The sequence below is a fragment of the Burkholderia sp. ABCPW 11 genome (assembly GCF_001523445.1).
Classification (GTDB): domain Bacteria; phylum Pseudomonadota; class Gammaproteobacteria; order Burkholderiales; family Burkholderiaceae; genus Burkholderia.
Genome location: NZ_LOVM01000074.1, coordinates 113126 through 169234 on the forward strand (window position 1 = coordinate 113126; position 56109 = coordinate 169234).

Annotated in this window: 52 protein-coding genes and 1 tRNA gene (2 of these 53 only partly in view); 31 read left to right on the forward strand and 22 right to left on the reverse strand. The window is 67.5% G+C overall.

The window, feature by feature from the left end:
- A protein-coding gene (dgoD, locus tag WS61_RS25220; protein WP_059504527.1) for a galactonate dehydratase crosses the window boundary here: on the reverse strand, window positions 1-143 show its beginning. It extends 1006 nt beyond the left edge of the window; only the first 143 of its 1149 coding nucleotides appear in the window; it begins with the start codon at window positions 141-143; its stop codon lies off the left edge, out of view.
- A gap of 145 nt (window positions 144-288) precedes the next feature.
- Here dgoD and WS61_RS25225 point away from each other — a divergent pair, with 145 nt between their 5' ends.
- On the forward strand, window positions 289-972 hold the full coding sequence (locus WS61_RS25225) for a FadR/GntR family transcriptional regulator (protein WP_034208310.1): 684 nt from the start codon (window positions 289-291) through the stop codon (window positions 970-972).
- A 28-nt stretch (window positions 973-1000) separates the two neighbouring features.
- Here WS61_RS25225 and WS61_RS25230 read toward each other — a convergent pair whose 3' ends face one another.
- Window positions 1001-1246: a DUF1272 domain-containing protein gene (locus tag WS61_RS25230; protein WP_059504530.1), complete on the reverse strand. Its 246-nt coding sequence runs from the start codon at window positions 1244-1246 to the stop codon at window positions 1001-1003.
- Between the two features lie 148 nt (window positions 1247-1394).
- Between WS61_RS25230 and WS61_RS25235 the strand changes: the two genes are divergently transcribed.
- A complete protein-coding gene (locus WS61_RS25235; protein WP_059504531.1) occupies window positions 1395-1742 on the forward strand; it encodes a GFA family protein in 348 nt (115 codons plus the stop codon).
- A 33-nt stretch (window positions 1743-1775) separates the two neighbouring features.
- Here WS61_RS25235 and WS61_RS25240 read toward each other — a convergent pair whose 3' ends face one another.
- The 4 genes from WS61_RS25240 to WS61_RS25255 all read right to left on the reverse strand — a co-directional run bounded on the left by WS61_RS25240 (window position 1776) and on the right by WS61_RS25255 (window position 7434).
- Window positions 1776-4883, reverse strand: coding sequence for a transglycosylase domain-containing protein (locus WS61_RS25240; RefSeq protein WP_059504533.1), 3108 nt, complete (start codon window positions 4881-4883; stop codon window positions 1776-1778).
- Between the two features lie 245 nt (window positions 4884-5128).
- A complete protein-coding gene (locus WS61_RS25245; RefSeq protein ID WP_059504535.1) occupies window positions 5129-6016 on the reverse strand; it encodes a LysR family transcriptional regulator in 888 nt (295 codons plus the stop codon).
- A gap of 363 nt (window positions 6017-6379) precedes the next feature.
- Window positions 6380-6691 (reverse strand): cupin domain-containing protein, encoded by a 312-nt coding sequence (locus WS61_RS25250; protein ID WP_059504611.1) that lies wholly within the window; start codon window positions 6689-6691, stop codon window positions 6380-6382.
- Between the two features lie 59 nt (window positions 6692-6750).
- Window positions 6751-7434 (reverse strand): DJ-1/PfpI family protein, encoded by a 684-nt coding sequence (locus WS61_RS25255; RefSeq protein ID WP_059504537.1) that lies wholly within the window; start codon window positions 7432-7434, stop codon window positions 6751-6753.
- 117 nt (window positions 7435-7551) lie between these two features.
- On the opposite strand from WS61_RS25255, the gene WS61_RS25260 reads away from it, so the two are divergent.
- A complete protein-coding gene (locus tag WS61_RS25260; RefSeq protein ID WP_059504539.1) occupies window positions 7552-8526 on the forward strand; it encodes a GlxA family transcriptional regulator in 975 nt (324 codons plus the stop codon).
- Window positions 8527-8701: 175 nt separating this feature from the next.
- Window positions 8702-9676: a LysR family transcriptional regulator gene (locus WS61_RS25265; protein WP_059504541.1), complete on the forward strand. Its 975-nt coding sequence runs from the start codon at window positions 8702-8704 to the stop codon at window positions 9674-9676.
- Between the two features lie 240 nt (window positions 9677-9916).
- Here the strand turns inward: WS61_RS25265 and WS61_RS25270 are convergent, their stop codons facing one another.
- Window positions 9917-10177: a hypothetical protein gene (locus WS61_RS25270; protein ID WP_059794042.1), complete on the reverse strand. Its 261-nt coding sequence runs from the start codon at window positions 10175-10177 to the stop codon at window positions 9917-9919.
- A gap of 608 nt (window positions 10178-10785) precedes the next feature.
- Here WS61_RS25270 and WS61_RS25275 point away from each other — a divergent pair.
- The 3 genes from WS61_RS25275 to WS61_RS25285 are packed head-to-tail and all read left to right on the forward strand — an operon-like array spanning window position 10786 to window position 15643.
- The gene (locus WS61_RS25275) at window positions 10786-12045 is read left to right on the forward strand and encodes an HlyD family secretion protein (RefSeq protein ID WP_059504544.1); all 1260 of its coding nucleotides are present in this window, start codon (window positions 10786-10788) and stop codon (window positions 12043-12045) included.
- A gap of 11 nt (window positions 12046-12056) precedes the next feature.
- Window positions 12057-14225 (forward strand): peptidase domain-containing ABC transporter, encoded by a 2169-nt coding sequence (locus tag WS61_RS25280; RefSeq protein WP_059504546.1) that lies wholly within the window; start codon window positions 12057-12059, stop codon window positions 14223-14225.
- Window positions 14222-15643 (forward strand): TolC family protein, encoded by a 1422-nt coding sequence (locus tag WS61_RS25285; RefSeq protein WP_059504548.1) that lies wholly within the window; start codon window positions 14222-14224, stop codon window positions 15641-15643. The genes WS61_RS25280 and WS61_RS25285 overlap by 4 nt, the downstream gene beginning before the upstream one ends.
- A gap of 473 nt (window positions 15644-16116) precedes the next feature.
- Here WS61_RS25285 and WS61_RS25290 read toward each other — a convergent pair.
- The 4 genes from WS61_RS25290 to WS61_RS25305 form a co-directional block, all read right to left on the reverse strand.
- Window positions 16117-16193 (reverse strand) — tRNA-Met (locus tag WS61_RS25290).
- Between the two features lie 150 nt (window positions 16194-16343).
- Window positions 16344-18002 (reverse strand): MFS transporter, encoded by a 1659-nt coding sequence (locus WS61_RS25295; protein WP_034208301.1) that lies wholly within the window; start codon window positions 18000-18002, stop codon window positions 16344-16346.
- A gap of 227 nt (window positions 18003-18229) precedes the next feature.
- Window positions 18230-19777 (reverse strand): sensor histidine kinase, encoded by a 1548-nt coding sequence (locus WS61_RS25300; RefSeq protein WP_059504550.1) that lies wholly within the window; start codon window positions 19775-19777, stop codon window positions 18230-18232.
- A gap of 17 nt (window positions 19778-19794) precedes the next feature.
- Window positions 19795-20523, reverse strand: a complete 729-nt coding sequence (locus WS61_RS25305; protein WP_006497347.1) for a response regulator transcription factor — start codon at window positions 20521-20523, stop codon at window positions 19795-19797.
- Window positions 20524-20711: 188 nt separating this feature from the next.
- Here WS61_RS25305 and recA point away from each other — a divergent pair, with 188 nt between their 5' ends.
- From recA to WS61_RS25355, 9 genes are all read left to right on the forward strand, one after another.
- Entirely contained in the window at window positions 20712-21782 is a 1071-nt protein-coding gene (gene recA, locus WS61_RS25310) for a recombinase RecA (protein WP_059504553.1), read from the forward strand.
- Window positions 21782-22645 carry a recombination regulator RecX gene (recX, locus tag WS61_RS25315; RefSeq protein WP_059504554.1) on the forward strand — a complete coding sequence of 288 codons (864 nt, stop codon included), beginning with the start codon at window positions 21782-21784 and terminating at the stop codon, window positions 22643-22645. Before recA ends, recX begins: the two co-directional genes overlap by 1 nt.
- 145 nt (window positions 22646-22790) lie before the next feature.
- Window positions 22791-23399 carry a DUF2889 domain-containing protein gene (locus tag WS61_RS25320; RefSeq protein ID WP_059504556.1) on the forward strand — a complete coding sequence of 203 codons (609 nt, stop codon included), beginning with the start codon at window positions 22791-22793 and terminating at the stop codon, window positions 23397-23399.
- Between the two features lie 68 nt (window positions 23400-23467).
- Entirely contained in the window at window positions 23468-24634 is a 1167-nt protein-coding gene (gene sucC, locus WS61_RS25325; protein ID WP_006477915.1) for an ADP-forming succinate--CoA ligase subunit beta, read from the forward strand.
- A 146-nt stretch (window positions 24635-24780) separates the two neighbouring features.
- The gene (gene sucD, locus WS61_RS25330; protein ID WP_006477916.1) at window positions 24781-25662 is read left to right on the forward strand and encodes a succinate--CoA ligase subunit alpha; all 882 of its coding nucleotides are present in this window, start codon (window positions 24781-24783) and stop codon (window positions 25660-25662) included.
- Between the two features lie 157 nt (window positions 25663-25819).
- Window positions 25820-26524: a TerC family protein gene (locus WS61_RS25335; protein ID WP_034208295.1), complete on the forward strand. Its 705-nt coding sequence runs from the start codon at window positions 25820-25822 to the stop codon at window positions 26522-26524.
- A gap of 102 nt (window positions 26525-26626) precedes the next feature.
- A complete protein-coding gene (locus WS61_RS25340; protein ID WP_059504558.1) occupies window positions 26627-27223 on the forward strand; it encodes a pilin in 597 nt (198 codons plus the stop codon).
- A gap of 156 nt (window positions 27224-27379) precedes the next feature.
- Window positions 27380-29158: a Wzy polymerase domain-containing protein gene (locus tag WS61_RS25345; protein WP_059504560.1), complete on the forward strand. Its 1779-nt coding sequence runs from the start codon at window positions 27380-27382 to the stop codon at window positions 29156-29158.
- 461 nt (window positions 29159-29619) lie between these two features.
- Window positions 29620-29970 (forward strand): TonB family protein, encoded by a 351-nt coding sequence (locus WS61_RS25355; RefSeq protein WP_059504564.1) that lies wholly within the window; start codon window positions 29620-29622, stop codon window positions 29968-29970.
- 508 nt (window positions 29971-30478) lie between these two features.
- Here the strand turns inward: WS61_RS25355 and moaC are convergent.
- Window positions 30479-30967 carry a cyclic pyranopterin monophosphate synthase MoaC gene (gene moaC, locus WS61_RS25360; RefSeq protein ID WP_059504566.1) on the reverse strand — a complete coding sequence of 163 codons (489 nt, stop codon included), beginning with the start codon at window positions 30965-30967 and terminating at the stop codon, window positions 30479-30481.
- A 267-nt stretch (window positions 30968-31234) separates the two neighbouring features.
- On the opposite strand from moaC, the gene WS61_RS25365 reads away from it, so the two are divergent.
- Window positions 31235-32926, forward strand: a complete 1692-nt coding sequence (locus tag WS61_RS25365) for a M48 family metalloprotease (protein ID WP_059504568.1) — start codon at window positions 31235-31237, stop codon at window positions 32924-32926.
- A 49-nt stretch (window positions 32927-32975) separates the two neighbouring features.
- On the opposite strand, the gene WS61_RS25370 is transcribed toward WS61_RS25365, so the two are convergent.
- The 6 genes from WS61_RS25370 to WS61_RS25395 all read right to left on the reverse strand — a co-directional run bounded on the left by WS61_RS25370 (window position 32976) and on the right by WS61_RS25395 (window position 37535).
- Complete coding sequence (locus WS61_RS25370; RefSeq protein WP_059504570.1) at window positions 32976-33563, reverse strand: DUF2946 family protein; 588 nt, start codon at window positions 33561-33563, stop codon at window positions 32976-32978.
- The gene (locus WS61_RS25375; RefSeq protein ID WP_059504572.1) at window positions 33556-34593 is read right to left on the reverse strand and encodes a hydrolase; all 1038 of its coding nucleotides are present in this window, start codon (window positions 34591-34593) and stop codon (window positions 33556-33558) included. Before WS61_RS25375 ends, WS61_RS25370 begins: the two co-directional genes overlap by 8 nt.
- Window positions 34594-34626: 33 nt before the next feature.
- Window positions 34627-35073, reverse strand: a complete 447-nt coding sequence (locus WS61_RS25380) for a nuclear transport factor 2 family protein (RefSeq protein WP_006477934.1) — start codon at window positions 35071-35073, stop codon at window positions 34627-34629.
- Between the two features lie 115 nt (window positions 35074-35188).
- Window positions 35189-36226: a lipopolysaccharide heptosyltransferase II gene (waaF, locus tag WS61_RS25385; RefSeq protein ID WP_059504574.1), complete on the reverse strand. Its 1038-nt coding sequence runs from the start codon at window positions 36224-36226 to the stop codon at window positions 35189-35191.
- Between the two features lie 140 nt (window positions 36227-36366).
- A complete protein-coding gene (locus tag WS61_RS25390; protein ID WP_006482499.1) occupies window positions 36367-36561 on the reverse strand; it encodes a zinc-finger domain-containing protein in 195 nt (64 codons plus the stop codon).
- A gap of 50 nt (window positions 36562-36611) precedes the next feature.
- Window positions 36612-37535 (reverse strand): branched-chain amino acid transaminase, encoded by a 924-nt coding sequence (locus WS61_RS25395; protein WP_027785311.1) that lies wholly within the window; start codon window positions 37533-37535, stop codon window positions 36612-36614.
- A gap of 208 nt (window positions 37536-37743) precedes the next feature.
- On the opposite strand from WS61_RS25395, the gene WS61_RS25400 reads away from it, so the two are divergent.
- From WS61_RS25400 to WS61_RS25410, 3 genes are all read left to right on the forward strand, one after another.
- A complete protein-coding gene (locus WS61_RS25400; protein ID WP_059504577.1) occupies window positions 37744-38499 on the forward strand; it encodes an AzlC family ABC transporter permease in 756 nt (251 codons plus the stop codon).
- A complete protein-coding gene (locus WS61_RS25405) occupies window positions 38496-38819 on the forward strand; it encodes an AzlD domain-containing protein (RefSeq protein ID WP_059504578.1) in 324 nt (107 codons plus the stop codon). The genes WS61_RS25400 and WS61_RS25405 overlap by 4 nt, the downstream gene beginning before the upstream one ends.
- A gap of 280 nt (window positions 38820-39099) precedes the next feature.
- Window positions 39100-40296 (forward strand): phosphoglycerate kinase, encoded by a 1197-nt coding sequence (locus tag WS61_RS25410; protein WP_034208284.1) that lies wholly within the window; start codon window positions 39100-39102, stop codon window positions 40294-40296.
- A 157-nt stretch (window positions 40297-40453) separates the two neighbouring features.
- On the opposite strand, the gene WS61_RS35830 is transcribed toward WS61_RS25410, so the two are convergent.
- The gene (locus WS61_RS35830) at window positions 40454-40582 is read right to left on the reverse strand and encodes a hypothetical protein (protein ID WP_023476234.1); all 129 of its coding nucleotides are present in this window, start codon (window positions 40580-40582) and stop codon (window positions 40454-40456) included.
- Between WS61_RS35830 and pyk the strand changes: the two genes are divergently transcribed.
- The 6 genes from pyk (at window position 40581) to WS61_RS25440 (ending at window position 47429) form a co-directional block, all read left to right on the forward strand.
- Window positions 40581-42017 (forward strand): pyruvate kinase, encoded by a 1437-nt coding sequence (gene pyk, locus WS61_RS25415; RefSeq protein ID WP_034208283.1) that lies wholly within the window; start codon window positions 40581-40583, stop codon window positions 42015-42017. The genes WS61_RS35830 and pyk overlap by 2 nt on opposite strands.
- Before the next feature lie 309 nt (window positions 42018-42326).
- Entirely contained in the window at window positions 42327-43391 is a 1065-nt protein-coding gene (gene fba / locus WS61_RS25420) for a class II fructose-bisphosphate aldolase (RefSeq protein WP_006481730.1), read from the forward strand.
- Between the two features lie 233 nt (window positions 43392-43624).
- The gene (locus WS61_RS25425; protein ID WP_027785305.1) at window positions 43625-44515 is read left to right on the forward strand and encodes a phosphoribosylaminoimidazolesuccinocarboxamide synthase; all 891 of its coding nucleotides are present in this window, start codon (window positions 43625-43627) and stop codon (window positions 44513-44515) included.
- Window positions 44516-44580: 65 nt separating this feature from the next.
- Window positions 44581-45102 carry a 5-(carboxyamino)imidazole ribonucleotide mutase gene (purE, locus tag WS61_RS25430; protein WP_059504580.1) on the forward strand — a complete coding sequence of 174 codons (522 nt, stop codon included), beginning with the start codon at window positions 44581-44583 and terminating at the stop codon, window positions 45100-45102.
- Between the two features lie 90 nt (window positions 45103-45192).
- Window positions 45193-46389, forward strand: coding sequence for a 5-(carboxyamino)imidazole ribonucleotide synthase (locus WS61_RS25435; RefSeq protein WP_059504582.1), 1197 nt, complete (start codon window positions 45193-45195; stop codon window positions 46387-46389).
- An 11-nt stretch (window positions 46390-46400) separates the two neighbouring features.
- Complete coding sequence (locus WS61_RS25440; RefSeq protein WP_059504584.1) at window positions 46401-47429, forward strand: L-threonylcarbamoyladenylate synthase; 1029 nt, start codon at window positions 46401-46403, stop codon at window positions 47427-47429.
- Between the two features lie 82 nt (window positions 47430-47511).
- Here WS61_RS25440 and WS61_RS25445 read toward each other — a convergent pair whose 3' ends face one another.
- From WS61_RS25445 to dacB, 3 genes are all read right to left on the reverse strand, one after another.
- Window positions 47512-48657 (reverse strand): SGNH/GDSL hydrolase family protein, encoded by a 1146-nt coding sequence (locus WS61_RS25445; RefSeq protein ID WP_034208278.1) that lies wholly within the window; start codon window positions 48655-48657, stop codon window positions 47512-47514.
- 96 nt (window positions 48658-48753) lie between these two features.
- A complete protein-coding gene (locus WS61_RS25450; RefSeq protein WP_059504586.1) occupies window positions 48754-49668 on the reverse strand; it encodes a sterol desaturase family protein in 915 nt (304 codons plus the stop codon).
- A gap of 290 nt (window positions 49669-49958) precedes the next feature.
- On the reverse strand, window positions 49959-51491 hold the full coding sequence (dacB, locus tag WS61_RS25455; RefSeq protein ID WP_059504588.1) for a D-alanyl-D-alanine carboxypeptidase/D-alanyl-D-alanine-endopeptidase: 1533 nt from the start codon (window positions 51489-51491) through the stop codon (window positions 49959-49961).
- Window positions 51492-51677: 186 nt separating this feature from the next.
- Here dacB and WS61_RS25460 point away from each other — a divergent pair, with 186 nt between their 5' ends.
- From WS61_RS25460 to WS61_RS25480, 5 genes are all read left to right on the forward strand, one after another.
- Window positions 51678-52340 carry a response regulator gene (locus WS61_RS25460; RefSeq protein ID WP_006481728.1) on the forward strand — a complete coding sequence of 221 codons (663 nt, stop codon included), beginning with the start codon at window positions 51678-51680 and terminating at the stop codon, window positions 52338-52340.
- Window positions 52341-52343: 3 nt separating this feature from the next.
- Window positions 52344-53690, forward strand: coding sequence for an ATP-binding protein (locus WS61_RS25465; protein ID WP_059504590.1), 1347 nt, complete (start codon window positions 52344-52346; stop codon window positions 53688-53690).
- Between the two features lie 126 nt (window positions 53691-53816).
- On the forward strand, window positions 53817-55301 hold the full coding sequence (locus WS61_RS25470; protein ID WP_034208274.1) for a DegQ family serine endoprotease: 1485 nt from the start codon (window positions 53817-53819) through the stop codon (window positions 55299-55301).
- Window positions 55302-55403: 102 nt separating this feature from the next.
- Window positions 55404-55841: a carboxypeptidase-like regulatory domain-containing protein gene (locus WS61_RS25475; RefSeq protein WP_059504592.1), complete on the forward strand. Its 438-nt coding sequence runs from the start codon at window positions 55404-55406 to the stop codon at window positions 55839-55841.
- A 129-nt stretch (window positions 55842-55970) separates the two neighbouring features.
- Window positions 55971-56109, forward strand: partial view of a DUF427 domain-containing protein gene (locus tag WS61_RS25480; RefSeq protein ID WP_059504594.1) — the beginning only. It continues 221 nt past the right edge of the window; the window shows 139 of its 360 coding nt (coding positions 1-139); it begins with the start codon at window positions 55971-55973; its stop codon lies off the right edge, out of view.

Sequence of the window (56109 nt, forward strand, 5' to 3'; positions counted from 1 at the left end):
AGTTCGTGCACGGCGGCCTCGACCGTGTGCGCGCGGCCTTCGACGACCGGCTCGCCCCAGCCGACGATGCCCTCGTCGGTTTCGATCTTGAGGAACAGCCAACGGGGCGGGACGACGAAAGTTTCGAGGCGGGTGATTTTCATGAGGCGAGTCTCCATGATTGACCGGCGCGGCCGTGCGGACGCGGCGCGCGATCCGTGCTTTCGCGGTTATCCTAGCGTAGTCGAATAAAAAATAGTATTAATAGCATTAATGTGCAGATAGTGGGCACCCGCCCGACGGAGAACGATCATTCAACGCGACCTGCATGGACAGACGGCCTTCCGGCTCGCGACGGCGATCCTGCGCGGCGACTATCCGCCCGAATCGCTGCTGCCGAGGGAACCCGACCTGATGGAGATGTACGGCGTGAGCCGCACGGTGATGCGCGAGGCGTTGCGCACGCTGACGTCGAAGGGGTTGGTCGAATCGCGGCCGAAAGTCGGCACGCGCGTGCGGCCGCGCCGTGCGTGGAACCTGCTCGATGCCGATCTGCTCGACTGGTATGCGCGCGTCGCGCCGCCGCTCGCGTTCGCGCTGAAGCTGCAGGAGATGCGCGAGATGATCGAGCCATACGCGGCCGCGCTGGCCGCGCGCACGCATACGCCCGACGCGTTCGACGCGATCGAGGGCGCGGCGCGCGCGATGGCCGCCGCGCGCAACGTCGACGAATGGGTGCGCGCCGACCTGCGCTTTCACCTGAGCGTGCTGGAGGCCGGCGGCAACGAGCTGCTGGTGCCGCTCGGCGCGCTGATCGATCGCACGCTCGAGGCGCAACTGCAACTGAATGCGCGTCGGGCGGACGTGTACAACGCGTCGCTTGCCGAGCATACGGCCGTCAGCGACGCGATCCGCGTGCGCGACGAGGACGGCGCGCGCCGCGCGATGGCGACGCTGCTCGCGGTGACGCGCGCGCGCATCGAAGCGTCGTGACAGGAGCGGGGCGGCCGGTGCCGCGGCGTCAGGCGTTCGCGCAGCCGCCCGGCTTGTGGATGCGCTCCGTCGACGGCGGGTACTTCGCGAGCAGGCTCGCCGGTCGCCGCGGGCGCGCGACCAGGTCGCCGCCGCAGTTCGGGCAGCGGCCCTTCAGCACGTCGTCCGCGCAGGTCGCGCAAAACGTGCACTCGAATGCGCAGATGCGCGCTTCCGCCGAATCGGGCGGCAAGTCCTTGTCGCAGCATTCGCAGCCGGGGCGCAGTTCGAGCATGACGGTCTCCTGGGTCGGTGAGGGATGGGCGCCGCCCGGACATTGCGTGCGGCGCATGCGAGCGCTACTGTACGCGTTTGTATCGGCCCGGCCAACGGCGGCCCGCCCGGGCGCCGACGACGCCCATGGGCCGCACCGGGAGACGACCATGCTTTATCGCGGAAGCTGTCACTGCGGCGACGTGACGTTCGACGCGGAAGGCGACCTGCAGGGCGTGATGGCGTGCAACTGCTCGATCTGCCAGCGCAAGGGTGCGCTGATGTGGTTCGTGCCGCGCGACCGCATGAAGCTGCTGACACCCGACGAGAATCTGGCGACCTACATGTTCAACAAGCACGTGATCCGGCATCGCTTCTGCAAGCGCTGCGGGATTCATGCGTTCGGCGAAGGCATCCACCCGGACGGCACCGCGATGGCCGCGATCAACGTGCGTTGCCTCGAAGGCGTCGACCTCGACGCGCTGCCCGTCACGCACTACGACGGCCGCTCGCGCTGAGCGGCGCGCCGGCGCGGGCGCGCCGCAATCGGCTCAGGACGGTTGCACGGCGGCCGCGTTCGGCGCAGGCGTTTCCGCCTGCGGTGCGGGCCCGGCGGTGCGCGTGCCGGCGTCGGCCGGGCGTTCGATCAGCGGCGCGAGCGCCGGCGCCATCGACTTCAGCAGTTGCACGGCCATCGCGCTCGTGAAGTCGTAGCGCGCGGCATACGGCTCATGCGCGGTCGCCGTCAGCACCCCGAAGAACCGGTCGCCGATCGCGAACACGAAGGTGCCGCTGCGGTTGACCTTGCGCGACTCGATCAGCCGCGCGCCGCGCGCATAGACGTTGAAGCGCTGGTCGCCCGTCCCCGTCTTGCCGTACACGTCGAGCGTCTTGCCGTCCGGCAGCGTGAGCCCGCCCGCGAGGCGGCGCGCGGTGCCGTGGAGCACGACGTCGCGCAGCAGCGTGTGCGCGACGTTGACGATCTCCGGCGCCAGCATCGGCTGCGGCTGCGCGGTCGCGCGGACGAAGCGGGTTTCGTACGGCGTGCCTTTCGCGAAATCGAGCCGCGTGATTGTCTCGGTCGGCGCCTTCCGGCCGCCGTTCGCGATCAGGCCGATCAGTTTCGCGAGCGCGTCGGGCTGGTCGCCCGATGCGCCGATCGCGGCCGCATAGGACGGCGTCACTTCCGCGAACGGGTAGCCGAGCGCGCGCCACGACTTCGTGATTTCCGCATACGCGCGCAGCTCGACCATGCGGCGGATGCGCCGGTCCTGCGTCGCGTGGTAGCGGGTCTTGTACAGCCACGAATACGTGTAGAAACGCGCATCGCGGCTGTCGCGCTGAACGTCGGCGAGCGCCGCGCCCGGGTGCGCGCGCAGGTAGTTGAGCGTCCACAGCGCGAGCGGATGGACGCTCGCGATATAGCCGCGGTCGTTGAGGTTGAAGCGGTCGATCGCGTACTTCGCATAGAGCGCGGCGAGATCGTCGTCGGACAGCGTCGCGGCCGGCGTGCCTTTCAGTTGCGCGCGCATCTGCGCATCGAACCACGCGAGCGATTCGTTCGGCGCGACGCTGCGCAGCACCGTCGCGATCTTCGGCGGCGACTTGCGTACGTCGCGCAGCATCAGCGCGAGCGCGTCGTCGGGCGCCTTGCCCGCATAGCGCGTGTAGTAGCGCTTCACGTAGACCTGGCTTTCGCCGTCGACGAATTGCTGGAGGTAATGCTGGCGCTGCGCGGGATCGCCCAGCCACGACGACGAAGGGCCGGCCGCCTGCAGCGTTTCGTAGTGGACGATGTCGCGCATCAGCCGCACGAACACGAGGTTCACCGAGTGCTCGAACGCCGCGTGCAGCGTCATGATGCGGCCGTTGTCCGACTTCTCGAAGTTGGAGAACACTTGCGCACCGCCGCCCGTGTAGAACACGTCCGGGCTCGCCGAATACTTGCGTTCGACGGCTGCATCGAGCATTGCCTGCAGCGAGCGGTCGCGCGTATGCGACAGGTAGTCGAGCGCCCAGCGCGACAGCCCGTCGATCGGATCGGGCTTCACGCGCGCCAGCTCCGCGTTCGACAGGTTCGCATAGCGCGCATGCAGGTCGGAAACGATCTGCAGGTACGTGATCAGCGTGCGCAGCTTCGCGGTCGAGCCGAGGTTGATGCGGCCGCCGCGATTCACGTCGAACGGCTGGTTCACGCTGTCGGTCTGCACGCGCAGCAGGTTCGCGCCGTTGCGGTGTTCGTACAGCGTGAAGCTGTACGTGAGATGCGACGGGTCGTCCTTCGGCGCGAGCATCTCGAAACCGTACAGGCCGGCGGCCTGCGCGCCGTCGCGCGTCGACGCCTGCGCGAGCCGCTGGGCGACCGCCTGCTGCACGCCGTTGTCGAGGGTGCTGGTGGCCTGTAGGTCGAGCTGGTCGAGCTGGTACAGGTCGCTGATGCCGAGCGCGGACAGCAGCGACGCGCGCGCGGACGTCACGGCCTTGCGCGACACGAACGACTGCACGCGCGCGGCGGCCGGCGGTGCGCTGCGTTCGATCTGCGCGGCGAGCGCGGCGTCGCGCAGCGCGGGCGAGATCACGCCACCGTTCGACAGCAGCCGCAGGTAGCTGTCGGTCAGCTTTTGCAGCGCCGGATAGCCGCGGTTGAGGAAGTACGACGGCGCGCGCTGCGCGATCAGCAGCGACAACACCTCGCGGAACGTCTTGCCCTGCTGGTCGACGTTGTCGCCGGTCGTCGGCGCGGACAGCACGCGGTTCACGTCGTTGAAGTCGCGGCCGTACCACGCGGCCAGACCGTCGCCGATGCCGGTGATTTCGCCCACGTGCGGCCGCGCGGCGAGCGGCACCGAGTTCAGGTAGCGCACGACGATCGTGCGGCGCGCGAGCATCGTCTGCGGGCCGTTCAGGTAGGCGCGCACCGACGCGGACGCGATCTGCCGCAGCTTCTCGGGCGGCGTCGCGGTGCGGCCCTCGGGCGAATGGCGGAACTTCTCGATCTGCGTCGCGAGCGTGCTGCCGCCCGGGCGTGCCTGGTGGCGGTTGACGACGTGCAGCGCCTGGTCGGCGAGCGCGCGGCCGAAGCGCCCCCAGTCGATCGCGGGGTTGCGGTTCGGTTCGTTCGCATCGAGCAGGTAGCGATCCTCGATGAACAGCAGCGAATCGGCGATCACGCGCGGCACCGTGTCGAAGTCAGCATAGACGCGCTGCGGAAACACGGTCGCGAACAGCGGCGAGCCGGTCGAATCGAACAGCATCAGGCCTGTCTGGTCTTTCTCTTCGTAAGGGAGAAACAGCCCGCGCTGGCCGAGCGACAGCATCCGCTGCGAATCGCGCGCCTGTTCGCTAACGACGAAGCCGCGAGCGAGCAGTCGCTGCTGGAACGCGGGAATCATCGCGTAGCCGAAGCGCCGGTCGTACGGGCCGTCGGCGGGGAAGCGGATGTGGTCGCTCGGCCCCGCTTCGACCGTGTAGCCGACGTCGCGGGTGAGCTCGGACAGGTAGTGCGCCTGCAGCCGGGACGTTTCGATCTCGGTCTGCACGAGCCGCGCGACGATCGCCACCGCGATCAGCAATGCGGCGAGCAAAGACCACTTGACCCACGTCCAGACCGATGCCGGACCGGTCACGCGCGGCAGGATACGATTCAGCGGCCGATTCATGGCGGCGTCTCCCTGAGGGCGCGGTTATCCGGCCGCACCCCATTAAGGATTAGTGTAGTCCTCCGCGGCGGGCTGCCAAGGGCGGTCGACTACCGAGATGCGCCGGCGCAACAGGCGTGCCCATGCCGGCCGGGCGATGGGCCGACGGCCGTCGAACGCCTGCCGGCGGGCCGCCCCGGCGATGCGAGGGCCGGGCGGGCGGCGGCGGGTCGGTGTGAAAAATGGTGCGCGATTTCGTCGTTCATTCAACTGACGAAATGGTCGATCAGGTGATCGACGAAAAGCCGGGCCTTGCGCGGAAAGTGCCGGCGGCTCGGGTACGCGACGTTCATCTCGAGGGCCTCGAGCAGATAGCCTGGCAGCAGCGCGAGCAGCCGGCCGTCGTCGAGATCCCGCTCGACGAGGAAGTCGGGCAGCACAGCGATGCCCATGCCCGACAGCGCCCAGTTCCGGATCAGGCCGGCGTTGTTCGACGACGCGGACTTGTTCGGACGCACGGTGATGCGCGTCTGGTCGTGATCGAACGACAGGTATTCGCCCGCGAAATCGGCATGGAATGCGAGGCACGCGTGCGACGCGAGATCGTGCGGATGGCCCGGCGCGCCATGCCGGTCGACATAGAGCGGCGCGGCGCAGACGATCCGTTCGATGCGCGTGAGCGGGCGTTTCACGAGGGTGTTGTTGCTGATGTGCTGGGACAGCAGCAGCCCGATGTCGAAGCCCTCGGACACGAGGTCGACGTGGCGGTCCACGATCGTGACTTCCGGCACGATGGCCGGATGCAACGTCTTGAATGCATCGATCGCGGGCGCGAGCACGTGCATGCCGAACATGACCGGCGCGGCGATTTTCAGCGATCCGATCGGTTCGTGATGCATCGATGCGATCGTATCCTCGACCCGGTCGATTTCGTCGATCACGTGACGTATCTGCGCCAGATAGAGATGGCCTGCGTCGGTCAACGACAGGCTGCGGGTCGTGCGATTCAGCAGGCGTGCGCCGAGCCGGTCCTCGATGCCCATGACGAGCCGGGTGGCCGACGAATTGGAGATGTTCAGTTCCGTGGCCGCGCGCGCAAAACTGCGCAGTTCGGCGACCTTGACAAATAACCGCATCGGCAGGAGTTCGTCCATTTTTTTATCGATAAAGAGAAAGCGATGATTGAATTCTATCTATCGATTTGGTGATTTGAACGACTCGTTTGGGCGATTGATTATTATGAAATCGCCTGTTTATCCGGTGTGCGAGCAGCCTGAGAATAAAGGGTTCCGGCGTGAATCGGCGATCGAATCAACGATTCGATTCGATCGCTATTAAAACTTTTGGATGGTTTTGTATTTGGTAATTGTACGAAAATATAGGCTGATTTTTTATTTAAAGCATCAGGCATTCTCGATGCAACGCGATGTCGAGCCGGACGCGTCCCTGTCGCCACGGCAGATTCGCACCCGGACGCGGTCGCCATCCGCGCGGCATCGATGCGCGCGCGCCTGCCGTCACACGCTGCCTTCGGTCTCGATCACGAGGATGCGCGCGGCGCCGAGCGGATGCGCGACGTGCTCGGTGCCGGCCGTCGCGTGGAAGACGTCGCCCGTTTCGAGCACCGTCGCGTGCTCGACGCCTGCGTCGCGATAGCGCATCTCGACGCGGCCATCGAGCACCGCGAACACCTCCTCGCCGTCGTTCACATGCCAGCGATAGGGCTGGTCGGTCCAGTGCAGCCGCACCGTGATGCCGTTCAGATTCGCGATGTCGAGGCCGCCCCACGCGCGGTCCGCCGTGAATGCGGCGCTCCGGATGATGTTCATCGATGTGTTCTCCTGCACGCGTGTGCGCCGCTTTCCGGTGATTTTTCCGACATCCGCGTTCAGTGCGACGTGGCGCGCAGCGCCTGCTCGACGATCTGCTTGCGCTTCGCGAAGCCGGCCGCCGAACGCTCGGTGACGCGCTCCACGACCGCGGCCGGCGCGGTGTCGGGCGAGCCGGCGTCGAACGGCGGCGCGGGCGCGTATTCGAGCTGCAACTGGATCGCCTGCGCTTCTTCGTCGCCGACCAGCTCCGCGGCGATCGTCAGCGCGAAATCGATGCCGGCTGTCACGCCGCCGCCCGTGACCAGGTTGCCGTCGCGCACGACGCGCTCGCGCACGGGGATCGCACCCAGCGGTTCGAGCAGCGCGTGGAACCGCCAGTGCGTCGTCGCGCGCCGCCCGCGCAGCAGCCCGGCCACGCCGAGCAGCAGCGAACCCGTGCAGACCGACGTCACGTAGCGCGCGGTGGCCGCGCGCCGTTGCACGAACGCGATCGTTTCGGCATCGAGCAGCAGTTCGTTGATGCCGATCCCGCCGGGGATGCAGATCACGTCGAGCGGCGGGCAGTCGTCGAACGTACAGGTCGGCGCGAGCGCGAGGCCGCTGCTCGACGCGACCGCGTCGCGCGACTTCCACACCAGATGGACGGCCGCGTCCGGCAGCGACGCGAGCACGTCGTGCGGGCCGGTGAGGTCGAGTTGCTGGACGCCGGGAAAGACGAGAAGGCCGATATGCAGGGTCATGCGAAGGCTCCGGGAGGGAAGGGAACGTGTGCCGTTCGGCACGGGATGGACAGATCGATTCTAGGCGCGTAGTGTTTGGCGAAATTGCCATATCACCCACGTTTTCAGCCAATCGTCATGCCTGCCGCCACCCCGCGTTCGATCCTGATCCTCGCGTTTGCCCGTGCGCAACTGCTCGACGTGACGGGGCCGCTGCAGGTGTTCGCGTCGGTCAACGAGCTCGCGCTGGAGCGCGGGCAGCCGGCGCCGTATGCGCCGCGCGTGGTGGCAGTCGAAGCGGGGCCCGTCGAGACGTCGTCGGGCCTCGTCGTGATGGCCGAGTCGCTGCGCGCGGCCGCGCGCCATCCGGATACGCTGATCGTCGCCGGCGGCAAGGGCGTGCATGCGGCGTCGAAGGATACGCGGGTGGTGCGGTGGGTGCGGCAGCAGGCCGGACGCGCGCGGCGCGTGGCGTCGGTCTGCACCGGCGCGTTCCTGCTCGCCGAGGCCGGCCTGCTCGACGGGCGGCGCGCGGTCACGCATTGGGCGCGCTGCGACGAATTCGCGGCGCGCTACCCGAACGTGCGCGTCGAGCCGGACCCGATCTTCATCCGCGAAGGCGCGCTGTGGACGTCGGCCGGCGTGACGGCCGGCATCGATCTCGCGCTCGCGCTGGTCGAGGAGGATCTCGGGCGGGCGACCGCGCTCGACGTCGCGCGCGAACTCGTCGTGTTCCTGAAGCGTCCGGGCGGGCAGGCGCAGTTCAGCACGATGCTGTCGATGCAGCGCACCGCCGACCGGTTCGGCGAGCTGCACGCATGGATGGCCGAGCACCTGACGGCCGACCTGTCGGTGCCCGCGCTCGCCGAACGCGTGAGCATGAGCGAGCGCAGCTTCGTGCGCCACTATCGCGCGGAGACCGGCCGCACGCCTGCGCGCGCGGTCGAGCAGATCCGCGTCGAAGCCGCGCAACGCCTGCTCGGCGAAACGGCGTGGCCCGTCAAGCGGATTGCCGGGCGTTGCGGCTTCGGTTCCGAGGAGACGCTGCGGCGCAGTTTCGTGCGCGTGCTGGGCGTGTCGCCGCAGGCGTATCGCGAGCGGTTCGTGCGGTAACGTACTGCGGATGACCGAGGCCGGCGCGGTGGCGCCCGGAACTGAACGGAAACCGGTCGGTTTCCAGTCCGAAGCGTCGAAACTATTCAGGATCGGAGAACAATGTGCGGGGGCTTGTGCCGCGCCCGCCGCGCGCTCTATTCTGTTCCGTTGGCGATTCGAAGGGGGAAGCAGCATGGACCGCATCCAGGCAATGGAAGTTTTTACCCGCGTGGTCGACGCGAACAGCTTCACGCGGGCGGCCGACACGCTTGCGATGCCGCGTGCGTCGGTGACGACCATCATCCAGAATCTCGAGGCGCTGCTCGGCGTGCGCCTGATGCACCGGACGACGCGCCGGCTGTCGCTGACGCCGGAGGGCGCCGCGTACTACGAGCATTGCATGAAGATCATCGCGGAGATCGCCGAGGCCGACGCGAGTTTCCAGGCCGGCAACCGCAAGCCGAGCGGCATGCTGCGCGTCCACATGCCCAGTTCGCTCGGGCGCCGCATCGTGCTGCCGTCGCTGTCGATCTTCCGGCAGCGCTATCCGGACATCACGCTCGAACTGGGCCTGTCCGATCGCTACGTCGATCCGATCGAGGAAGGCATCGACTGCATGATCCGGGTCGGGCCGCTCGAGGATTCGTCGATGGTCGCGCGGCGCATCGGGATGCTGAAGCGTGTGACGTGCGCGTCGCCCGATTACCTCGCCCGTCACGGCGAGCCGAACGAGATCGCCGATCTCGTCGACCATCATGCGGTGAATTTTCGTTCGAGCCACGGCGCGCGGGCGATTCCGTGGGTGTTCATGATCGACGGCAAGCCATTCGAGGTGCGGATGAACGGCAGCGTCACGGTCAACGATTCGGATGCCTACGTGACATGCGGGCTCGAAGGCTTCGGGATGATCCAGCCGACGCTGTTCATGGTGCTGCAGAACCTGCTCGACGGCTCGCTGGTCGAGGTGCTGCCGGACTGCAATCCGAAGCCGAAACCGATCTCGATCGTGTATCCGCACAACCGGCATCTGTCGCAGAAGGTGCGCGTGTTCGCCGACTGGATCGCGGAGGTGTTCGAGTCGACGCCGGCGCTGGAGGGTGGGGAGAATTGGCGGGGGCGGGTGGGGGCGCAGGCGGCGCGGGGGCCGCGCAGTTCGGTGGCGGCGTAGTGGGTGTAAATGGGCGAGGCCTTTCCGAGCAGGCGAAGCGGCTTGCGAAAAGGGGCGCGCGCGAGGGAGCGCCGGGCGTGAGGCGCACAGGTAGTACACGCCGGGGCGGGCGCGGGTAAGGCGGAGGGATTTATGCATGGTCCGGATCGGGGGACGCCGACCGGGACGGAAATCGGGCTAGCCTCGCAGGAAACGAAATCGGACAGCGCGAACGCTGTCCGACCGACTTACACCGTGCAGTTACACACCCGGCGCGAAGAACCCGTCGACTGCGCCGACAACCCCACCCACGGCTCCGCCTGCCAGATAGCCCAAAACAGCGGCCGTCAGCGAGGTTGCCGGGGCGCCGAGGCCGGCGGTTCCATACTCGCCGGCAATCCAGCCGCCCAGCGTGGCGGTGGTCAGCGCGCCCGATTGCGCACCGTTGACCAGCCCCAGGACGGCGCCGACGAGGCCCGCACCCGATACGGCATTCACTTCCTGCATGTTGAGTTCTTGCATGATTAGTATTCCTTTATTGTCGCATGCTTACCAGATGCCCCTTCTGGCAGGGTTATCGGCCCGGACCGTCGCGGTCGCCGGCCAATCTCGCGTGCCGCAGCGCGTTGCGCAATCGAGTGCTATCGCGCTGAGCAATATAAAGAATCCGGATCGCCGGTTGTGACACGAATCGATTCTATATACGGAAAGTTACTGTCGATTGGTGTTATAGAATTTTATATATCTTTCTTCTTTGAATTAAAGTTATAAATTGCTGAATGAGTTGACTGGATTGGTGGGTATGTCGAAAACTTTCAAAATCCGAGCCGCTTGATGGGTGGTTGCTGCAATATGAAACTCGTTTGCGGCATGGAATTCAATGATTTCAAGCATGCTGTCCATGCCGTCTGGCTGGGGTGGGTTGTGAAAAGATACGGATCTTATGTATCGCGAGTGATTGAATGGGTTATCTATAAAAAGAATTTGGAGTCGGTTGTGAAATCGGTTTCGTATATTGGTCTGGGAATTTTTACTCATTGGAGGGCTGGCATTTCAGGTAAATAATGCTCGTTTAAATATTTCAACTTCTCGTTGGCTAACGATTCCCAGTCGGAAAGCTCGATTGCCTTATGACGATAGATAATCTTTTCCGTCCGGAGGCGCGGGCAGCGCAACGCACATCGATGCTCGGCGAAATCGTGCTGGTGCGTCCTGTGTCGTTCACGTTCCTGGCGGCCGCGGCTGTCTGCATGGCGCTTGGCGTCATGCTGCTGTTTGCGTTCGGCAGTTATACGCGCCGAACGACGGTCGACGGCGTGATCGTGCCCGACGCGGGTCTCGTCAAGGTGTATGCACAGCAGCCGGGCATCGTGCTGCGCAAGGCCGTGCTCGAAGGACAGCACGTGACGCGCGGGATGGTGCTGTATACGGTTTCCACCGACCTGCAGAGTGCCTTCGGAGGCCGGACCCAGGCCGCGCTGATTGACCAGGCGCGGCGGCGCAAGTCGTCGCTGCTGCAGGAGATCGACAAGACGCGGCTGTTGCAGCAGGACGAGCGCGACACGCTGCGGGCCAAGCTCGCGAGCCTGCGTGCCGAACTTTCGCGCATCGACGATCAGCTCGCCGAGCAACGCTCGCGCACATCCATTGCCGCGGACGGCGTCGCGCGCTATCGACGCCTGCTCACGCAGGACTACATCTCGACCGACCAGTTCCAGCAGCGCGAAGCCGATCTGCTCGATCAGCGATCGAAGCTGCTGGGCCTGCAGCGCGACCGAGCGAATGTGTCGCAGGCGCTCGATGAGACCGCAAACGAGCTCAATGGCCTGCCGCTCAAGCAGCAGAACCGGCTGTCGCAGATCGATCGCAGCGTGATCGACGTCGAGCAGGCGTTGATCGAGAGCGAGGCGAAGCGCGAAATCGTCGTCACCGCACCGGAGACCGGCGTGGCGACGGCCGTGATCGCCGAGCCGGGGCAGATGATCGACGCCGCGCATCCGGTCGCGAGCATCGTGCCGGACGGGGCGCACTGGCAGGCGAATCTTTTCGTGCCCAGCGCGGCGGTCGGTTTCGTGCACGTCGGCGATGCCGTGCTGGTGCGCTATCAGGCTTATCCGTACCAGAAGTTCGGCCAGTATCGCGCACGCGTGACGTCGATCGCGCGCACAGCGCTGTCGACGGCCGAACTGTCGACGAGCGGCGCGCCCGCGGCCGGCGAAGGCTCGTTCTACCGTATCACCGCCGCGCTGGCATCCGAGCACGTGACGGCCTACGGAAAGCCGCAGCCGTTGCAGGCCGGCATGGCGCTGAAGGCCGACATCCTGCAGGAGCGCCGCCGCCTGTACGAATGGGTGCTCGAACCGCTGTACAGCCTCACCGGAAAATTCTGAACGTATCGATCATGTCCTTCCTCGACCGTCTCTCGTTCGGCGTTGGCGGCAAGCTGCCGATGATCCTGCAGACCGAAGCGACCGAATGCGGGCTCGCCTGTCTCGCAATGATCGCCGGTTACCACGGCCATCACGTGGACCTTGCGACGCTGCGCGGCCGCTTTCCGGTGTCGCTCAAAGGCACCGGCCTCGCCCGTGTCATCGAGATCGCACATCGGCTCGATTTCGGCACGCGCGCACTCAAGCTCGACCTCGACCAGCTGGGCCAGTTGCGGATGCCTTGCATCCTGCACTGGAATTTCAATCACTTCGTCGTGTTGATGGAGGTGAGCGGCAGGGGCGCGGTGATTCACGATCCAGCACAGGGTATCCGTAAGGTACCGCTCGACGTGCTGTCGCGCGCGTTCACCGGCGTCGCGCTGGAGCTGTGGCCGACGAGCGGTTTCGAGACGCGCGACGCGGCACCCGCGGTCAAGCTGCGCGCGCTGCTTGGCCCCGTGTCCGGGCTGTCTCGCTCGCTCGGCCAGGTGCTGGTGCTCGCGCTCGCGCTCGAAGTGTTCGCGCTGGTGCAGCCCTTCTTCCTGCAGTGGGTGATCGACGAGGTGATCGTCGGCGCCGACCGCGATCTCCTCACCGTCCTCGCACTCGGTTTCGGCCTGTTGCTGCTGATGCAGCAGGCGACGAGCGCGATTCGTGCGTGGGCGCTGATGTATTTCGGCACGATGCTGAACGTGCAGTGGCGCGCGAACGTGTTTACGCATCTGCTGAGCCTGCCCGTGCGCTACTTCGAACGGCGGCACCTCGGCGACGTCGTGTCGCGCTTCGGCTCGATCGACACGATCCAGCAGACGCTGACCACGTCGTTTCTCACCGCGGTGATTGACGGCCTGATGACGATCGTCACGCTCGCGATGATGTTCGTGTACAGCCGCGTGCTCGGCTGTGTCGCACTCGCGGCGATGACCCTGTACGCGCTGCTGCGCTGGCTCTGGTACCGGCCGCTGCGCCGCGCGACCGAGGAGCAGATCGTGCGGGCCGCGAAGCAGCAGAGCCACTTCCTCGAGACCGTGCGCGGCGTGAAGACGATCAAGCTGTTCGGCCGGCAGCACGAGCGCCGTGCGAGCTGGCTGTCGCTGCTGGTCGAGCAGGTCAATGCGGGGCTGCACGCGCAGAAGCTGCAGTTGCTCTACCAGCAGCTCAACGGGCTGCTGTTCGGCATCGAGGGGCTGCTGATCATCTGGCTCGGCGCCAGGATGGTAATGGAAGGTCAGTTCACGGTTGGCGTACTGATGGCGTTCAACGCATACAAAGGGCAGTTCGATGGCCGCGTCGGCAGCCTGATCGACAAGTACTTCGAGGTCAAGATGCTGCAACTGCAGGGCGAGCGACTCGCCGACATCGTGTTCGCGAAGCCGGAACCCGATGCGAGCATGCGCCATGTGCCGGGCGAAGCGGACGATCTCGCGGCGAGCATCGAGTTCGACGCGATCGCCTTTCGCTATGCGGACGACGAGCCGACGGTGCTCGACGGCGTTTCGTTCGCGATCGCACCCGGCGAATCGGTCGCGGTCGCCGGGCCGTCCGGCTGCGGCAAGACGACGCTCGTCAACGTGTTGCTCGGCGTGCTGCAGCCGACCGCAGGCTGCGTGCGGATCGGCGGCGTCGACGTCGGCCTGCTCGGGCTCGAGCGGCTGCGCGCGCTAGTCGGTACCGTTCTGCAGGACGACGTGCTGTTCGCGGGATCGATCGCCGAGAACATCGGCTTCTTCGATCCGGATGCCGACCCGCAGTGGATCGTCGAGTGCGCTCGGCTCGCGGCCGTGCATGCGGACATAGTCGCGATGCCGATGGGCTACAACACGCTGGTCGGCGACATGGGCACCGTGCTGTCCGGCGGCCAGAAGCAGCGCGTGCTACTCGCGCGTGCGCTCTACAAACGGCCAAAGATCCTCGTGCTCGACGAGGCGACGAGCCATCTCGACCTGCACCGCGAACAGCAGGTCAACGCGGCTATCGGCGCGCTGCAGATGACGCGCGTGATCATCGCGCACCGACCGGAGACGATCGCGTCCGCCGGGCGCGTCGTCATGCTGAACGGCGGACGGATCGTGCTCGACCGGCCGACGGCGCCGCTCGCGTCGAGCCCGTCCCCGACCGCCGCGGAGGAGGCCGGCCGATGAAACGCCTGCTTTTGCTGGCCGCGATTGCGTGGGCAGCCGTCGCCGACGCGCAGATGCTCGATGTGTTTCGCACACGCGAGAACGTATCGGCCGGGCCCGCGACGCCGCTGCTGGTTGACGCGTCGTGCAGCCCGATACCGGACGACCGTCCACTCGAGCTCGACGATGCGATCCTGCAGGCGATCTGCACGCATCCGCAGGCACGTCAGGCATGGGCGAACGCGCGTGCGCAGGCGGCCGCCGTCGGCATCGCCGAAGCGGCGTACCTGCCGACGCTGAACGGGACGGCAGGTGTCCAGCGCGATACGCTGTCGACGACCTACGACTACAGCGCGCTCGGTCTCGGTTCGCAGAGCCAGTCGCAGAAATCGACCAGCAAGTACGGCACGCTCAACCTGAGCTGGGTATTGCTCGATTTCGGCAAGCGAGGCGCTGCGCTGCGGCGGGCGCGCGCATTGCTCGCGGCGGCCAACGACGCGCAAAGCGACGCATTGCAGACGGTATTTTTCAATGCCGCACAAGCGTACTACGCGGTGCAGAGCGCGCGAGCATCCGTCGATGCGGCGAAGCAGGCGGAACGCATCGCGAGCGACAGCCTTGCGGCGGCCACGGCGAAACACGACGGCGGCGCCGGCACGCTGAGCGACCAGTTGCAGGCGCAGACACTGTATCGCCGAGCGGTGCTCGATCGTGTCGGCGCCGAAGGTGATGCACAGGTGGCGGCAGGCGCGCTCGCGGTCGCGATGGGACGCAATGCGAACACGCCGTTTCGGATCGCCGCGACGAAGTCCATTCAGAAGGTGGCGGACGTCGAAGACGTCGATCGCCTGATCGCGGAAGCAATGGATCGCAATCCGAAGCTTCTGGAAGCTCGCGCGCGACTGGACTCGGCGCGCGCGGACGTCGACGCCGCCCGCGCGCAGGGCCGGCCGACGGTATCGCTGACCGGCAGTCTGACGCGAAACAATCCGTCGTACCAACAGCAACCCGAATCGTTTCCGATTTCGCGTAGCCACGGCAGCTCGATCGGCATCCAGGTGACGATTCCGTTGTTCGAGGGCTTTGCGTCCCGCTATCGTGTCGCTCGGGCCGAGGCTCAGGCCGACGGGCAGGAGGCGGAGCTGCGCAATGCCGAGCTGCAGGTGTCGCTCGACGTGTGGAAGAGCTATCAGGAATTGCGAGCCGATACCACGAATCTGACCACGTCCGGTGCGCTGCTGGACGACGCGCAGCGCTCGCTGGACGTGGCGAGCGGGCGTTACAAGGAAGGCGTCGGCAGCTTCACCGAGTTGCTGAATGCGCAGACGGCGCTTGTCGATGCGCGCAAGCAGCGTGTGCTCGCCGTGGCGAAATGGCGAACGGCGCGCCTCAGGCTCGCGGCCGGCCTGGGAAAGTTGGGGATGTCGACCGAGCAATAGGACAAATCCTGTTCCAGCCAGAATCAGGCGGGGCAGGCCTTATACGATCCGCGAGGCGCAATGCATTCCGGAGCGGGCGATCGAGGGGCAGCGGAGCGCGTGGTCGTCGGGGTGATCGATGGGGCGGCAGGCACGGCTATAAGACCAGGCAGAAGAAATCGAAGACCTATGCCGGCACCTCCGCCAAGGTCGTTACGGGCGCCGTTGCGGTCGGTCCAGAGCGAACGGCATCGCAAGATAGGGCGTGCGAAGCGAGAGCTGCCGCGTTGTGGGCGCTAGAAAAAGGAACCGTTGTTGCGAACTTCGATAGGCCGGCTGCAGCAGGCCAGTCAGATTCCGGATAACCCGTGTGCGGAGCCGCGAGGTTAGGATTGGCGATGCTGGTGTTGCAGCCGCATGCTGTTTGCGGAGCGCGGGTGGGTTTTGCGGAGCAAAGAAAAAGGGCCCAGCTTGCGCTGGGCCCTTTCTGCATTTGGTGGCGAATCAGGGATTCGAACCCCGGACCTGCGGATTATGATTCCGTCGCTCTAACCGACTGAGCTAATTCGCCGAAGACTTGAATTATGTCGATCGGCTGGCCGGCTGTCAATACCTTTTTCCATCTTTCCCGAAAAAAGTTGCCGCCGGCCTGTGTCGGCCTTCACTGCAGGCGGGGGGCGGTCGCAGGAACACATGCCGTCTCCCCGCTCCACGCACAACATCAATCCTGCGCGTAGATGTCCGAGTCCTTCGTCTCCTTGACGAACAGCAGGCCGATCACGAAGGTAGCCAGCGCGATCACGATCGGATACCAGAGTCCCGAATAGATGTTGCCCTTCGCCGCGACGATCGCGAACGCGGTCGCGGGCAGGAAGCCGCCGAACCAGCCGTTGCCGATGTGATAGGGCAGCGACATCGACGTGTAGCGGATCCGCGTCGGGAACATCTCGACCAGCATCGCGGCGATCGGGCCGTAGACCATCGTCACGTAGATCACGAGGATCGTCAGGATCACGATCGTCATCGGCCAGTTCAGTTGCGCCGGGTCGGCCTTCGCCGGGTAGCCGGCCCCCTTCAGCGTCGCCGCGAGCGTCTTGTCGAACGCCGCGCCCTGCGCCTTCGCGTCGGCCGCCTTGCCGTCGTAGGTCTGGATCACCGTGTCGCCGACCTTGATCTCGGCCGGCGTTCCGGCCGGCGCCGCGACGTTCTCGTAGTTCAGGCCGGCCTTCGCGAGCGCGCTCTTCGCGATGTCGCACGAGCTGGTGAACTTCGACGTGCCGACCGGGTTGAACTGGAACGAGCAGGTGGCCGGATCGGCGACGACCGTGATCGGCGCCTTCTGCGTCGCGAGTTCGAGCTGCGGATTCGCGTAGTGCGTGAGCGCCTTGAACAGCGGGAAGTAGGTCAGCGCCGCGATCAGGCAGCCCGCGAGGATGATCGGCTTGCGGCCGATCTTGTCCGACAGCGAACCGAAGAACAGGAAGAACGGCGTGCCGATCAGGAGCGCGATCGCGATCAGGATGTTCGCGCTGGCGCCGTCGACCTTCAGCGTCTGCGTGAGGAAGAACAGCGCGTAGAACTGGCCCGTGTACCACACGACGGCCTGGCCGGCCGTCAGGCCGACGAGCGCGAGGATCACGATCTTCAGGTTCTTCCACTGGCCGAACGCTTCGGTCAGCGGCGCCTTCGACGTTTTCCCCTCCGCCTTGATGCGCAGGAACACCGGCGATTCGTTCAGTTGCAGCCGAATCCACACCGACACCGCGAGCAGCAGGATCGACGCGACGAACGGCACGCGCCAGCCCCAGTTGCCGAACGCCTCCTCGCCGACGAACGTGCGCACGCCGAGGATCACGAGCAGCGACAGGAACAGGCCGAGCGTGGCCGTCGTCTGGATCCATGCGGTGTAGAAGCCGCGCCGGTTGGCCGGCGCGTGCTCGGCGACGTAGGTCGCCGCGCCGCCGTACTCGCCGCCGAGCGCGAGGCCCTGCAGCAGCCGCATCGCGATGAAGATCACGGGGGCGGCGATGCCGATCGACGCGTAGCCGGGCAGGAAGCCGACCACGAACGTCGAGACGCCCATGATCACGATCGTCACGAGGAACGTGTGCTTGCGGCCGACGAGGTCGCCGAGCCGGCCGAACACGATCGCGCCGAACGGCCGCACTGCGAAGCCGGCGGCGAAGCCGAGCAGCGTGAAGATGAACGCGGCGGTCGGATTGACGCCGGAGAAGAAGCTCTTGCTGATGTAGGCCGCGAGCGAGCCGGCCAGGTAAAAGTCGTACCACTCGAACACGGTGCCGAGCGACGACGCGAAGATCACCTTCTTCTCTTCGCCCGTCATCGGCGAGTGCGAAATTTGCCCGCCTAACGTTGCCATGAATCGTCTCCAAGTCCCTTGATATAGATGTGCGGCCGCCTTGGGAGGGGCGGGCCTGTCGACGATTATTGGCACGGAAACTTACGGCGCACTGACTCGCGCGTACAAAACGACTGCGCGTTAACCCGTGTCGAATCGGCTGCTTCGCGGGCCGATCGTGGTGCGAACGGCCGGTAAATCGCCGGTTTCGACGTGTTTGCGCCGAGCCGCGGCGGCGCGCGTCAGGGTTAATCCGGGGCGGGGGCGGCGAGCGGCAGGCTGATGCGCACGAGCGTGCCGGCGAGGCGCGGCGCGTGCTGGTAGACGTGATCGTCGAGCGTCAGCGTGCCGCCGTGCTGCGTGGCGATCTCGCGCACGATCGCGAGCCCGAGGCCGCTGCCGTCGCCTTCGCGGCCGAGGATCCGGTAGAAGCGCTCGACGACGCGCTCGCGCTCGCCGGCCGGGATGCCGGGGCCGGTATCTTCGACTTCGAGATGCACGAGCCGCGCGGCGGGCTCGGCCCGCACGCGCACGGTGATGCGGCCGCCTTCCGGCGTATAGCGGATCGCGTTGTCGACCAGGTTGCCGAGCATCTCGCGCAGCATTACCGGGTTGCCGTCGACATCGAGCGGCGCGTCGTCGTCCGGGCCTTCGTACCCGAGATCCATGCGTTTCGCGAGCGCGGCCTGTACCCAGTCGCGCACCGTGCGCCGCGCGAGCGCGGCGATCTCGACCGGCTCGAACGTGAGCCCGCTCGCGCGGTTCTCGGCGCGCGCGAGCGCCAGCAGTTGCGTGACGAGCCGCGCGGCCTGTTCGGAGCTCGTCGCGATCTGCTCGAGCGAGCGCTGCACGTCGGGCGGCACCGGGTGGCGCAGCGCGAACTCGGCCTGCGTGCGCAGGCCCGCGAGCGGCGTCTTCATCTGGTGCGCGGCGTCGGCGATGAAGCGTTTTTGCAGCGCCATGTTCTGTTCGAGGCGCGCGAGCAGGTCGTTGAACGACGTGACGAGCGGTTCGATCTCGGGCGGCGCGCGCTGCGCCTCGACGGGCGACAGGTCGTCGGGCCGCCGCGCGCGAATGTGCGCCTGCAGCGCGTTGAGCGGCGCGAGCCCGCGCGACAGCCCGAACCAGACGAGCAGGATCGCGAGCGGCAGGATCACGAATTGCGGCAGGATCACGCCCTTGATGATGTCGTTCGCGAGCGCGTTGCGCTTGTCGAGCGTCTCGCCGACCTGCACGAGCACGGGCTGCGCACCGCTCGCCTGCGGCAGCGCGACCGTCGTATACGCGACGCGCACGTCGTTACCGCGCAGCAGGTCGTCGCGGAACACGACGACGCCCGGCGGCGGGCGGTCCTCGTCGCGCGGCAGCGGCATGTCGGCCTCGCCCGCGACCAGCTCGCCGCGCGTGCCGAGCACCTGGAAGTAGACGCTGTCGATGTTGTCCGCGCGCAGGAAGTCGCGCGTTTGCTCCGGCAGCGTCAGCTCGGCGACGCCGTTGACCGGATGGATCTGCCGCGCAAGCACGTACGCGTTGGTCTCGAGCGCGCGGTCGAACGGGCTGTTCGCGATCGTCTTCGCGACGAGATAGGTGACGGCGATGCTCATCGGCCACAGCAGCAGCAGCGGCGCGAGCATCCAGTCGAGGATTTCGCCGAACAGCGAGCGCGGGCGCGGCGTTTCGGGCGATTCGGTTTCGTCGGGCGGCGCGAACGGGTTCTCGTAGCGCGCGTCGCGCGCCTCGTCGGCAGCCGACGACGGCGAGCCGGTCGGGTGGCGGGAATGGGCCGGCGTGGCCATCGCGGCGCCGCGCGGTGTCAGCGCAGCGGCGTGCCGGCCGCCGCGGGCTGGGGCGCCGCCGTGTCGGCCGGCGTCGCGGGCGCGACCTTCTCGAGGCAATAGCCGAGGCCGCGCACGGTCGAGATCCGCACGCCGCTCGGTTCGATCTTCTTGCGCAGCCGGTGCACGTAGACTTCGATCGCGTTGTTGCTGACTTCCTCGCCCCATTCGCACAGATGATCGACGAGCTGTTCCTTCGACACGAGGCGGCCGATCCGCTGCAGCAGCACCTCGAGCAGGCCGAGTTCGCGCGCGGAGAGATCGAGCACGTGATCGTTCGCGTACGCGATGCGGCCGACCTGGTCGAACGCGAGCGAGCCATGGCGCACGACGGTCGGGCCGCCGCCGGCACCGCGCCGGGTCAGCGCGCGCACGCGCGCCTCGAGCTCGTTGAGCGCGAACGGCTTGGCCATGTAGTCGTCGGCGCCGAGGTCGAGCCCCTTCACGCGTTCGTCGACGCTGTCGGCGGCGGTCAGGATCAGCACGGGCAGATTGGAATTGCGCGCGCGCAGGCGCTTGAGCACGTCGAGCCCGGACATTTTCGGCAGCCCGAGATCGAGGATCAGCAGGTCGAAAGTCTGCATCGACAGCGCGGTGTCGGCGTCGACGCCGCTCTTCACGTGATCGACGGCATAGCCCGATTGGCGGAGTGACCGGGTGAGGCCGTCCGCGAGTATGCTGTCGTCTTCGGCGATGAGGATTCGCATGTTGCTGACCGATGGCCGGCGGGCGTGCATGCCGGCGCGGCTGTCTCCGAAATTATCCGTGTACAACGCAGCCTGCATTGCGGGCTTGCATAAAACACTGTTTTTTTATACAGTGTCTGCATTCGTGGGCAGCGCTTGAAGCGGGCGCGCCTCTGACAGACGCTGCTCATCATAGCAAAGGACGATTCATGGAAGATAGCAAGAAGGGCTCCGGGATGACCGCCGAGAAGAGCAAGGCGCTGGCGGCCGCACTCGCACAGATCGAGAAGCAGTTCGGCAAAGGGTCGATCATGCGGATGGGCGACGGCGAAGCGGCCGAGGACATCCAGGTCGTCTCCACGGGCTCGCTGGGTCTCGATATCGCGCTCGGCGTCGGCGGCCTGCCGCGCGGCCGGGTGGTCGAGATTTACGGTCCGGAATCGTCCGGTAAAACCACGCTCACGCTGCAGGTCATCGCCGAGCTGCAGAAGCTGGGCGGCACGGCCGCCTTCATCGACGCCGAGCACGCGCTCGATGTCCAGTACGCGTCCAAGCTCGGCGTCAATGTGCCGGAACTGCTGATCTCGCAGCCGGATACCGGCGAGCAGGCGCTGGAAATCACCGACGCGCTGGTGCGCTCGGGTTCGATCGACATGATCGTCATCGACTCGGTCGCGGCGCTCGTGCCGAAGGCCGAAATCGAAGGCGAGATGGGCGATTCGCTGCCGGGTCTGCAGGCGCGCCTGATGTCGCAGGCGCTGCGCAAGCTCACCGGCACGATCAAGCGCACGAACTGCCTCGTGATCTTCATCAACCAGATCCGGATGAAGATCGGCGTGATGTTCGGCAACCCCGAAACCACGACGGGCGGCAACGCGCTCAAGTTTTATGCGTCGGTGCGCCTCGACATCCGCCGGATCGGCTCGATCAAGAAGAACGACGAGGTAATCGGCAACGAAACCCGCGTGAAGGTCGTCAAGAACAAGGTGTCGCCGCCGTTCCGCGAGGCGATCTTCGACATCCTGTATGGCGAGGGCATTTCACGTCAGGGCGAGATCATCGATCTCGGCGTGCAGGCGAAGATCGTCGACAAGGCCGGCGCCTGGTACAGCTACAACGGCGAGAAGATCGGCCAGGGCAAGGACAACGCGCGTGAATTCCTGCGCGAAAATCCGGAAATCGCGCGCGAGATCGAGAACCGCATCCGCGAATCGCTCGGTGTCGTCAGCATGCCCGATGGCGTAGGCAACGAAGCCGAGGCGTTGGACGAAGAAGAGTAATGATTGCGCGCCGAGGTCAGACTGGCGAGCCGGAGGAGCGCGACATGCCCGAAAGGGCGGGGCGCTCCGGCCGGCGAACCGGATCCTCGGGCGCCGACCGGCGCGACGCAGGCGGCAACGACGCGAACCGCACCGCGACGAGGGCATCCGACGATGCCCTCGTTTCGTTTGAGATTGCCGTACCGGACGATCCGTTCGACGACGACGAGTCGTTCGATGCACACGATCGCTCGCGCCGTCGCGTGTCCGGTGTCCGTTTCCCGGGCGATCGCACAGCCGATTCGCCCGCGGCAGAAGATGTCTATACGCGCAGCAGCCAGCATCCGCGCCGTACACGCCGTGCAGCCGGTGCGCCGTCGGGCGCTGCTTCAAGCGACGCGCCGGGCGCCGGCGAGCGTAAGTCGTCGAAGCCGCCGCGCTCATTGAAGGGGCGCGCGCTCGGCTATCTGTCGAGGCGCGAATACAGCCGTGCGGAGCTCGCGCGCAAGCTCGCCCCCTACGTCGGCGAGGACGAAGCCGTCGAGCCGGTGCTCGATGCGCTGGAAAAGGAAGGCTGGCTGTCCGACGCGCGCTTCGCCGAGAGCCTCGTACATCGTCGCGCGTCGCGCGTCGGCGTCGCGCGCATCGTCAGCGAGCTGAAGCGACATGCGGTCGGCGACGGTCTCGTCGAAGAGGTGCATGCCCAATTGCGCGAGACCGAATTGACGCGCGCGCAGGCCGTCTGGCGCAAGAAATTCGGTGCACTGCCGCAAACGCCCGCGGAGCGCGCGAAGCAGGCGCGTTTCCTTGCCGCGCGCGGCTTCTCGAGTGCGACCATCGTGAAGTTGCTGAAAGTCGGCGACGATTTCCCGATCGACGACTGACGCGCCCGGTCGCGCGCGTGGCGCGCGATTTTGCTGCATTGCAACCGCTTCCGGCAGGCGGGAATACCCGCCGTCGCGGCAAACTGTCTCAAATACCCGATATGCTAAAATCCACGGGTTTTCCTCTTCGGCCTCAACCTCCAGCATGCCGCTATCCGAGCCCGTGCCCCGTCAGTTGCGACATCGACGCGCAATCCGAGCGGAAGCCTACGAGCGCGGCGACGGCTTGTGGGACATCGAAGCCTGCCTGACCGACCACAAGCCGCGCGATGTCGCGCTTGCGTCGGGCATCCGGCCCCAGGGCCTGCCGATCCACGAACTCTGGCTGCGCGTGACCATCGATCGTGACCTCAATGTCGTCGACGCCGAAGCGTCTTCGGAATGGGTGCCCTATCCCGGTCACTGTCAATCCGCCCCGCCTGCCTATCGGGCCCTCATCGGGCTCAATCTCTTCCGCAATTTCCGCCGCAACGCGAACCGGCTGCTCGCCGGCGTCGCAGGCTGTTCCCATCTCACCGAACTGTGCGCCGTGCTGCCGACGGCCGCGATCCAGGCGTTCGCCGGTGACGTGTGGAACGTGCGCGAGGAGGGCGGCGAAGGGCCGGCCAATGACGGCGTGCACGCCGAACCGCCGTTTCAGCTCGGCCGCTGCCGAGCGCTGCGATTCGACGGCGAGGTCGTGCGGCAGTACTACCCGCGCTGGTATGGCCCGATTCAGCCGGATCTGCCCGGTGAAGGCAGCACGAAGGAATGAACGGAAATCATTCGAAGAAGCGTCTCAAGCGACATTTCATCCAACTCTCAGACTGAAGGGAATCACGCATGAAGATTCACGAGTACCAGGGTAAGGAAATCCTGCGGAAATTCGGCGTCGCGGTACCGCGCGGCAAGCCGGCGTTCTCGGTTGACGAGGCCGTCAAGGTGGCGGAAGAGCTCGGCGGCCCGGTTTGGGTCGTGAAGGCTCAGATTCACGCGGGTGGCCGCGGCAAGGGCGGCGGCGTGAAGGTGGCGAAGTCGATCGAACAGGTGCGCGAATACGCGAACCAGATCCTCGGCATGCAGCTCGTCACGCACCAGACGGGCCCGGAAGGCCAGAAGGTCAACCGCCTGATGATCGAGGAAGGCGCCGACATCAAGCAGGAACTGTACGTCAGCCTCGTCGTCGACCGTATCTCGCAAAAGATCGTGCTGATGGGTTCGAGCGAAGGCGGCATGGACATCGAGGAAGTCGCCGAAAAGCATCCGGAACTGATCCACAAGGTCATCGTCGAGCCGTCGACGGGCCTGCTGGACGCCCAGGCCGACGACCTCGCCGCGAAGATCGGCGTGCCGGCCGCTTCGATCCCGCAAGCGCGCGCGATCCTGCAAGGCCTGTACAAGGCATTCTGGGAAACCGACGCATCGCTGGCTGAAATCAACCCGCTGAACGTCTCCGGCGACGGCAAGGTCACCGCACTCGACGCCAAGTTCAACTTCGACTCGAACGCGCTGTTCCGCCACCCGGAAATCGTCGCGTACCGCGATCTGGACGAAGAAGATCCGGCTGAAATCGAAGCGTCGAAGTTCGACCTCGCGTACATCTCGCTCGACGGCAACATCGGCTGCCTCGTGAACGGCGCAGGCCTCGCGATGGCGACGATGGACACCATCAAGCTGTTCGGCGGCGAGCCGGCGAACTTCCTGGACGTCGGCGGTGGCGCGACCACCGAGAAGGTCACCGAAGCGTTCAAGCTGATGCTGAAGAACCCGGACCTGAAGGCGATCCTCGTGAACATCTTCGGCGGCATCATGCGCTGCGACGTGATCGCGGAAGGCGTGATCGCCGGTTCGAAGGCCGTGAACCTGAACGTGCCGCTCGTCGTGCGCATGAAGGGCACGAACGAAGACCTCGGCAAGAAGATGCTGGCCGATTCGGGCCTGCCGATCATCTCGGCCGACAGCATGGAAGAGGCTGCGCAGAAGGTCGTTGCGGCTGCCGCGGGCAAGTAAAGAAGCGCCCCCAGACCTGGCGCTATGCGCCAGGCCCCCGGGGAGTCAAGAAAACTTGGGGCGGCCCGGCGTTTTCTTGGCGCGCTAATGAACACGTATGGCGGCGCGGTTTGCACGCGACGCCGATCGAACAGAGGTCAAAATACATGTCGATTCTGATCAACAAGGACACGAAGGTCATCACGCAGGGCATTACCGGCAAAACCGGTCAGTTCCATACGCGCGCCTGCCGTGAATACGCAAACGGCCGCGAAGCATTCGTCGCGGGCGTGAACCCGAAGAAGGCCGGCGAAGATTTCGAAGGCATTCCGATCTACGCGAGCGTCAAGGAAGCGAAGGCGGAAACCGGCGCGACCGTGTCGGTCATCTACGTTCCGCCGGCAGGCGCAGCCGCTGCGATCTGGGAAGCGGTCGAAGCCGATCTGGATCTCGCGATCTGCATCACGGAAGGCATTCCCGTGCGTGACATGATCGAAGTGAAGGACCGCATGCGTCGCGAAGGCCGCAAGACGCTGCTGCTCGGGCCGAACTGCCCGGGCACGATCACGCCGGACGAACTGAAGATCGGCATCATGCCGGGTCACATCCACCGCAAGGGCCGCATCGGCGTCGTGTCGCGTTCGGGCACGCTGACGTATGAAGCGGTCGCCCAACTGACGGCACTCGGCCTCGGCCAGTCGTCGGCAGTCGGTATCGGCGGCGACCCGATCAACGGTCTGAAGCACATCGACGTGATGAAGATGTTCAACGACGATCCGGATACGGATGCGGTCGTGATGATCGGCGAAATCGGCGGTCCGGACGAAGCCAACGCCGCCGAATGGATCAAGGACAACATGAAGAAGCCGGTCGTCGGCTTCATCGCCGGCGTCACGGCGCCTCCGGGCAAGCGCATGGGCCACGCCGGCGCGCTGATCTCGGGCGGTGCGGATACGGCCGAAGCGAAGCTGGAAATCATGGAAGCGTGCGGCATCACCGTTACGCGCAACCCGTCGGAAATGGGCCGTCTGCTGAAGAAGGCGCTGTAATTGTTTCCACTGGGCTCGTCCTGTAAAAAACGCCGGCTTTGCCGGCGTTTTTTGTTATGCTCGCGCAATGAATTCGTAAGCACCGGGCATGCGTCCTGCATGTGCCGGCGATGAACCGGGTCGCCCGCGAGGCGGCCGCCGTCCTTTCCTCACCGCCATGCTCGAATTCCTGACCTCGCTGCACTGGGGCGCCATTCTCCAGATCGTCATCATCGATATCCTGCTCGGCGGCGACAACGCGGTCGTGATCGCGCTTGCGTGCCGCAACCTGCCGGCGAACCAGCGGCTGCGCGGGGTCGTCTGGGGCACCGCGGGGGCGATCCTGCTGCGTGTCGCGCTGATCACGTTCGCGGTCGCGCTGCTCGACGTGCCGTTCCTGAAGCTCGGCGGCGGGCTGCTGCTGCTGTGGATCGGCATCAAGCTGATGGCGCCGGCCGCCGACGCGCACGACGACATCAAGCCGGCCGACCGGCTGTGGGACGCCGTCAAGACGATCGTGATCGCCGATGCGGTCATGAGCCTCGACAACGTGATCGCGATCGCCGGCGCGGCCGAGCAGGCCGATCCGTCGCACCGGATCGCGCTCGTGATATTCGGGCTCGTCGTCAGCGTGCCGATCATCGTATGGGGCAGCACGCTGGTGCTGAAGCTGCTCGATCGTTTCCCGGTCGTCGTGGCGTTCGGCGCCGGGCTGCTCGGCTGGATCGCGGGCGGGCTGATCGTGAACGACCCGGTCGGCGACCGCTGGCCGGTGCTCGATACGCCGTCGGTGGTATACGGCGCGAGCATCGCCGGCGCGCTGTTCGTCGTCGCGATCGGTTACGCGCTCAGGAAACGCCGCAGCGTGCCGCACGCGCATTGACGATTGACTGGCCATCCGGCCGACTGCCGGCCTCGCGGCCCGCTGGCTACGATCGAGACGCCTGCCTGTATCGGCAGGCGTTTTTCGTTTCCGGAGCCTGTCATGTTCGAAGCCTTTTCCGTTTCCCTGTTCCGTCGCGTTGCCGCCGATCTCCGGCGCGCGAGTCGGCCGTCGCCGCGCTGGCGGCCGGCCGGCTTCACGCTGATCGAACTGATGATCGTGCTGGCGATCGTCGGCGTCGTCGCGGCCTATGCGATTCCCGCGTACCAGGATTACCTCGCGCGGTCGCGCGTCGGCGAGGGGCTGGCGCTCGCGTCGTCCGCGCGGCTCGCGGTTGCCGACAATGCCGCGAGCGGCGCGAGCCTCGACGGCGGCTATAGCCCGCCTGCCGCGACCCGCAACGTCGAATCCGTCACGATCGACGGCGCGACCGGCCAGATCACGGTCGCGTTCACCGCGCGCGTCGCCGCGGCCGGCGCGAATACGCTGGTGCTCGTGCCGTCTGCGCCGGACAAGGCCGATGCGCCCACCGCGCGCGTGCCGCTCAAAAAGGGGGCGATACAGGCGGGCGCGATTGCATGGGAATGCTTCGCCGCCGGCAAGGACGCGTCGTCGCTGCCGGCACCGGGAGCGGGGCCGTTGCCTGGCGCCGCCGCGACGCTGCCCGCGAAATATGCACCGGCGGAGTGCCGCGCGTAAGGCTGGCGCAGAAGGAGGGCGGCCGCGCATGCGGCCCGCCGCCCGCCGATTCGGCCGGCGGGGGCTGCGGCGCCGCGCCGGCTCGCGCAGCGACAGCCCCGCACAGAGCAGGGAAAGTTTTGTATAGTGCGCCGGTTGCTGACATCCGGTTCGCTCATGCCTTCTACTTTTTCCCGTTCGTTGTCGCTCGTTGCGCTGGCTGTCGCCCTGATCGTGCCGTACGCGATCACGAATCACACGTATCCGATCCCGACCTTCTATTCCGAGTTTTCCGCGCTGGTGCTGTATCTGCTGGTGGGCATATCCGTCGTGCTGCTTGCGCGCACCGGCCGGCCGGCCCAGCCGTTTGCCGCGCCGGCTGCGTTCGCCGCGCCGCTCGGCTTCGCGGCGGTGTTGATCGCGCAGGTCGCGCTGATCCCGCTCAAGGTGCCGTCGATGAACTGGCTGGCGGTCGGTTATCTCGCGGCCGCGCTGGTTGCAATGCAGGCCGGCTACGCGCTTGCGCGCGACGGCATGGCGGAAACCGTGTCGCGGATGATGGCCGGTGCGCTGCTCGTCGGCGGCGTGTTCGCGGTCGGTACCCAGATCGTGCAGTTGTTCCACCTCGAGTCGGCCGTGTCGCCGTTCGTCGTGGTGTACAACATCGCGGTCGACCGCCGCCCGTACGGCAACATGGCGCAGGCGAATCACCTGGCCAGCTACATCGCCTTTGCGCTCGCGGGCGCGCTGTATCTGGTGCAGACTCGCCGGCTCGCGGTGTGGGCGTGGCTCGCGCTGTCGCTCGTGCTGTCGGTCGGTCTCGCGCTGACGGTGTCGCGCGGGCCGTGGCTGCAGGTCGCGGTGATGGTCGTCGCAGGCTTCTGGATGGCGTGGGTCGAATCGCGCCGCACGCCGGGCAATGCGCGTGCGTGGCTGATACCGGTCGTGCTCGCCGTCGCGTTCGTCGCGGTGAATGTCGCGGTGCGCTGGGCCAACGTGCACTACCACCTGAATCTCGCGGAGTCGGCAGCCGACCGGATGCGCGATGCCGGGCAGATCGCGCCGCGCCTCGCGTTGTGGAAGTACGGGCTCGCGATGTTCCGCGAGCATCCGCTGCTCGGAGTCGGTTGGGGCGAATTCCCGTCGCACCAGTTTGCGCTCGTGCGCACGCTCGGCGGCGTCGAGATCGCGAACAATTCGCACGACATCTTCATCGACCTGCTCGCGAAGTCCGGTCTCGTCGGGCTCGGCGTGCTCGCCGTCGCGCTCGTCACGTGGTTCGTGCGCGCGGTGCGGGCGCCGCAGTCGAGCATGCGCGTGTTCGGTTTCGCGCTGATCGGCATCCTGCTGATGCATGCGCTCGTCGAATATCCGCAGCAATACATGTTCTTCCTGCTGCCGGCGATGTTCGTGATCGGGCTGCTCGAGGTGAAGCCGCTACGCATCCTGCCGGGGCGGGCGGCATTCGGGCTGTTCGCGGTGCTGTCGTTCGGCGGCGTGCTGGCGGCGGTGCCGGTGCTGCGCGACTACCAGCGCGCGGAAGTGCTCTATTACGGCAGCAGCCCGGCCGCGCAGTACCGCGATGCGCCGTCGCTGCTGTTCGGCGCGTGGGGCGATTACGGTGCGGCGACGCTGCTCCCGATTTCGCCGGACGATTTGCCGGCCAAGCTCGCCGCGCACGAGCGCGCGATCGCGCTGCTCCCGGGCGAGACGGTGCTGCGCCGTTACGCGGTACTGCAGGCGCTGGCCGGCCGCGAAGCCGACGCTCTCGATACCGTCGCGCGCCTGCATGTGTTCGCGAAGGAATTGAAGGACTGGCCGCAGCAACTGGCCTCGTTGTACAAGCTGTGCGACCAGGAGCCGGCGCTGAAAGCGTTCAGGGCGGCTGTCGTCGCGAAGTACGGGGACGCGCCGGCCGACGAGGGCGACGAATCGGACGACGACGATTCGGATTGACGCACGTCGTGCATGTCGCGCACGCCGGAACGGGGAATGCCGGTGTCCGTTGCGTCGCGCCGAAGGCGGCTGACGTCGGCGCAACACGACGCGGCGCGTAGCGTGCCGCTCCGGTCGGCCATCGATTACGTCGCGGATCGCGCGGATTCCGGTCGAATGAGCGGCGATTCGCGTCAACCATTGTCAAATCGCCGCCGCTGGCCGGGCGGCGCGTGCACAATGCGCGAAAGCGCCGGCGTGCGCGCCGGCGCGGGGCGTAGCCGGCGCGAACACGGAAAACTTCCCGGCTATTCGGGCATTTCGCCGAGCAGGATCGCGGTCGAGCGTCGCTCGGCCGTGCGGCCGTAACGGGGCGCCGGTCCGATGGCCGCGGCGCAGTGCGACACACGCGATGCGGGCGCGGAAGGCTTCCGTCGCGCGGCGCGTGTGCCTAGAACAGTGCTGAAGAACGATATTCGACCATGGCCATTCGCTCGACCTACCTGATCCTGCCCGCCGTCGCGATGCTGTTTTCCGGCTGCGCGATGCTGTCGTCGTCGCAGGAAAGCAAGCTGACCTGCCACATTCCGCGTGCCGTCTATCCGGATACGGCGAAGCCGCTCACGCGTCCGGCGACCGTGCTGGTGCGTGCGTTGATGACGACGTCCGGCGAAGCGCAGAACGTCACCGTGACGACGAGCAGCCGCAATGCGGCGGCCGATCGCGCGGCCGTCGAAGCGATGACGCACGCCACGTGCGTGCAGACTGGCGCGACGGCGAATCCTTTCTTGCTGACCCAACCGTTCGTGTTCGAACCGCAGCGCGGGCAGTGACGCGGGAGCGGCGGCCGGCGCCGTTGCCGCGTCACCTTCGACCGTCCGTCGAGAGCCGATCGCCGACGATGGGCGTTGACTATCGTGACCGGTACGTTCTGAAGAAGCCGACGGCGCCACGCTTCGCGATCGAGGATTGACGAAACGGCCTTCCGACACGTGACCGCCAGGCGAAAGCCATTTCCTCGAGCCTGCGGACAAGGCGGAGACTTCAGCCGATCTATTGCCCGCCGATCCGGTCGATCGATGTTTCGGTCGGTGTCGAGCCAATTGCGACGACGGCTATCCGGGCCTTGTCGCTGCATATATCAAAGACAATGAAATGCGGCGGCCTTCCGCACGTCAGGCAAGAAAGAATCCGCATATCGCGGCCGCGACCCTGGAAGCAATCGCCGCTTGCTACGAGGAACGCTTTCGGCGGTTTATGGATGTTCCGAAATGCCGAGTCGTCGATGTCAGGCGCCAGGGCCGGGTCGGCGCATGTCGAACGACGGGAAGAGCCTATGAATCAGTCGCTTACGTCTTCCGCCTTCCAGTCCCCCGACTTCCCGCCGCGCTTCTCGCGCACGCTCACGTCCGTGATCACCATCCCGCGATCCACCGCCTTGCACATGTCGTAGACGGTCAGCAGCCCGACCTGGACGGCCGTCAGCGCTTCCATCTCGACGCCGGTCCGGCCGAACGTCTCGACCTGCGCGATGCAGTGGACACCCGGCAGCGCGTCGTCGAGTTCGAAGTCGATGGCCACGCGCGTCAGCGCGAGCGGGTGGCACAGCGGAATGAGATCGGCCGTGCGCTTCGCGCCCTGGATCGCCGCGATGCGCGCGACGCCGAGCACGTCGCCCTTCTTGGCCTTGCCGTCGCGAATCAGCGCGAACGTGGCCGGCAGCATCCGGATCGTGCCGCGCGCGATCGCGATGCGTTGCGTTTCCTGCTTGCCGCCGACGTCGACCATGTGGGCGTGGCCGGCAGCGTCGAAATGGGTGAGTCCTGACATGGCTTCCTCTAGTGGAACGGCGTGCGCGCGCACGTGCCTCGATCCTGCTTCGCGATCGGCTGGCCGCCGGATTCCATACCGGCGCGACGAACCGATCCAACCTCTCAACGGGCGCCTATCATAGCAGCGGCGTTCGCGTTGCCGCAGGCGCAGATGACGCACGCGCGGCACGGGACAGTCGTCGTGGCGCCGGTACAATGACCCGAATATTCAGACCAAACGCCGCTGCGCGCCGGGTGCGCGGGACGGCGTCGTTTTCATCCTGCCATGCGTGTCAAACAGTTGCTTGCCGTATCGCTGTCGGCGGCGCTCGTGCTGCCGCCGGGCGGCCATGCGCAGAGCGCATCCGCGCCACCGCTCGAGCCGGCCGGCGGCGCGACGTCGATTTCCACCGTGCCGTCCGGCATCGCGACCGGCGTGTTCGGCACGTACGGCGGCGCGGAGAGCCGGTTTTCGGGCGCGGGCGGTGCGTCGGCGCCGGTCGCGAGCCTGCGCGCGCCGCTGCGTGCGCTGGAGCTGCCCGATCTCGGCGACGGCTCCGGCGGTTCGCTGACGCCGCGAGCCGAGCGCCGGCTCGGCGAGCGCGTGATGCGCGAAGTGCGGCGCGATCCCGACTATCTCGACGACTGGCTCGTGCGCGACTACCTGAATGCGATGGCGGCGCGGCTCGCGGCCGCGGCGGCGGCGCGCTACATCGGCGGCTACATGCCGGACTTCGACCTGTTCCCGGTGCGCGATCCGCAGATCAACGCGTTCTCGATGCCGGGCGGCTTCATTGGGATCAACAGCGGGCTGGTGGTGACGACGCAGACGGAGTCGGAGCTCGCATCGGTGGTCGGCCATGAGATGGGCCACGTGCTGCAGCGGCACATCGCACGGATGATCGGCGCGAGCGAGAAGACCGGCTACACGGCGCTCGCGACGATGCTGCTCGGCGTGCTGGCCGGCGTGCTCGCGCGCAGCGGCGATCTCGGCAGCGCGATCGCGATGGGCGGGCAGGCGTATGCGGTCGACAACCAGTTGCGCTTCTCGCGGTCGGCCGAGCGCGAGGCCGACCGCGTCGGCTTCCAGTTGCTTGCGGGGGCCGGCTACGACCCGTACGGGATGCCGGGCTTCTTCGAGCGGCTCGATCGCGCGTCGATGGGCGATGCGGGCGTGCCGGCCTATGCGCGCACGCACCCGTTGACCGGCGAGCGGATTGCCGACATGGAGGACCGTGCGCGTCGCGCACCGTACCGGCAGCCGCGCCAGTCGGCCGAATATGGGTTCGTGCGCGCGCGGCTGCGCGTCCTGCAGAACCGGGCGCCGACCGACATCTCGGCCGAGGCGCGCCGGATGCAGCTCGAGATCGACGATCGCACGGCGCCGAACGTCGCGGCGAACTGGTACGGCATCGCGCTCGCGAACACGCTGCTCGGCCAGTACGACGCGGCGGACAAGGCGCTCGCGTCGGCGCGCAGCGCGTTCGATGCGCGCGAGCGGCGCGACGACGATCCGGCAAGCAGTTCGCCGAGCCTCGACGTGCTGGCCGCCGACATCGCCCGCCGCGCGGGCCGAACCGACGACGCGGTACGGCTCTCGGCGCTCGCGCAGCGGCGCTGGCCGGCGTCGCACGCGGCGGTCGTCGCGCACCTGCAGGCGCTGATCGCCGCCCGCCGCTTCGCCGAAGCGCAGACGCTCGCACGGGCGCAGGCCAAGGCCGACCCGGAACAGCCGGACTGGTGGGATTACCTCGCGAAGTCGAGCGACGGCAAGGGCGACGTGCTCGCGCGGCGCCGGGCGCTGGCGGAGAAACTGGCGCTCGACGGCGCGTGGCCGTCGGCGATCCGGCAACTGAAGGAAGCGCGCGACGCGAAGGACGTGTCGTTCTACGAGCAGTCGATCATCGGCGCGCGGCTGCTGGAATTCGAGGCGCGCTACAAGGAAGAGCGCGACGACGAGAAGAAAGGGCGCGGATAGCGGCCCGTCGGGCGGGCAGGCGTGACATGCGGGCTATGGCGATCGCGCGTCAGCGGCCGTCGTCCGACGCATCGCGCGCCCGCTGCGCGGGACTCGCGACGAACCCGAACGTCGCAGGCACGTCGGCGCAAGCGAGCTGGCCGAGCGTCAGCGTGCGCCCGTCGCGCCAGTGCAGCACGGGCGGTGTCGCGTCGAAGTCCGCATGATCGGCAAACAAGCCGAGGTCGTGATCGTGCAGCGCCGCGATGCGCGCGGGGGGGCCGGCATCGCGAAACAGCACGCCGCCGCCGTCGTCGAGCCAGACTGCGTCCGGTTCGAACGGGGCGCCCGTCTGGTCGGTGAGCGCAAGCTGCCCGTCGCGTTCGGCGAGCCGTACGACCCACGGCGTATACGCGAGTTCGACGTACACGCGCTGCGGCCCGTTCTGGAAGAACCACTGGCCGTGCGCGTCGCATGCGTAGTTGCGGCCGATGAACGCGTTCAGCGCCGCATGCCGGATCGGCGAGCCGAGCTCGCCGGCCGCCTGCGCCGCGTCGTCGCGCAGCCGCCAGGCGCCGCGCCGGTCGAGCAGCAGCCAGCCGGTGCAATCCGGCACGTTCGGCCATTTGGCGAGCGCCTGCCTGACGATGTCATCCATGGTCGACGAATTTCGAGCAATAGCCGAACACCCGCGCCGACAGCCAGTCGAGGCGGCCGGGGAACGGCCCGGTCATGAAGCCCGCGTGACCGCCGTGCGCGGGCTGGTCGAGCTCGACGGCCGGCGACACGTCGGCGGGCCCCGGCAGCGCCGATTCGGGCAGGAACGGGTCGTTGCGGGCGTTGAGGATCAGCGTCGGCACGTCGATCGCGGGCAGCAGCGGCCGGGTGGTCGCCTTCGTCCAGTAGTCGTCCGCGTTCGCGAAACCGTGCAGCGGCGCGGTCACGACCTCGTCGAAGTCGCGCATCGTCACGGCCTGCAGCATCGCTTCGCGGTCGAACAGCCCCGGATACTGGTCGAGCTTGGCGAGCGCCTTGCGCTTGAGCGTTTTCAGGAAGCTGCGCGTATAGACCATCGCGAACCCCTGCGACAGCGCGCGGCCACCGGCGTGCACGTCGATCGGCGTCGAGATCGCGGCGGCGGCGTGCACGATCGACGTGTCGCTGCGGTGCTCGCCAAGCCAGCGCAGCAGCACGTTGCCACCCAGCGACACGCCGGCCGCGACCAGCGGCCCGCGATGCTGCGTGGCGAGCCGGCGCAGGATCCAGTCGACCTCGGCGCTGTCGGCGAGATGGTAGAAGCGCGGCTGGCGGTTGATCTCGCCGCTGCAACTGCGGAAGTGCGGCACGACGGCGTGCCACCCCTTCGCGCGCGCGGCCGCCATCATCGCGAGCGCGTAGTGCGAGCCGGAGCTGCCTTCGAGGCCGTGGAACAGCACGAACAGCGGTGCATCGGGCGCCGGCGCCGCGCTGTCGAGATGCGCGACCCAGTCGAGATCGATGAAGTCGTGGTCGGGAGTTTCCCATCGCTCTCGTCGGTAAGCGACAACCGGACGCCGCGCGAACAGCGCGGGCACGATGGTTTGCACATGGCTGTTGGGCAGCCAGCGCGGTGCGCGATAGCGCAATGAATCGTCGTCGGGGGCCGGGGCCCCGGTCAGCGGCGAGGTGGGCGGAGAAGCCGTACTCATGATCGCCCCGCTAATGCGTTGCTTCGTTCTTCGTCAGTGCAGCGGACCCTGCCCGTGACGGATCTTCGCGGCGAATTGTCCGGCCGCTTGTTCAGGAATCGGGCTCGCGTGGATATGCGCGATACGCCACTCGCCGCGTTCGTGAATCATCACGTACGTCGCGAAAACCATGTCGGGTTCGGCCGTCAGGTCGGCCTGCTGATGCGCTTCGGCGATCGTATAGACGACCGTGCCGAGGCTGTCGTACACGCGGATGTCGAGCGGCTCGATCGTGACCGGGCGCGTCGCGAGCCGGTTGGCGAGCCCGCCGCGGATCTGGTCGAGGCCGTGCAGATGCTCGCCGTCCGCCCATACGCAGCTGGCGAAATCCTCGTCGATCCACAACGCCAGCAGCGCGTCGAGATTGGCATCCGCGACGGCCTGGTAGTAGGCGTTCAGCGTATCGGCAGCGGCTTCGAAAAGGCGGGCAAAACGTGGCATCGGGGTTGTCTCTCGCGCGCATCGCGCGCCGTATTCAGCATGGCGGCCCGGATCGAGCCGCCGCGCACCGGTGAATCGGATTGCCCGGCGCGCCGTGCGACGCCGCCGGTCAGGGTCAGCGCTGCCCGACGAGCATGCCGCGCAAATCGCCGAATACCTGCTCGGGACCGAGTTCGCGCAGGCACTTCAGGTGGCCGAGCGGGCACTCGCGTTCGAAGCAGGGACTGCATTCGAGATGCAGCCATTGTACCTTCGCCAGGTCCGACAGCGGAGGGGTGTGGCGCGGATCGGTCGATCCGTACAACGCGACGAGCGGCCGGCGCAGCGCGGCGGCGACGTGCATCAGCCCCGAATCGTTGGTGACGACGGCATTCGCGCGCGCGATCAGCGCGCACGCCTCGGACAACGACGTCTGCCCGCACAGGTTGCGCACGTTCGGCGCGTGGTCGGCGATCGCCTGCGCGGCCGCGGCATCCTTCTGCGAGCCGAGCGCGACGATCTGCGTATACGGGAACGACTGGTGGACGATGGTCGCGAGCGACGCGAAATGCTCGGGCGGCCAGCGCTTGGCCGGGCCGTATTCGGCGCCGGGGCAGAACACGACGAGCGGCCTGCGCGTATCGAGATTGAAGCGTGCGGACACGCGCGCCGTCTCGTTCAGGTCGGCGTCCAGGCGCGGCGCGGGCAGCGTCTTCATCGACTCGGGCAGCTTCGCCCCCGGCGCGTAGGCGAGCGCCGCGTAGTGGGTCGTCATCGGCGGGCGCTCGCCCGACTTGGCCGGATTCGCGTGCCGCACGTTCAGCAGCCCGTAGCGGTGCTCGCCCGTATAACCGATCCGCAGCGGGATGTTCGCGAGCCACGGGATCACCGCGGACTTCAGCGAGTTCGGCAGCACGTACGCCGCGTCGTAGCCGACGTCGCGCAGGTCGCTCGCGAGCTGCCAGCGGCGCAGCAGCTGCAGCTTGCCGTGCGCGAGATCGGTCGCGTAGACATCGTGGATCTCGGGCATCCGCTCGAGCACGGGCGCGACCCACGAGGGTGCGACGGCATCGATCGCGATGCGGGGATGGAGCTTTTTCAGCAGCGCAAAAAGCGGCTGCGCCATCAATGCGTCACCGATCCAGTTCGGTGCGATAACCAGCGCTCGACGCATCAGGTCGACTTCCGATGTCGTAATGAAGCACGGCGCACGGGCGCCGCGTTCGGGTTGCCAGAATGGGGAAGGGCGGCGCGCCGGAGCTCCGGCTGCGCCGCCTTTGCGGATCGAAGGCCCTCGGGCCCGGCCGTCGGGGCTCAGTGGCCCTTGACGACCTCGCCGTCGCGCAGCTTGTAGCGCGTGCCGCAGTACGGGCAGCGCGCCTCGCCGTGCGACACGTCGATGAACACGCGCGGATGCGCATTCCAGCGCGTCATGGCCGGGTTCGGGCAGTAGGCGGGAAGATCCTTGGCCGTCAACTCGACCAGCGGCATTTCCTTGATTTCACTCATGAGACTTTCTCTTATCACTCTTGTGTGGGGCGGTCGGTCGCGCGACGCGCTCAGACCTTCGTCAGCCAGTGCGCGTACTTCGCGTTCTTGCCCGACACGATATCGAAAAACGCCGACTGGAGCTTTTCCGTGACGGGGCCGCGCGCGCCGCTGCCGATCGTGCGGTTGTCGAGCTCGCGGATCGGCGTGACTTCGGCGGCCGTGCCGGTGAAGAACGCTTCGTCGGCCGTGTAGACCTCGTCGCGCGTGATGCGCTTTTCGATCACGTCGATGCCGGCGTCCTTCGCGAGCGTGATGACCGTGTCGCGCGTGATGCCGTCGAGGCACGACGACAGGTCGGGCGTATACAGCTTGCCGTTGTTCACGAGGAAGAAGTTTTCGCCGGAGCCTTCGGACACGTAGCCGTCGACGTCGAGCAGCAGCGCTTCGTCGTAGCCGTCGGCCGTCGCTTCCTGGTTCGCGAGAATCGAGTTCACGTACCAGCCCGACGCCTTCGCGCGCACCATCGACACGTTCACGTGGTGGCGCGTGAACGACGACGTCTTCACGCGGATGCCCTTCGCGAGGCCTTCTTCGCCGAGGTACGCGCCCCACGGCCACGCGGCGATCGCGACGTGGATCGTGTTGCCCTTCGCGGCCACGCCGAGCTTTTCCGAGCCGACCCAGATGATCGGGCGCAGGTAGCACGACTCGAGCCGGTTCTCGCGCACGACCGCGAGTTGCGCGGCTTCGAGCGTTTCGCGGTCGAACGGCACGTCCATCTGGAAGATCTTCGCCGAATTCAGCAGACGTTTGGTGTGCTCGCGCAGGCGGAAGATCGCGGTGCTGCCGTCGGCCGCCTTGTACGCGCGTACGCCCTCGAAGACGCCCATGCCGTAGTGCAGCGTGTGGGTCAGGACGTGGATCTTGGCGTCGCGCCAGTCGATCAGCTTGCCGTCCATCCAGATCTTGCCGTCGCGGTCGGCCATTGACATAGGATTCTCCTGGAAGCGGTGGGGTGCTGCGGGTTGTATGCAGCGTTGAGCCGGAAAGACGCTTATTTTAGCGTCATTTGGCGGCGATCCGGTCGGTCGGCACAGGGTCGGGGCTATAATCGGCCGGTACCGATTCCAATAACGACGGGCCTTGCCGGCGGGAGACGCCGGCGCCCGGACGAACCGCCCGCTGCGGCCCGCCTTTCCCATGCTCGCTCGATTGTCCGCCACCGACCGCTTCGCGCTGATCCAGGGCGCGCGCGACTATTCCCCGACACTGATGGCGATCCTGTCCTGGGGCCTCGTCACCGGCATCGCGATGAGCAAGTCGGTGATGACGCTCGGGCAGGCGAGCGCGATGTCGCTGTTCGTCTACGCGGGCTCGTCGCAGCTCGCGGTACTGCCGCTCCTCGCGGCGAAGCTGCCGATCTGGACCGTGCTGCTCACGGCCGCGATGGTCAACCTGCGCTTCGTGATCTTCAGCGCCGGGCTGGCCCCCCATTTTTCCTACCTGCCGCTGTGGCGGCGCCTCGCGATCGGCTATTTCAACGGCGACGTGATTTACCTGCTGTTCCAGAAACAGGGCTTCGCGTACGGCCGCGTGCCGGGCAAGGAGGCGTATTTCTGGGGGATGGCGCTCGCGAGCTGGGCGTCGTGGCAGGTGTCGTCGCTCGCCGGCATCCTGCTCGCGAGCATCTTTCCCGCAAGCTGGGGGCTGGAGCTGGCCGGCACGCTCGCGCTGATTCCGATCATGGTGTCGGCGGTCGCGAACCGTTCGACGCTCGCGGCCGTCGCGGTCGCCGGGATCGTGTCGCTGATCGCGTTCGACGTGCCGTACCGGCTCGCGCTGCCGCTGGCGGTGTTCGCCGCGCTCGCGGCCGGCTGCGCGGCCGATTTCTTCGTCGAGCGCGCCGACTGGCGGCGCATCCGGACCGAAACCGTGCACGAAAAGGACATTGAATGAACGCGACCGAGATCTGGATCGTCATCGTCGGGATGACGATCGTCACGGCCGTCACGCGCGCGCTGTTCCTGATCGGCGGCGAGCGCACCGTGCTGCCCGAACGCGCGCAGCGCGCGCTGCGCTACGCGCCGGCCGCCGCGCTGGTCGCCGTCGTGCTGCCCGACGTGCTCGAAACGCCGGCGGGGCTGTCGTTCGGGCTGTCCAATCATCCGCTCTACGCGGCGCTCGCCGGCCTCGGCTGGTTTTTGTGGCGGCGCAGCATGCTCGGCACGATCGTCGTCGGCATGCTCGTGTTCACCGCGCTGCGCCTGATCTTCTGATGATTCGCCGCCCCGGCCGGCCGCATGCCGACTGGAGCGCCTTGGGCGTTGTTGCGATGCAGCATCGTGCCGCCGGCCGCACGCGATCCCAAATAGGCGGAATTCGCCGCCGCACGGGTCAGTCTGCCGGATGGATCGGCTAGAATGCCCGTTCGAGATTTTTTACCCGTGCGCGTCATGCGAACCGCCAGCCACGGCCGCATCCGGCGCCCTTTCGCGGCAGCCCGCGCACGTCCAGCGTGAACCCCCTTTCCCCATCCACTACTTCAATCTGTTCAACATGAGCCAAGTCAAGCGTCTCACCGACCTGATCGCCGCCGGCCAGCTCGCCGGCAAGCGGGTGTTCATCCGTGCCGACCTGAACGTCCCGCAGGACGATCACGGCAACATCACCGAGGACACGCGCGTGCGCGCGTCCGTGCCGGCCATCCGGGCCGCGCTCGACGCCGGCGCGGCCGTGATGGTCACGTCGCACCTCGGCCGTCCGACCGAAGGCGAATTCAAGCCGGAAGACTCGCTCGCGCCGGTCGCGAAGCGTCTGGGCGAACTGCTCGGCCGCGACGTGCCGCTCGTGTCGAACTGGGTCGAGAACGGCGTGAACGTTGCGCCGGGCCAGGTCGTGCTGCTCGAGAACTGCCGCGTGAACAAGGGCGAGAAGAAGAATTCCGACGAGCTCGCGCAAAAGATGGCGAAGCTCTGCGACGTGTACGTGAACGACGCGTTCGGCACCGCGCACCGCGCGGAAGCGACCACGCACGGGATCGCGAAGTACGCGCCCGTCGCGTGCGCGGGCCCGCTGCTGGCGGCCGAACTCGACGCGCTCGGCAAGGCGCTCGGCAACCCGGCGCGCCCGCTGGTCGCGATCGTCGCCGGTTCCAAGGTGTCGACCAAGCTGACGATCCTGAAGTCGCTGGCCGGCAAGGTCGACCAGTTGATCGTCGGCGGCGGCATCGCGAACACGTTCATGCTCGCGGCCGGCCTGTCGATCGGCAAGTCGCTCGCGGAGGCCGATCTCGTCGCCGAGGCGAAGGCGATCATCGACGAAGCGCGCGAGCGCGGCGCGTCGGTGCCGATCCCCACCGACGTCGTCACCGCCAAGGAATTCTCGCCGACGGCTGCGGCCACGGTGAAGCAGGTCGCCGACATCGAAGCGGACGACATGATCCTCGACATCGGCCCCGATACGGCCAAGGCGCTCGCCAGCCAGCTCGAGAAGGCCGGCACGATCGTATGGAACGGCCCGGTCGGCGTGTTCGAGTTCGACCAGTTCGGCAACGGTACGAAGACACTCGCCGAAGCGATCGCCAAATCGTCCGCGTTCTCGATCGCGGGCGGCGGCGACACGCTCGCGGCCATCGCGAAATACGGCATCCACGACCAGGTCAGCTACATCTCGACGGGCGGCGGCGCCTTCCTCGAGTTCCTCGAGGGGAAGAAGCTGCCGGCGGTGGAAGTGCTCGAAACGCGGGCGGCCTGAGCGTGGCGACGCGCGCAGGGGCGACGAAGGCCGCGCGCTCCGCGAAAGCGGAGCAGCCGGCTGGCGCGGGCAAGCGCAAACGCGCGCCCGCGCGGGCGAACACCGCCCCGCGCGCACCGGCGGCCGCCGGCGACGCGGCCGTGCAGCACCACGAGATTCAGAACAAAGCGATGCCGGGCGCAAGCACCGGCACGCTCCCCGGAGCGGCCGCCGCTGGGCCTGCCGCTTCCGGCTCTCGCAGCGTTTCACCCAGCGCATCCACCTTGATCCAGATGAGGAGTTTCATGCAGCGCGCCACCAAGATAGTCGCCACGATCGGCCCGGCCTCCAGTTCGCCGGAGACTCTGCTGCAGATGATGCAGGCGGGCCTCGACGTCGTGCGGCTCAATTTTTCGCACGGCACGGCCGACGATCACCGCCAGCGCGCCGAAATGGTGCGCGAGGCCGCCCGCAAGGTCGGCCGCGAGATCGCGATCATGGCCGACCTCCAGGGCCCGAAGATCCGCGTCGGCAAGTTCGAGAACGGCAAGACCACGCTCGTGCCGGGGCAGCCGTTCATCCTCGATGCGGGCTGCGAACTCGGCAACGACGAGCGCGTCGGCCTCGACTACAAGGAGCTGCCGCGCGACCTGAAGCCGGGCGACCTGCTGCTGCTGAACGACGGCCTGATCGTGCTGACCGTCGAGCGCGTGCTCGGCGACGAGATCCACACGACCGTCAAGGTGGGCGGCGAGCTGTCGAACAACAAGGGGATCAACCGCCAGGGCGGCGGCCTGTCGGCTCCGGCGCTGACCGCGAAGGACATGGAGGACATCCGCACCGCGATGTCGCTCGGCGCGGACCTCGTCGCGGTGTCGTTCCCGAAGAACGCGACCGACATGGAAATGGCGCGCCAGCTCGCGAACATCGCGGGCGCGCCGTACGGCATCAAGCCGAAGATGATCGCGAAGATCGAGCGTGCGGAAGCGATTCCGGCGCTGCAGAGCATCCTCGACGCATCCGACGGCATCATGGTCGCGCGCGGCGACCTCGCGGTGGAAGTGGGCAACGCGGCCGTGCCGGCTTTGCAGAAGCGGATGATCCGGATGGCGCGCGAGTCGAACAAGCTCGTGATCACCGCGACGCAGATGATGGAATCGATGATCTACGCACCGGTGCCGACCCGCGCGGAAGTGTCGGACGTCGCGAACGCGGTGCTCGACGGCACCGACGCGGTGATGCTGTCGGCGGAGACGGCCGCCGGCAAGTACCCGGTCGTCACGATCGAGACGATGGCGGCCGTGTGCGTCGAGGCGGAAAAGTCTGAGCACGTCGAGCTGGACAAGGATTTCCTCGACCGCACGTTCACGCGGATCGACCAGTCGATCGCGATGGGCGCGCTGTTCACCGCGTATCACCTCGGCGCGAAGGCGATCGTCGCGCTGACCGAATCGGGGGCGACCGCGCTGTGGATGTCGCGTCACTACACGCACGTGCCGATCTTCGCGCTGACGCCGCGCGTCGGCAGCGAGCGCACGATGGCGCTGTACCGCAACGTGACGCCGCTGCACGTCGACTTCAACAGCGACCGCGATTCGGCGCTGCAGGCGGCGCTCGAGATCGTCGTCAAGCAGGGTTACGTGCAGCACGGCGACATGGTCGTGCTGACCGTCGGCGAGCCGATGGGGCAGGCGGGCGGCACCAACACGCTGAAGATCGTACGAGTCGGCGAGCATTATTGAGCGCCGGCCGAGCCGCATCGAGCCGGCCTGCGGCCGGATCGGCCGGAATCGATCCGGCACCGTTTTTTGCGCGAAAGCCGCGCGGGGTCCGAAGCCCCGCGCGGCTTTTTTTCTCCTTTTTGGCCGGATTGTGCCGTGCGAACGTAACAAATTGCGAGCGGGCGCTACCGGGCGGTCGGAATCGGAGGCGCTTCGCGATAAAATGCGGCTATTCGACGCTCAGCCGCGCCGTGCCGCCCCGGTCTGGACCGGGAGCGAGCGCCGCGCCGGCGTCAGGGCGCACCGGTTTTCATTCCAAGGAGTTCCACAATGCCTCTCGTATCAATGCGTCAATTGCTGGACCACGCGGCAGAGCACGGTTACGGCCTGCCGGCCTTCAACGTGAACAACCTGGAGCAGGTCCAGGCGATCATGGCGGCGGCGGATCAGGTCGGCGCGCCCGTGATCATGCAGGCATCGGCCGGCGCGCGTAAGTATGCGGGCGAGCCGTTCCTGCGCCACCTGATCGAAGCGGCGGTCGAATCGTATCCGCACATTCCGGTCGTGATGCACCAGGATCACGGCCAGTCGCCGGCGGTCTGCACGGCCGCGATCCGCAGCGGCTTCACGAGCGTGATGATGGACGGTTCGCTCGAAGCCGACGGCAAGACGGTCGCGTCGTACGAGTACAACGTCGACGTGTCGCGCAAGGTCGTCGAGATGGCGCACTCGATCGGCGTGACGGTCGAAGCCGAACTCGGCGTGCTGGGCTCGCTCGAGACGATGAAGGGCGACAAGGAAGACGGCCACGGCGCGGAAGGCACGATGACCCGCGAGCAGCTGCTGACCGATCCGGAGCAAGCCGCCGACTTCGTGAAGCTCACGCAGTGCGATGCACTCGCGATCGCGATCGGCACGTCGCACGGCGCGTACAAGTTTTCGAAGAAGCCGACGGGCGACATCCTGTCGATCCAGCGCATCAAGGAAATCCACGCGCGCATTCCGAACACGCACCTCGTGATGCACGGTTCGTCGTCGGTGCCGCAGGAACTGCTGGCCGAGATCCGCGAATTCGGCGGCGACATGAAGGAAACCTACGGCGTGCCGGTCGAGGAAATCCAGGAAGGCATCAAGCACGGCGTGCGCAAGATCAACATCGACACCGACCTGCGTCTCGCGATCACCGGCGCGATCCGCCGCTACCTGTTCGAGAATCCGGGCAAGTTCGATCCGCGCGACTACCTGAAGCCCGCGCGCGAAGCCGCGAAGAAGGTCTGCGTCGACCGTTACCTCGCGTTCGGCTGCGAAGGCCAGGCCGGCAAGATCAAGCCGGTGTCGCTCGACAAGATCGCCGAGCAGTACAAGTCGGGTGCGCTCGCCCAGGTCGTGCGCTGAGACTGTAGTACGATTGCCCCGCCCGGTTCTGCCGCCGGGCATGGGCGGGCCGCCAGGCCGGCCGGATCCGGTCCGGCCCCGGCAGCCGTTCCGTCCGGCCGAACGAGGGCCGGCCGGCAGCCGTCCGGGCGCTGTGCCCGCCGGTTCGCCGACGTATTGCAAGACCGCCGTTCCCGCCTGCCGCGGGGAACGGCGTTTCCCTTTTTGTTTGGCTCCTTATCTGCGAAAAGACGATGTCTACCCTTTACGAATCCACGCTCCGCTCGCTGCCGCTCCTCGGTCGCGGCAAGGTTCGCGATAACTACGCGGTCGGCAACGACAAGCTCCTGATCGTCACGACCGATCGCCTGTCGGCCTTCGACGTGGTGATGGGCGAGCCGATTCCGAACAAGGGCCGCGTGCTGAACCAGATGGCGAACTTCTGGTTCGACAAGCTCGCGCACATCGTGCCGAATCACCTGACGGGCGACGCGCCGGAAGCGGTCGTCGCGGCCGACGAGGTCGAGCAGGTGAAGGGCCGCGGCGTGGTCGTCAAGCGTCTCGAGCCGATCATGATCGAAGCGGTCGTGCGCGGCTACCTGGCCGGCAGCGGCTGGAAGGAGTACCAGGCGTCGGGCGCCGTGTGCGGCGTGCAGTTGCCGGAAGGTCTGCAGAACGCGCAGAAGCTGCCCGAGCCGATCTTCACGCCGGCCGCGAAGGCCGAGATGGGCGAGCACGACGAGAACATCACGTTCGAGGAAACCGAGCGCCGCATCGGCACCGAGCTGGCCGCGACGATCCGCGACATCTCCATTCGCCTGTACAAGGAAGCGGCCGACTACGCGGCGACGCGCGGCATCATCATCGCCGACACGAAGTTCGAATTCGGCCTCGACAACCACGGCAAGCTGTACCTGATGGACGAAGTGCTGACCGCCGATTCGTCGCGCTTCTGGCCGGCCGACCAGTACGAAGTCGGCACGAACCCGCCGTCGTTCGACAAGCAGTTCGTGCGCGACTGGCTCGAGGCGCAGCCGTGGGGCAAGACGGCGCCGGCGCCGGCGCTGCCGGCCGATGTCGTCGAGAAGACGGCCGCGAAGTACCAGGAAGCGCTCGAGCGCATCACGGGCCAGTCGCTCGCCTGACGGAGCTTTGCATAGGACCGGAGTAAGTGCTGAAGCACTCACTCCGGTCGACAGGAACACACGAAATGAATGAAAAGCAAACTGCCCACACGCACAGCGCGCCGCTCGTCGGCGTGCTGATGGGTTCGAGTTCCGACTGGGACGTGATGAAGAACGCGGTCGCGATCCTGCAGGAATTCGGCGTGCCGTACGAAGCGAAGGTCGTGTCCGCGCACCGGATGCCCGACGAGATGTTCGACTATGCGGAGAAGGCGCGCGAGCGCGGGCTGCGTGCGATCATCGCGGGCGCCGGCGGCGCCGCGCACCTGCCCGGCATGCTGGCCGCGAAGACCACGGTGCCCGTGCTCGGCGTGCCGGTCGCGAGCAAGTACCTGAAGGGCGTCGATTCGCTGCACTCGATCGTGCAGATGCCGAAGGGCGTGCCCGTCGCGACGTTCGCGATCGGCGAGGCCGGCGCCGCGAATGCCGCGCTGTTCGCGGTGTCGATCCTGTCCGGCAACTCGGTCGACTACGCGAACCGGCTCGCGGCGTTCCGCGTGCGCCAGAACGAAGCCGCGCACGCGATGGTGCTGCCGCCGCTGGAATGACGGCATGGCGCGCGGCCGCACGACGCGGCCGGCGCCGGATTTTCCTACTGCGGCGGGCATTTCCGCGTTCCGCCGCGACCGACCACTGACATGACCGCAACTCCTGATTCCGTTTCTCCGATTCTGCCCGGCGCGTGGCTGGGCATGGTCGGCGGCGGCCAGCTCGGCCGCATGTTCTGCTTTGCCGCCCAGTCGATGGGCTATCGCGTCGCCGTGCTCGATCCCGATCCGGCGAGCCCCGCCGGCGCGGTCGCCGATCGCCATTTGCGCGCGGCGTACGACGACGAAGCCGCACTCGCCGAACTGGCGGACCTGTGCGAGGCCGTATCGACGGAATTCGAGAACGTGCCGGCCGCGAGCCTCGATTTCCTTGCGCGCACGACGTTCGTCGCACCGGCCGGCCGCTGCGTCGCGGTCGCGCAGGACCGGATCGCGGAGAAGCGTTTCATCGAGGCGTCGGGCGTGCCGGTCGCGCCGCACGTCGTGATCGAATCGGCGGCGGCGCTCGCCGCGCTCGACGATGCCGCGCTCGACGCGGTGCTGCCGGGCATCCTGAAGACGGCCCGCCTCGGGTACGACGGCAAGGGCCAGGTGCGCGTCGCCACCGCGCAGGAAGCACGCGACGCACATGCCGCGCTCGGCGGCGTGCCGTGCGTGCTGGAGAAGCGCCTGCCGCTGAAATACGAGGTGTCGGCGCTGATCGCGCGCGGCGCGGACGGCCGCTCGGCCGCGTTCCCGCTCGCGCAGAACGTGCATCACGACGGCATCCTCGCGCTGACGGTCGTGCCGGCGCCGGCGGCCGATGCTGCGCGCGTCGAAGAGGCGCAGCAGGCGGCCGTGCGGATCGCCGATACGCTCGGCTACGTCGGCGTGCTGTGCGTCGAGTTCTTCGTGCTGGAGGACGGCTCGTTCGTCGCGAACGAAATGGCGCCGCGCCCGCACAACTCCGGCCACTACACGGTCGATGCGTGCGCAACGAGCCAGTTCGAGCAGCAGGTGCGCGCGATGACCCGCATGCCGCTCGGCAACCCGCGCCAGCATTCGCCGGCCGCGATGCTGAACATCCTCGGCGACGTGTGGTTCCCCGACGGTCCGGCAGCCGGTGCCGTCACGCCGCCGTGGGACACGGTCGCCGCGATGCCGGCCGCGCACCTGCACCTGTACGGCAAGGAAGAAGCGCGCGTCGGCCGCAAGATGGGCCACGTGAATTTCACGGCCGAGACGCGCGACGAAGCCGTAGCCGCCGCCAACGCGTGCGCGCAACTGCTGCGCGTGCCGCTCGACTGAGGCGCGGGCCGATGTCCATCGATCTCCCGAAGCACGTGACGCCCGCGCAGATCGACGCGGCCGCCGCGTTGCTCGACGCGGGCCAGCTCGTCGCATTTCCGACCGAAACCGTCTACGGGCTCGGCGGCGACGCGGCGAATCCCGAGGCCGTCGCGCGCATCTATGCGGCGAAAGGGCGGCCCGCGAACCATCCGGTGATCGTGCATCTGCCGCCCGGCGGCGATCCGGGCTACTGGGCCGACGATCTGCCGGCCGACGCGCACGCGCTGATCGATGCGTTCTGGCCGGGCCCGCTGACGCTGATCCTGAAGCGTCATGCGCGCATTCCGGATGCCGTGAGCGGCGGGCAGGATTCGGTCGGGCTGCGCTGTCCGTCGCATCCGGTCGCGCAGGCGCTGCTGGCCGCGTTCAGCGCGCGGCGCGGCGGCCACGGCGGCGTGGCGGCGCCGTCCGCGAACCGGTTCGGCCACGTGAGCCCGACGACCGCGCAACACGTGCGCGACGAATTCGGCGATACCGTGCACGTGCTCGACGGCGGCGCATCCGAAGTTGGCATCGAATCGACGATCCTCGACCTGTCGCGCGGCTTCCCGGCGCTGCTGCGCCCGGGCCACGTGACGCCTCGGCAGATCGCCGACGTCCTCGGTCGTGCGCCGAAGCTGCCGGACGGCAGTGACGCGACCGCGCCGCGCGCGTCGGGCACGCTGAAAGCGCATTACGCACCGCGCACGCCGCTCGCGCTGCTGCCGTTCGACGCGCTCGAGCCGCTGCTCGCGGCCGCGCAAACCGACGGCGAGCGCGTCGCGCTCGTCGCACGTGCGTCGCGGGCAGGACACTGGGCGCAGGCCGACGGCGTGCATTTCATCGCGGCGCCGGAAGATCCGCAGGCCTATGCACGCGACCTGTACGGCATGCTGCGGGCGCTCGATCGCGCGCAGGTCGCGCGTATCCTCGTCGAGAAGCTGCCCGAAACCGTCGAATGGATCGCGGTCAACGATCGCCTCGGCCGCGCGGCGGCGGCATTCGAAGCGCGCGACTGACGCGCGCAGGCGCCTGCCGAATGAAAAAACGCCCGACCGGCGAACCGGTCGGGCGTTTTCGTTTGGGCGCGTGGCCGGCGGCTTACTTGCCGACGCCGGATTTCGCGATCTGCTGTTGGACGTATTGCGCGAACAGCGCGTGCAGGTGCGTCGTCGGGTGGACCGTGTCGGCGAACATGTAGGTCTGGTCCGCGTTCGCGACCGTGTAGGTCTGCGGCGAGCAGAACAGCGACGAGCCGAACGCGGTCGCATTCGCAACGCCGTACTGCGTGGCGGCCTGGACCATCGCCTTCAGGTTGCAGGCGGTGTCGGTATTCGACACGCTGAAGCCGTTCGCCTGGTAGTTGGCCGCGATGCCGTCCTGCCACGTGAACGAATCGACCACCACGTACTTCGTCGGGTCGACCTTCAGCGCGGCCAGCGTGCCGACGAGCGTCTTGTTGAACAGCCCCGACAGTTGCGTGAACGCGGCCTGCGTGCTCGCGCCGCCTTGCAGCGCGAGCGGCGTGCCGCCGATGTCCGGCACGTTCGCGACGAACACGTGCGTCGCGCCCGCCGCGACGATCTGCTGGACGATCCCGCCGAGCTGCTGCGCGGCCAGGCCGATCGCCTGCGCCGCCGCGAGTTGGGCGGCCGGCGTGTTGCCTTGCGCCTGCGCGACCTGGGCCTGGTAGAAGATGTCGTTCGCGCCGCCGTTGATCAGCACGATCTGGCCGGCGTTGAAGCTGCCGTGCTGCGTCAGGTATTGCTTGACCTGGTCGGCGATCGGCGTCGTCGTCGCCTGGGCGTAGTCGGGGTTCGGCACGCTGGCGTCCGCATGGCCGATGCCCGGCTGCAGTGTCACGCGGGAGCCGCCTTGCGCGTAGCCGAGGCCGCCCGTCGCCTGCAGCGGGATGCCGAAGCCGCCCTGATTCGCGGGCTGCAGCGTGTCGCCGTAGTACTGCGCGACGTCCTGCGTCCAGACCTGGCCCGGGTTGGTCGTGAAGCGGCCGCCGCCGAAGCCGAGCTTGATCTGCGAGTAGGTGCCGACGTCGGACAGGCTGTCGCCGAACGACACGATCTGCATCTTCACGCCCGACGGCGGCGTGTTCGACGCGCTGCTGCCGTTGTTGTCGTCGCCGCCGCCGCATGCGGCGAGCAACGCGAGCGCGGCGCCGGCGATCGCGACTTGCGCGGTGCGCAGCATGCGCCGGCGCGTGCGGGAAGGGGCGTGTTGTTGTGTCTGCATCGTTCGATCTCCTCGTAGATATGGCCCTGATGTGTTTCTCATCTGCCGCGTGCCTGCTCGGTTCCGGGCTGCGCGGCGGCCGTTGGCTGAAACGGTTTATCGGTCGCGCGCAGCCGCCTGCGGCACGGTGCGCGGATCCGGGTTCGCGGCCTCGGCGATCTGCGCATGATAAGCGCTCGCCCATTCGGGCGGGCCGAAAATCGCGCGCAGCTTGTTGCGCCATCCGCCGACGCGCCACGCGTCGGACGCCATCGCCGCCCACTCGTGGAACGTCGCGACGAGCGGGTTGTTCGAGCCGAGCCGCTCGACGATTCCGTAGCGCGGCGGATCGTCGGGCGTTTCCTCGACATAGCTGCCGAACAGGCGATCCCAGATCACGAGGACGCCTGCGTAATTGCGGTCGATGTAGCGCGCGTTGCGTGCATGGTGCGCGCGGTGGATCGACGGCGTGTTCAGCACGTATTCGAGCCAGCCGAGCTTGCCGATCGCCTGCGTGTGCACGAAGAACTGGAACGCGAGGTTGATCAGCACGATGCCGACGATCTGTTGCGGCGGAAAGCCGGCGAACGCGAGCGGCAGCCAGAACAGCCACATGCCCGCGATCGGGTACATCAGGCTCTGGCGGAACGCGGTCGAGAAATTCATCCGTTCGGACGAATGGTGCACGACGTGCGCGGCCCACAGCCAGCGCACGCGATGGCTCGCGCGATGAAACACGTAGTAGAGGAAGTCCTGCGCGACGAACAGCACCGCGAACGACAGCCAGCCGTCGTGCCACGTGTAGACGCGATAGTGCCGGTAGCAGTACGCATAAACGGGAATCACGAACAGCCATGCGATCTTGTCGGCGCCCTGGTGCATCAGCGCGAGCGCCGCGTTGCACAGCGTGTCGCGCCATGCATAGATGCGGTCCTGCGCGCGGGTGCGGGCGAAGTGCCAGGCCTCCCACGCGATGCAGAGCAGGAAGACGGGCGCCAGCGCGAGCAGAAGCAATTCGACGTCGAATCGCATGGGCGTGTCTCCTTCGTTCCCCTGCAAGCCATGAGGCCGGGCGTGTGGCCCGTTGTAGATATCGGTCAGGCCAACAGCCTACGCAATCGCCACGCGCTAGGCGAGGGGGCAGCGTAGAGGGTTCCCTCAGAGGATAGGGTTTCTACGGAACCCGTACTGCACGGGGCCGGGCGGTGTGGCCCCGTTTTGCGGGCGACGCGGTGCGGGGGCGCGCGGGCCGCGCTGTCGCGACGGCCCGCTGCGCTGCGCGCTGCACGTTGCACGCCGCACGTTGCACGCCGCACGGATCGTCAGTGCGCGCCCGCGTAGATCCACTCGAGCAGCGTGTCGTGCGCGGCGCGTGCGCCTTCCGCGTGATCGTTGTTGATGAAGCTGACGACGACGTAGCTCTGGCCGTCCGCACCGGCGACGTAGCCGGCGATCGCGCGCACGTCGCGCAGCGTGCCGGTCTTGATGTGCGCGTTGCCGAGCACGCCCGCGTTGGTGAGGCGGTTCTTCATCGTGCCGTCGATGCCCGCGATCGGCAGCGAATCGACGAACGCCTGCGCGACGGGGCTCGCGTTCGCGGCCTGCAGCAGTGCGGCGAGCGATAGCGCGCTCACGTGCTCTTCGCGCGACAGCCCGGAGCCGTTCTCGAGCACGAGGTCGGGCATCGCGATGCCGTTTTTCTGCAGGAACGCCTGGATCGCGCGGCTCGACTGCTCGGGCGTCGCGGGCGGCTTGCCGCTGACCGCGCCGATCGTCAGGAACAGGTTGCGCGCCATCACGTTGTTGCTGAACTTGTTGATGTCGTAGACGATGCTGCCGAGCACCGGGCTGTGATGCACGGCGAGCGGCCGCGCGGTGGCGGGCACCTTGCCCTCGCTGACGGGCCCCGCGATCGTGCCGCCGTCCTGTTGCCACAGCGCGAGGAAGCCGCGTGCGAAGAACGTCGTGTGATCGAGGATCGCGAGGTTGGTCGTATGCGCGCCGCAGCGCAGCGGGTAGTCGCCGGCGAACGACGCGGTCATGATCCCGCCGCCGGCCGTCAGCGTCGGGCGCGCAGCTGCGGCGGCCGCGCTGCACGAACCCGAGCCTTCGACGAGCTGGTTGTCGATCGACAGGTTCGCGAGCGGCGGCAGCACGTCGACGGCGACCTTGCCGTCATCGCCCGGCGTGACCGTGAACGACACGGCCTTGAATGCATACAGCAACGGATCGGGGCCGACGTTGTACGGCGCGCTGACATCGTCGTCGAACGACGGCAGGTCGCGCGTCGACGCAGCGAAATAGCTCTTGTCGAGCACGAGACCGCCGGCCACGCGCTTGACGCCGGCCTTGCGCAGCTTGTCGACGAGGTCGATCAGTTCTTCGGGCACGAGCTTCGGATCGCCGGTGCCCTTGATGTACAGGTTGCCTTGCAGCGTGCCGTCGGGGTCGACCGTGCCGTCCGTGTACGCGGTCGTGCGCCAGCGGTAGTCGGGGCCGAGGATCGACAGGCCCGAGAAGGTCGTCACGAGCTTCATCGTCGAGGCCGGCAGCATCGGCCGGCTCGCATTCCATGCGATCAGCGGTTGCGGATCGCCGACGCGCTCGACGACGACGCTCATCGCCGACGCCGGCACCTTCGCACGCTGCAGCGCGACGAGCACGGATGCCGGCAGGCCGGCCGCGCGCGCGGCCGGCGACACGATGGCGGTCTTGCGCGCTTCCTTGTGGGACTTCTTGCGGGCCTGCGCGGACGGCGCGAACGCGAGGGCCGTGCACGTGGCGACGACGGCGGCCGCCCGCAGACAGACGCGGGCGCGGGGGACGAACCGGGCGGAAAGATCGGAAATCGGCATGGGCGAATACGGGAAAAGCGGGGGGCTCGGGCAGGACGCGCGGGGGCGCCGAAGCGCACATTGTAGAGACAAGTCGGGGCAGGCCCCTTGCAATCCGCCTTACTGTTGCATTGCACGGTGCCGCGCACGCGATGCGCGGCGCTACAATGGTCGCCGTGTTTGACTCGCCCATGGATGCCTGTCCCGATGCGGATTCTGCTTGTCGAAGATGATCGAATGATTGCCGAGGGCGTGCGCAAGGCGCTGCGCTCGGACGGCTTTGCGGTCGACTGGGTGCAGGACGGCGACGCCGCGCTCACGGCGCTCGGCGGCGAGACGTACGATCTGCTGCTGCTCGATCTCGGCTTGCCGAAGCGCGACGGCATCGACGTGCTGCGCACGCTGCGTGGGCGCGGGCTGGCGCTGCCGGTGCTGATCGTCACCGCGCGCGACGCGGTCGCCGATCGCGTGAAGGGGCTCGACGCCGGCGCCGACGACTACCTCGTCAAGCCGTTCGATCTCGACGAGCTGGGCGCGCGGATGCGCGCGCTGATCCGCCGCCAGGCCGGACGCAGCGAGTCGCTGATCCGCCACGGCGCGCTCACGCTCGATCCCGCGTCGCACCAGGTGACGCTCGACGGCGCGCCCGTCGCGCTGTCCGCGCGCGAGTTCGCGCTGCTCGAGGCGCTGCTCGCGCGGCCGGGCGCGGTGCTGTCGAAGAGCCAGCTCGAGGAGAAGATGTACGGCTGGGGCGAGGAGATCGGCAGCAACACGGTCGAGGTCTATATCCACGCGCTGCGCAAGAAGCTCGGCTCGGACCTGATCCGCAACGTGCGCGGGCTCGGCTACATGGTCGTCAAGGAAAGCTGACGCGTGCGGTCGATTCGTCATCAATTGCTGATCTGGCTGCTCGCGATCGTCGTCGCGGGCGTGGGCATGGCGGGCTGGCTCATCTACCGGCAGGCGCTCGCCGAAGCGAACGAACTGTTCGACTACCAGTTGCAGGAAATCGCCGCAGCGCTGCCGTCGGAGCCGTTCTCGCAGGTGTTCGGTTCGCGCACCAACGGCGACGAAGGCATCGTGATCCAGATCTGGAATCGCAACGGCGTGCTGATGTACTTCTCGCATCCGCGCGCGCCGATCGCGCCGCGCGCGGAGCTCGGCTTCTCGACCGAGCGCACCGATCGCGGCGAATGGCGCGTGTACGGCGCGATCGTCGGCGACAACGTCGTGCAACTCGCGCAGCCGCTGTCGGTGCGCAACCGGCTGGCGGCGAACGTCGCGCTGCGCACGCTGTGGCCGCTGATCGTGCTGCTGCCGTTCCTCGGCGCGGCCGTGTGGGGGATCGTCGGGCGCGGGCTCGCGCCGCTCGCGCGCGTGACGCGTGCGGTCGAGGCGCGCCGGCCGGAAGCGCTCGATGCGCTGCCCGACGCGCGCCTGCCGCTCGAGGTGCAGCCGCTCGTGCGGGCGCTGAACGGGCTGCTCGCGCGGCTGTCGGCGGCGCTCGACACGCAGAAGGCGTTCGTCGCCGACGCCGCGCACGAATTGCGCACGCCGCTCGCCGCCGTGCAGATCCAGGCGCAGCTCGTCGCCCGTGCGAAGGACGAGGCGTCGCGCCGCGAGGCGATCGCGGATCTCCAGGACGGCGTGTCGCGCGCGACGCGTCTCACCGAGCAACTGCTCGCGCTCGCGCGCGCGGAGCCGGACGGCGCGACGATGCGCGAACCGGTCGACCTGCAGGCGCTGCTCGCCGAATGCGTGGCCGCGCATGCGCCGCTCGCGCAGCGGCACGACATCGATCTCGGCTTCGAGGAAACGTGCGCGGCGAGCGTCGTCGCGGACGTCGGCGCGCTGCGCGTGATGTTCGGCAACCTGCTCGACAATGCGGTGAAGTACACGCCGGACGGCGGCCGCATCGACGTGTCGCTGACGCGCGACGCGGCGGGCCGCGCATGCGTGCAGATCGCCGACAGCGGGCCGGGCATTCCGGCGGCAGAGCGCGAGCGCGTGTTCGACCGCTTCTATCGCGACAGCACGGCGCGCGCGCGCACCGACGTGTCGGGCAGCGGGCTCGGGCTCGCGATCGTCAAGCGCGTGGCGGCGCAGCAGGGCGCGACGGTGTCGCTCGGGGATGCGGCCGCGGGCGGCCTGCTCGTCAGCGTCGTGTTCCGCGATGCCGAGATGCCGGCCCCGGCGCCGCAGTCTTCCGAATCCGTCTGAAGGGGGCGCACGGCGAGGGTGGCGCGGGTTCGCCGCCGGCAGCCGCTTAAGCCCCGCTTAAGGCTGATTAAGCCTCCTTTAAGTCAGGGTCGTTACGCTGCGTCCTAACAAAGAGGAGGTCCTACGATGAACACCCGATTCCTTGCGCGCGGCACCGTCGCGGTCGCCGTGGCGGCGGCCCTGTCGGCTGGCTATTTCGCCGGCACCCGCCGCGCCGATCCGCAAATCATCACGCCCGCGCAGGCGGCCGCATTGATGCCGGCCGAAGCCGCGGCCAAGACCGGCATTCCCGATTTCTCCGGGCTCGTCGAGACCTACGGCCCGGCGGTCGTGAACATCAGCGCGAAGCATGTCGTGAAGCAGGTGTCGCGACGTGCGCCGCAACCGCAACTGCCGATCGATCCGAGCGACCCGTTCTACCAGTTCTTCAAGCACTTCTACGGCCAGGTGCCGGGCATGGGCGGGGACGCGCAGCCGGACGACCAGCCGAGCGCGAGTCTCGGGTCGGGCTTCATCGTCAGTTCCGACGGATACATCCTCACCAATGCACACGTGATCGACGGCGCGAACGTCGTCACGGTCAAGCTGACCGACAAGCGTGAATACAAGGCGAAGGTCGTCGGCTCCGACAAGCAGTCCGACGTCGCCGTGCTGAAGATCGACGCGAGCGGCCTGCCGACCGTGAAGATCGGCGACCCGGCGCAGAGCAAGGTCGGCCAGTGGGTCGTCGCGATCGGCTCGCCGTACGGCTTCGACAACACGGTCACGTCGGGCATCATCAGCGCGAAGTCGCGCGCGCTGCCGGACGAGAACTACACGCCGTTCATCCAGACCGACGTGCCGGTGAACCCCGGCAACTCCGGCGGCCCGCTGTTCAACCTGCAGGGCGAGGTGATCGGCATCAACTCGATGATCTACTCGCAGACGGGCGGCTTCCAGGGCCTGTCGTTCGCGATCCCGATCAACGAGGCGATCAAGGTGAAGGACGAGCTCGTGAAGACGGGCCACGTGAGCCGCGGCCGCCTCGGTGTCGCCGTGCAGGGGCTGAACCAGACGCTCGCGAGCTCGTTCGGACTGCAGAAGCCGGACGGCGCGCTCGTCAGCTCGGTCGACGCCAACGGGCCGGCCGCGAAGGCCGGCCTGCAGCCGGGCGACGTGATCCTGTCGGTCAACGGTTCGCCGGTCGCCGATTCGACGTCGCTGCCCGCGCAGATCGCGAACCTGAAGCCGGGTTCGAAGGCCGACCTGCAGATCTGGCGCGACAAGTCGAAGAAGTCGATCAGCGTGACGCTCGGCGCGATGTCCGATGCGAAGCTCGCGTCGAACGACGGCGGGCCGGTCGAACAGGGCCGCCTGGGTGTCGCGGTGCGTCCGCTGTCGCCGCAGGAGCGTAGCGCCAGCAACCTGTCGCACGGGCTGATCGTGCAGCAGGCCGGCGGGCCGGCCGCCAACGCGGGCATCCAGCCGGGCGACGTGATCCTCGCGGTCAACGGCCGCCCGGTCACGAGCCCCGAGCAGTTGCGCGACGCGGTGAAGGGCGCGGGCAACAGTCTTGCTCTGCTGATCCAGCGCGATAATGCACAGATCTTCGTGCCGGTCGACCTGAGCTGACCGGCCACGGCCGACGGCCGGTCCGGCCGGCCGCGGCGGGCGCCGCCGTGCGACCCGCGTGACGCTGCGCCCCGTATGTGTTCCGACCCCAAGGAGAGAGCCATGCAATATCTACGCAACGTGTCCCGATTTGCCGTCGCCGCGGCGCTGTCCGCCGGCCTCGCGGCCGGCGCGACCGGCGCGTACGCGCAGTCGGACGGCCTGCCCGCCGCGAGCCAGCAAGGCGATGTCAGCTACGTGTCGGGCGGTATCGGCAAGGACCAGTCGACGGCCTTCCAGAGCAACGAGGCGTCGTGGCCGCTGGCGCTGCGCTTCACCGGCAAGGGCGGCGAGTTCCTGGCCGACGTCCATGTCCGGATCGTCGACGGCAAGGGTACCGAGGTGCTGTCGACCGACGCGCGCGGGCCGTACATGCTGGTGAAGCTGCCGCCGGGGCGCTATACGGTGCATGCGTCGTACCAGGGTAGCGACGAATCGCGCGCCGTCACGGTCGGCGCGAAGGGCGGCGCGAAAGCCGCGTTCCAGTGGAGTGCGCAGTAGCCCGCCGCGCACGGTCCGGGCCCCGGGCGCGCAATCGGACGAAGTTTCGCCCATAATGAAAGCCACGGCATGCGTGCCGTGGCTTTTTCGTTTCCTGCCCCGGCCTGGCGGCCGCCCGAAGGAGAAACGATGTCCGATGCAGCCGACCCTCGACTCGAAATCGTGCCGAACCGTCATCGCGTGCGCGTGATCCATCGCGGCATCACCTATGCCGATTCGCACGGCGCGCTGACCGTGCGTGAAGCGGGGCTCCCGGACATCCATTACC

Bases quoted from the DNA above. Each gene is read 5' to 3' on its own strand.
- WS61_RS25230 (WP_059504530.1), bottom strand. From the start codon at position 1,246: ATGCTCGAACTGCGCCCCGGCTGCGAATGCTGCGACAAGGACTTGCCG.
- WS61_RS25235 (WP_059504531.1), top strand. From the start codon at position 1,395: ATGCTTTATCGCGGAAGCTGTCACTGCGGCGACGTGACGTTCGACGCG.
- WS61_RS25240 (WP_059504533.1), bottom strand. From the start codon at position 4,883: ATGAATCGGCCGCTGAATCGTATCCTGCCGCGCGTGACCGGTCCGGCA.
- WS61_RS25245 (WP_059504535.1), bottom strand. From the start codon at position 6,016: ATGGACGAACTCCTGCCGATGCGGTTATTTGTCAAGGTCGCCGAACTG.
- WS61_RS25250 (WP_059504611.1), bottom strand. From the start codon at position 6,691: ATGAACATCATCCGGAGCGCCGCATTCACGGCGGACCGCGCGTGGGGC.
- WS61_RS25255 (WP_059504537.1), bottom strand. From the start codon at position 7,434: ATGACCCTGCATATCGGCCTTCTCGTCTTTCCCGGCGTCCAGCAACTC.
- WS61_RS25260 (WP_059504539.1), top strand. From the start codon at position 7,552: ATGCCTGCCGCCACCCCGCGTTCGATCCTGATCCTCGCGTTTGCCCGT.
- WS61_RS25265 (WP_059504541.1), top strand. From the start codon at position 8,702: ATGGACCGCATCCAGGCAATGGAAGTTTTTACCCGCGTGGTCGACGCG.
- WS61_RS25270 (WP_059794042.1), bottom strand. From the start codon at position 10,177: ATGCAAGAACTCAACATGCAGGAAGTGAATGCCGTATCGGGTGCGGGC.
- WS61_RS25275 (WP_059504544.1), top strand. From the start codon at position 10,786: ATGACGATAGATAATCTTTTCCGTCCGGAGGCGCGGGCAGCGCAACGC.
- WS61_RS25280 (WP_059504546.1), top strand. From the start codon at position 12,057: ATGTCCTTCCTCGACCGTCTCTCGTTCGGCGTTGGCGGCAAGCTGCCG.
- WS61_RS25285 (WP_059504548.1), top strand. From the start codon at position 14,222: ATGAAACGCCTGCTTTTGCTGGCCGCGATTGCGTGGGCAGCCGTCGCC.
- WS61_RS25295 (WP_034208301.1), bottom strand. From the start codon at position 18,002: ATGGCAACGTTAGGCGGGCAAATTTCGCACTCGCCGATGACGGGCGAA.
- WS61_RS25300 (WP_059504550.1), bottom strand. From the start codon at position 19,777: ATGGCCACGCCGGCCCATTCCCGCCACCCGACCGGCTCGCCGTCGTCG.
- WS61_RS25305 (WP_006497347.1), bottom strand. From the start codon at position 20,523: ATGCGAATCCTCATCGCCGAAGACGACAGCATACTCGCGGACGGCCTC.
- recA (WP_059504553.1), top strand. From the start codon at position 20,712: ATGGAAGATAGCAAGAAGGGCTCCGGGATGACCGCCGAGAAGAGCAAG.
- recX (WP_059504554.1), top strand. From the start codon at position 21,782: ATGATTGCGCGCCGAGGTCAGACTGGCGAGCCGGAGGAGCGCGACATG.
- WS61_RS25320 (WP_059504556.1), top strand. From the start codon at position 22,791: ATGCCGCTATCCGAGCCCGTGCCCCGTCAGTTGCGACATCGACGCGCA.
- sucC (WP_006477915.1), top strand. From the start codon at position 23,468: ATGAAGATTCACGAGTACCAGGGTAAGGAAATCCTGCGGAAATTCGGC.
- sucD (WP_006477916.1), top strand. From the start codon at position 24,781: ATGTCGATTCTGATCAACAAGGACACGAAGGTCATCACGCAGGGCATT.
- WS61_RS25335 (WP_034208295.1), top strand. From the start codon at position 25,820: ATGCTCGAATTCCTGACCTCGCTGCACTGGGGCGCCATTCTCCAGATC.
- WS61_RS25340 (WP_059504558.1), top strand. From the start codon at position 26,627: ATGTTCGAAGCCTTTTCCGTTTCCCTGTTCCGTCGCGTTGCCGCCGAT.
- WS61_RS25345 (WP_059504560.1), top strand. From the start codon at position 27,380: ATGCCTTCTACTTTTTCCCGTTCGTTGTCGCTCGTTGCGCTGGCTGTC.
- WS61_RS25355 (WP_059504564.1), top strand. From the start codon at position 29,620: ATGGCCATTCGCTCGACCTACCTGATCCTGCCCGCCGTCGCGATGCTG.
- moaC (WP_059504566.1), bottom strand. From the start codon at position 30,967: ATGTCAGGACTCACCCATTTCGACGCTGCCGGCCACGCCCACATGGTC.
- WS61_RS25365 (WP_059504568.1), top strand. From the start codon at position 31,235: ATGCGTGTCAAACAGTTGCTTGCCGTATCGCTGTCGGCGGCGCTCGTG.
- WS61_RS25370 (WP_059504570.1), bottom strand. From the start codon at position 33,563: ATGGATGACATCGTCAGGCAGGCGCTCGCCAAATGGCCGAACGTGCCG.
- WS61_RS25375 (WP_059504572.1), bottom strand. From the start codon at position 34,593: ATGAGTACGGCTTCTCCGCCCACCTCGCCGCTGACCGGGGCCCCGGCC.
- WS61_RS25380 (WP_006477934.1), bottom strand. From the start codon at position 35,073: ATGCCACGTTTTGCCCGCCTTTTCGAAGCCGCTGCCGATACGCTGAAC.
- waaF (WP_059504574.1), bottom strand. From the start codon at position 36,226: ATGCGTCGAGCGCTGGTTATCGCACCGAACTGGATCGGTGACGCATTG.
- WS61_RS25390 (WP_006482499.1), bottom strand. From the start codon at position 36,561: ATGAGTGAAATCAAGGAAATGCCGCTGGTCGAGTTGACGGCCAAGGAT.
- WS61_RS25395 (WP_027785311.1), bottom strand. From the start codon at position 37,535: ATGTCAATGGCCGACCGCGACGGCAAGATCTGGATGGACGGCAAGCTG.
- WS61_RS25400 (WP_059504577.1), top strand. From the start codon at position 37,744: ATGCTCGCTCGATTGTCCGCCACCGACCGCTTCGCGCTGATCCAGGGC.
- WS61_RS25405 (WP_059504578.1), top strand. From the start codon at position 38,496: ATGAACGCGACCGAGATCTGGATCGTCATCGTCGGGATGACGATCGTC.
- WS61_RS25410 (WP_034208284.1), top strand. From the start codon at position 39,100: ATGAGCCAAGTCAAGCGTCTCACCGACCTGATCGCCGCCGGCCAGCTC.
- pyk (WP_034208283.1), top strand. From the start codon at position 40,581: ATGCAGCGCGCCACCAAGATAGTCGCCACGATCGGCCCGGCCTCCAGT.
- WS61_RS35830 (WP_023476234.1), bottom strand. From the start codon at position 40,582: ATGAAACTCCTCATCTGGATCAAGGTGGATGCGCTGGGTGAAACGCTG.
- fba (WP_006481730.1), top strand. From the start codon at position 42,327: ATGCCTCTCGTATCAATGCGTCAATTGCTGGACCACGCGGCAGAGCAC.
- WS61_RS25425 (WP_027785305.1), top strand. From the start codon at position 43,625: ATGTCTACCCTTTACGAATCCACGCTCCGCTCGCTGCCGCTCCTCGGT.
- purE (WP_059504580.1), top strand. From the start codon at position 44,581: ATGAATGAAAAGCAAACTGCCCACACGCACAGCGCGCCGCTCGTCGGC.
- WS61_RS25435 (WP_059504582.1), top strand. From the start codon at position 45,193: ATGACCGCAACTCCTGATTCCGTTTCTCCGATTCTGCCCGGCGCGTGG.
- WS61_RS25440 (WP_059504584.1), top strand. From the start codon at position 46,401: ATGTCCATCGATCTCCCGAAGCACGTGACGCCCGCGCAGATCGACGCG.
- WS61_RS25445 (WP_034208278.1), bottom strand. From the start codon at position 48,657: ATGCAGACACAACAACACGCCCCTTCCCGCACGCGCCGGCGCATGCTG.
- WS61_RS25450 (WP_059504586.1), bottom strand. From the start codon at position 49,668: ATGCGATTCGACGTCGAATTGCTTCTGCTCGCGCTGGCGCCCGTCTTC.
- dacB (WP_059504588.1), bottom strand. From the start codon at position 51,491: ATGCCGATTTCCGATCTTTCCGCCCGGTTCGTCCCCCGCGCCCGCGTC.
- WS61_RS25460 (WP_006481728.1), top strand. From the start codon at position 51,678: ATGCGGATTCTGCTTGTCGAAGATGATCGAATGATTGCCGAGGGCGTG.
- WS61_RS25470 (WP_034208274.1), top strand. From the start codon at position 53,817: ATGAACACCCGATTCCTTGCGCGCGGCACCGTCGCGGTCGCCGTGGCG.
- WS61_RS25475 (WP_059504592.1), top strand. From the start codon at position 55,404: ATGCAATATCTACGCAACGTGTCCCGATTTGCCGTCGCCGCGGCGCTG.